Genomic DNA, 44871 nt, shown 5'->3' on the forward strand with positions numbered 1-44871 from the left:
GACCGGGTGCGGGTCGACCTGCGCAAGTCGCGGGTCGACGTGCTGGTCACCCCCGAGGAGATCGTCGCCCGGCGCAAGGCGCTGGAGGCGGCCGGCGGCTTCAAATATCCGGAAAGCCAGACGCCCTGGCAGGAGATCCAGCGGGCCATCGTCGGCCAGATGGAGACCGGCGCGGTCCTGGAGCCGGCCGTCAAGTACCAGCGCATCGCCCAGACCAAGGGCCTGCCAAGGGACAACCACTAGACCTAACACACCGAAGACAAACGCCGGCTAACGGCGAGCCCTAGGGAGAATATCTTGAAGCTGACCACGCTGAAGCACGCGCTCGTCGCCGGCTTGGCCACCGCCGCCCTGATGGGCGCGGGAGCCGCCGCGGCCCAGACCGCCGTCACCGCCACCCTGCGCGCCGACCAGCCCGGTCCGGTGATCCAGCCCGAAGTCTACGGCCAGTTCGCCGAGCACCTGGGGCACGGCATTTACGAGGGCGTGTGGGTCGGCGAGGACAGCAAGATCCCCAACACCAAGGGCTATCGCACCGACGTGGTCGAAGCCCTGAAGGCCATCAAGGTGCCGCTGGTCCGCTGGCCCGGCGGCTGCTTCGCCGACGACTATCACTGGCGCGAGGGCGTGGGCCCGCGCGACAAGCGCCCGACCAAGGTCAATGTCGTCTGGGGCGGTGTCGAGGAGCCCAACAGCTTCGGCACCAACGAGTTCATGGAGTTCGCCGAGCTGATCGGCGCCAAGACCTATGTCGCCGGCAATGTCGGCACCGGTTCGCCGCAGGAAATGGCCGAGTGGGTCGAGTACATGGTCTCGCCGACCAGTTCGACGATCGCCAACATGCGCCGCGCCAACGGCCGCGATAAGCCCTGGAAACTCGACTACTTCGGGGTCGGCAACGAGAACTGGGGCTGCGGCGGCCAGATGACGGCGGCCCACTACACCGACCTCTACCGCAACTTCGCCGAGTTCATCCGGGTGCCGAAGGGGACGAAGACCGAGAAGATCGCCGGCGGCGCCAACAGCGACGACTACAGCTGGACCGAGACCCTGATGGCCGGCGCGGCCAAGAACATGGATCAGATCAGCGTCCACTACTACACGATCCCCAGCGGCAAGTGGGAGAACAAGGGCTCGGCCACTCAGTTCGACGAACAGGTCTGGGCCGACACCATGTTCCAGGCTCTGCGCATGGAAGAGCTGATCACCAAGCACACCGCCATCATGGACAAGTACGACCCCAAGAAGCGGGTCGGCCTGGCCGTCGACGAGTGGGGCATCTGGCACGACGTCGAGCCGGGCACCAATCCGGGCTTCCTGTACCAGCAGAACACCATGCGCGACGCGGTGGCGGCCGGTGCGACGCTGAACATCTTCCACAAGCACGCCGACCGGGTGCGGCTGACGGCCATCGCCCAGATGGTCAACGTGCTGCAGGCGATGATCCTGACCGACAAGGACAAGATGGTCCTGACCCCGACCTACTGGGTCTACGACCTGTATAAGCCCTTCCAGGGCGCGACCTCGCTGCCGGTCGAGCTGAACAGCCCGGCCTATACGATGGGCAAGTCCAGCGTTCCGGCGGTCAGCGCCTCGGCGGGCAAGGACGCCGCCGGCGTGGTCCACCTGGCGCTGGTGAACCTGGATCCGAACAAGTCGGCGACGGTGACGGTCAAGCTCTCGGGCGTGAGCGGCAAGACCGCCAAGGGCCGGGTGCTGACGGCCCCGACCATGAGCGCCCACAACACCTTCGAGGCCCCGAACGCCGTCAAGCCGGCGGCCTTCACGGCGGCCTCGATCAAGGGCGACACCCTGACCGCGACCCTGCCGAGCAAGTCGGTGGTGGTGCTGGATCTGAACTAGGTTCGAGGCTGTGATGGGGACATGCACATGTGCATGTCCCCAACCGGTTCTCAGAACACCTTCATCTCGATCAGCCGCATGTCCTTGCCCGGCGTGAGATCGAACACCGCCCGCAGCTTCGTCGTCGTGATCGGCGCCAGGTCGTGCGGTCCACGCCGTTGGCCAGCGGGGCGGGGTTCTTGGCCACCTCCATCCACTTGCCGTCCCGCCAGGCCTCCAGCGGAGGCCAGCTTCAGGCCCAGTCTCGACGACGCCATCCGATCTTCACTCGGCTGTTTTGTCTGAGTATTAGTCGGCTTGGCTACGTCGCCAATCTTTCATGTCTCCTGTCGCGAGGAAGGCGCTAGGCTCCGCCCAATCCCCGCGAAAGGGGAGCCCGCCGACCAAGGGAGATGGCGATGAAGACGTTCCTGGCCCTCTACATGGGCTCCGACGCCCCGATGGATCCCAGCACGATCAGCGACGAGACCAAGGACAAGGGCATGGCCGCCTGGGGCCAATGGATGGCCGATCACGCCGCGGCGGTTGTCGATCACGGCGGCCCGGTGGGCAAGACCAAGAAGACGGCGGCCGACGGCGTCAGCGACATCCGCAACCGGGTCGCCGGCTACATCATCGTCCAGGCCGAGTCCCACGAGGCGGCGGCGGCCATGTTCGCGAACCACCCCCACTTCGCGATCTTCCCCGGGGACTCGGTGGAGATCATGGAACGCCTGCCGATCCCCGGTCAGGGGTAGGCGCTTGAGGGCGCGGCCCTAGCCGCGCCCCCACAGGCGCTCGAAGCGCCAGCCGGTCAGGTTCTCGACGATCTGCTTGGACTCCTCGCTCTCGGCCTGCGTCTCGCCGGCCCGCAGGCGCTCGACCTCGTGGATCAGGACCTCGTGGGTCCTGGCGTTGAGGCGGAAGGACCAGGACATCCAGAGGCCCCACAGCATCACCAGGATCGGCCCGCCCACCATCACCAGCACCACGGCGCGCACCGCCTCGGGAGACTGGACCACGGCCACGCCGGGGTGGGCCTTGTCGGCGGAGACATAGCCCCCCAGGCCGATCAGCGAGGTGGTGACCAGGATGGCCCCGGACTGGGCGATCTTGCGCACGAAGGTCATCACTCCGGCGAAGATGCCCTCGCGGCGCTGGCCCGTGACCGCCTCGTCGATGTCGGGCAGGTAGTTGTAGACGCTCCAGGGCACGAAGTTCAGCGTGCCGCGGCCCAGGCCCGCCAGGATGATCGGCACGAACAGCCAGAACAGCACCATGGGATTGGCGGCGCTGAACAGGTTGCCGCCCATCGCCGTCAGGCCCTCGGCGAAGCCCGCCGGCTTGATCAGGTAGAAGGCCAGGAACAGCAGCAGGGCCGCGCCGACGGAGCTGATGGCCAGGCGGTAGGCGACGGTCGGACCGGTGCGGATGACCACATTGATGGCGATCATCACCGAGATCAGCTGGGCGACGTACATGGTGGTCATCAACTGGGAGATCACCAGGGTGGCCCCCATCATCACCGTCGCCACGAACAGCGGGAAGGCGGTGTTGAAGATGTCCTGCGAGATGTAGCCGCCCAGATAGAGCGACAGGTGCTGGCGGAAGGCCTTGATGCGCAGGGTCGAGAACAGGTCGCGGAACATGTTGACCGGGATCAGCGCCGCCTTGGCCCAGTCCATGGGCTCGGGCTGGATCAGCTTCTCGGCCTCGGTGTAGGGCCGCTCCCAGGTGAACAGCACGACCAGCAGAACGACCAGGCTGAACAGCCCGCCGAAGATCGCGGCCATGATCAGGAAGGTGCCCGACGAGTCCTTGCCGCCGAAGTGGTTGATGATCAGGGTCGGCAGGTAGGACGCCAGGATCGCCGAGCTCTGGGCGATCAGCATCCGCGCGCCAGCGAACTTGGCCTTCTCCTTGTAATCCTTGGTCATTTCCGCCGCGAGGGTTTCCCACGGGATCAGGAACATCGTGTAGAGGAACTCGAAGAAGATGAACGTCACCAGGTAGTAGGCGAACGTCTGGCCCGTGACGAAGATCAGGGCGAAGCTGGGCAGCAGCGGGATGGTCAGGATCAGGAAGATCTTGCGCCGCCCGATCCGCCGCCCGATCCAGGTGTGGCGCAGGTTGTCCGAGATGTAGCCGATCAGCGGGCAGGTGATCGCCTCCAGCAGCCGAGGCAGGCCCAGGATCAGGCCGGTCTCGACCGCCGACAGGCCGCAGAAGGTGATGAAGAAATAGGCCAGCCAGCCGGTGATCACGGCTTGCGCGCCGGCCCCCAGCATGTCGCCGGAACCCCAGCCCCAGTAGTTGATCCAGGAGGGTTTGCGAGGTTCCGGCGTCGCCATTTTGCGTATCTTTCCGACTGATAGAAGGGACCCAGCCCGACGCTGGGCGCGGCGCTTAGATGAAGGCGCGCTGGAACTCGCCCAGGGCCAGGATGGCCAGGGACTGGCCGTAGGGCATCGAGGTCAGGGGGATGTCCTTGTAGCCCTGCAGGGTGTCGAACACCGGGGTGCCGAACGACACCTGCTGCAGCTCGCCCTTGTCGTCGATGTTGGCCAGGACGCCCTTCAGCGCCTTGACGCCCAGCTCCTGGTACTCGCGACCGACGTAGCGCTTGCGGACGGCCTTCAGCACGCCGTAGGCGAAGCCGGCCGTGGCCGAGGCTTCCAGGTACGAGGTGTTGTCGTCGACCAGGGTGTGCCACAGACCCGTCTCGCGGTCCTGATAGCGGGCCAGGGCCTTGATCTGGGCTTCCAGCGTGTCGATCAGGAAGTCGCGCAGGGCGTCGCCGGGCTTGAGGTCCAAGAGCTCGATGAATTCCGGGATGGCGATCGTCACCCAGCAGTTGCCGCGGGCCCACAGGGCGTCGGCGAAGTTATGCCGGCCCTCGAAGGTCCAGCCGTGGAACCACATGCCGGTCTTGCGGTCGGCCAGGTACTTCACGTGCACCATGAACTGGCGCTTGGCCTCCTCGACGAAGTCGTCGCGGCCCAGCAGCAGGCCGATCTTGGCCAGCGGCAGGACGCTCATCATCAGCGTGTCGTCCCACAGCTGCTGCGGGTTCTCACTGTTGAAGACGATGTGCTGGAAGCCGCCTTCCTCGGTGCGCGGACCCTCGTACATCACGTAGTCGGCCCAGGTTTCGAGATAGGGCAGGTAGGTGTGGTCGCCGGTGGCCTCGTACAGATAGGCCAGAGTCAGGAACGGCGAGACGGTGTTGATGTTCTTGGTCGGGGTGCCGGCCTCGAAGCGGTCGGCGAACCACTGGGTCATGATCTCGAACGCCCGCGGATCGGCGGTCATCTCGTACTGCTTCCACAGGCCGTACAGGCCCACGCCGTGGGTCCATTCCCAGTCGTTCCAGCCCTTGGTGTCGATGACGCGGCCGTCGTCGAGGCGCAGCAGGAACTCGCCGGTCTCGTCCTGGATGTCGACCAGATTGCTGATCAGCAGGGCGATCTTGGCCTTGATGTCCTTGGCCTCGAGGCCGTGAGCGAGATTGGGCACGGGGTAGTCTCCTTGGAAAGTCTTGGCTCGGGCGGGGGAGCGCCCAAGCAAGGTAGAGTTCAGGGTTTGAAATCGGGCGCGGGAACGCGGGCGACGGGGATGCCGCCGCGCACGGTGCGCAGGCTTACGAGTTTCACCCTCTCCAGGGCGTCGCCGGGGGCGCCGTCGCTGGTCACGGCCAGGGCCAGGGTGTTCTTGCCGTGCAGGTCGACGATGCCCGGGGGCAGGACGAAAGTCCGCTGCGGGCCGACGTTGGCGATGAACTGGCCCATGTTCCAGCCGTTGACGAAGATCAGCACCCGGTAGCGGCCCGGCGAGCGCGGGACGGTGGGATCGCCGATCGTCAGCCCCAGGGTGGTGTCCTGGTCCTTGGGCAGGTTCAGGTCGAAGCGGGTGCGGTACCAGGTGGTGCCGGCGGCGGGCTTGGTGGCGGCTATGTCGGCCTTGGTCCCCATGTCTGCCTTGGTCCAGGTCGCATCCGGGAAGCCGGGCAGGTGCCAGCCCATGCGCTCACCGTACTGGCCGCCGTTGTTGGCGTTGCCGCGCACCGGGTCCTGGATGTCCTCGCCGCCCAGATTGCCCTGGATCTTCCAGGCGATCGGCACGGCGAAGCTGTAGCTGGTCGGGCTGGACAGCGAGGCCGAGATCAGGCCGCGAGCCTCCTTGTGGAAGTCGTCGGCGTCTAGGTCCCAGTTGTGGCCGTTGTTGCGGACCATCACCGAGATCACGTGCTCGCCGGCGCCCCGCAGGTCCTCGGGCAGCTTGAAGGTCGCCACGCCCGTGGTGATCGGGCGCGGCAGGCCGCCGTCCAGCTCGTGCTGGCCTAGGAAGCGGCCGTCCAGCCAGACCTGCAGCATGCCCGCGCCGCCGCCGCCGTAGTGCAGGGTCAGGGTGTCGATGTCGGGCTTGCCCTGATAGCGGCCGCGATACCAGACGTCGCCCTGGTGGAAGCCATAGGCGCTCATATCCAGCGCCGGTTGGCCCGTGGGGCCGCGCACGGTCGAGCCGCTGCGGCGGCCTTCGGTCTTGAGCCACGAAGCGTCGTCGAACTTGGGATCGGCCTCGGGCGTGCCGGCGGCGGTCTTCCAATCGAGCGTGGCCAGGTCGGGCACGGTGATCGCCGCCGGACCGGCCAGCGGCTTGTCGGCCAGCAGGCTCCCCGAAGCGGTGGCCTTGGTCGCGACCTTGGCGCCGTTCCAGCGGATGGTCGTCACGGCCTTGGGCGCGAAGACCTCCAGCGGGCTGTCGGTCTCGGTATCGCCGGTCAGGCTGAGCACGCCGCCCTTGGTCGCGTCGCCGCGCACCAGGCCAGGGCCGCGCACCAGCAGGGCGTCACGACGCCAGAAGGTCTGGCCGGTCTCGGCGTCGGCCAGCAGCAGGGTCAGGGGCGGCCGACCGCCGCCGGTGATCCGCACGCGGGCCAGGCCCTTGTGCGCGTAGGTCAGTTTCAGATCGCCCTTGGCGGCGTCGAACACCTGGGCGACGTCGCCCTCAAGGACCTCGACCTTCGGCGCCGACGCATAGCGCAGCACCGTCTCGCCCGCCTCGCCGGCGCGGCCATAGAGCAGGGCCAGGTCGCCGTCGTTCCACTTCAGGTGCGTCTGGATCTCGGACGTCGAATAGACCAGCCGCTGGCCGCCCAGGTCGTACGAAGCCATCAGCATCTTGCTGTCCTGGCCCTTGATCCGCGAGGGGACCACGTACTCGCCGTCGCGGGTCTTCACCTTGAAGGTGAAGGCCTCGTCGCCGGTGGCGCTGCTGGGGTTGTGGACGACCACATAGAGGTGGCTGCCCGTCTCGGCGTTGACGTTGTGATAGACGCGGACCTTGTCGTTGGACGGGGTGACGGCCTCGCCCTTGTCCATGCGGGCAAGGTCCGGCACGGCGTTGATGAACTCGCCCATCTGCTTCATCACGCGGATCTTGTCGCGCAGGCCTCGCGTCTCGTCGATGGCCGAACCGTAGTCGTACGAGGTGAACACCACCGGGGCCGGCAGCCAGCCCCACGAGGTGCCGCCATAGGTCATGTAGAAGCTTTGCAGCGTGATGCCGTTGGCGATGTTGGTCGCGTAGAACACCCGCTGGTAGCCGACACCGCGATGCTGGGCGGTGCAGTCGTAGTCGCCATTGCTGCCCCAATAGTCGAACCAGCCGCCGCCGAACTCGGCCGCGAAGCCGGGCGTGTTGGGGCTGGCCGAGGCGCCGCCCTTGGCCCCGCCGGGACCGTACAGGCCCCAGTCCGGCGCGACGCCGGGGCTGGACGGGGTGGAGTCGACCTTGCAGCTGCCGCCCGGATAGCCGTCGAAGGCGTAGAGGTCGTTGGGTCCTTCGACCGTGCCGGGGACCTTGGAGTCCTTGGGCACCCAATAGCCGTTGCGGCCCTTGTCGTTGTGGAAGATCGGGACGGTGATGCCGTCGGCCTTGGCCTTGTCGTACAGCCACTGCATGTAGCGCTGCTGCGGGGCGCCGACGACGTCGAGCTCGTTCTCGATCTGGTGGGCGATCACCGTGCCCTGGCCGGTGGTCAGCTGGTGGCGGGCGATCACCGCGTTGATCTGGGTCAGCCACTCGTCGGCGGCCGTGATGTATTCCGGGGCGTCGGTGCGGGCCCTGGCCTGCTGGTTGACCATCCAGCCCGGGAAGCCGCCGCGCGTCAGCTCGGCGTTCACATAGGGCCCGGCGCGGGTGATGACGTAGAGGCCTTCTTCCTTGGCCATGGTCAGCACGCGATCCATGTCGCGCACGCCGTTGAAGTCGTAGACCCCCTGCTTGGGCGAGTGGTAGCCCCAGTCGAAATAGATGGCGACGGTGTTGTAGCCGCTGGCCTTCATCTTCTGGAGGATGTCACGCCACAGGTCGGGGCTGGGCACGCGGAAGGGGTGGAACTCGCCGCCCCACGAGAAGACGCGCTGGTCGTCGACCTTCAGCGAGTACTTGTCCCAGGTGATCTTGTGGGCTTCGGCGGGCTTGGCCGCGACCGCCTGATCGCCGCCTTCCTTCAGCACCGTGAAATGGCGCACCGTGCCGGAAAGCTCCGGCAGTTCGGTCTTGGGCGTCCAGGTGCGGAAGCCGTCCTTGCTGTCGGAGTACCAGTACCGCTTGGACATGTACTCGTCGAAATAGATCCGCCAGGCGCCGTCGGGGGCGCGGGTCAGGGCGGGGCCTTCCAGGAACCTGCCCCAGCCGGCCCAGTCGCCCGAGCCCTTCGGCTGCCACGGTCCGTCCAGCGACGGGGCGGTGTAGAGCTCGACGAACTTGCTGGTCTCGTTCTTGGCGAAGGCGTTGTAGAGCCCGCCCTCGCGCACCACGAAGGTGTCGATGAAGTTGGGGCCCAGGCCCGCCAGCGGCTTGGGCGCGCTCCAGGCCGCCAGCGAGGCGTCGGTCGCGGTGATGCGATAGGGCTGGAAGCTGCCTTGCTGGCCGGTGGTCGAGACAGACAGGATCAGGTTCACCGAGCCGTCCTGGTCGACGAACCATTCCGGCGCCCAGCTGTTGGTCGCGCCGGGGACTTCGACAGTGACGTCGCGCAGGAAGGTCCAGTCGGTCAGGTCCCGACTGCGGGCCAGGCCGATCGTGTTTCCGGCCCAGCCGGTGGTGTAGGCGACATAGTACCAGCCGTCGGTGTGCTTGATCACGCTGGGATCGCGGATCAGACCCTTGGGAGGGGTGTAGGCCAGCGGCTTCTTCAGCGTGAACCGCGTCCCGTCCGCCGAGTCGTAGACGCTCATGTTCGACTGGCTGGCGTTGGTGAACGCCGTCATCGTGTAGCGCGCGGGCTCGGCCCAGACCGGCTCGACAAAGGCGGTGGTCGCCAGCAGGGCCGTGGCCAGGCTCAGGGCGCGGAGGAACGGACGGGTCATCCTCAGCCCTCGAAGTAGAAGACGGGCTTCAGCGGCCATTCGACGGGCTTGTTGTCCGGGTGGACCTCCATCAGGTCGGCCATGTAGTCCCACCAGCGCCTCATCACCGGCTGCAGCGGCAGGGCGTCCTTCTTGTTGTCGGGGCGCAGGCGCAGCACGGCGAAGAGGCTCATGGTCCCTTCGTCCAGGAAGATCGAATAGTCGTGGATGCCCGCGTCGCGCAGGGCGGCGGCCAAGTCGGGCCACAGCTCGTTGTGACGGCGCTCGTATTCGGCGGCGACGCCGGCCTTGAGCTGCATGCGGAAGGCGAGGGGCCGGTCCTGGATGCTCATCGTGTCCTCCCGTTTTTGCTTTTGTGGTTGTTCAGGTGGTGGGCGGCGGCAGGCGGTAGACGCGGGCGGCTGTTCCGCCGAACAGCAGGGCCCGCTCGGCTTCGCCGAAGTCCGCCGTGATCGCGTCATAGGCCTCGTAGAAGCCGCCGAACGACCCGTGCACCTTCTCGACCGGGAAGTTGCTGGCGAACATGCAGCGGTTGGGGCCGAAGGTTTCGATGACCTGCAGCACGTAGGGGCGCAGGCTGTCGACGGTCCAGGTCCGGTCGATCATGGCCAGGCCCGAGATCTTGCAGCTGACGTTGGGCCGCTGGGCCAGCAGGGCCAGGCCGTCGCGCCAGGCCTTCAGCCCGGCGTCGTCGCGGTCGGTCGGCATGCCGGCGTGGTTGACGATCACCGGGATGTCCGGGTTCGCGCCGGCCAGGGCGGCGGCCGTCGCCATCTGCGAGGGATAGAGCTGCAGGTCGAACGACAGGCCGTACCTGGCCAGCAGGGCGTAGCCTTGCCGCCACTGCGGATCCAGCAGCAGATCGCGCGGGCCGTAGGTCTTGGCCGGGTCGGCGTGCCAGTTGACGATCTGGCGGACGCCGCGAACATTGGCCCGCGCCGCGTGGGCCTCGAGCAGCGGCTCCACGCGGGGATCGTCCAGATTGGCGCCGGCCACGATGCCCCCGACCACCCCTCGGGTATCGGCAAGGCCCTGCAGCCAGTCAGTCTCCGACAGCTGGTCCTTGGGCGGCAGGCCGCACTCGACGTGGACGGTCTGGACGACGTTCCAGCCGGCGGTGTCGGCCAGGTAGTCGTCGAGCCCATAGGAACGGTAAGCGATCGGCGACATGTCGCCGGCCGGGTTGTTCGGCAGCGGGGTGTCCTGGAGCCAGCTGTAGTAATGCCGGTCCAGGTCCCACAGGTGCATGTGCGGGTCGATGATCGGGCCGAGATAGGTCATCGCTCCGCTTTCCCTAGAACGTGGTGCGGCCGCCGGAGGTGTCGAAGGTCGAAGCCGTCGTGAACGAGCACTCTTCGCTGGCCATGAAGCAGACCATGGCCGCGCTCTCGTGGATCTCGCCCAGGCGGCCCATCGGGATCTTGCCGCGCATGTAGTCGACCTGGCTCTTGGGCAGCTGTTCCAGGATCGGGCTCTCGAACGTGGCCGGGGTCAGGGCGTTGGCGATCACGCCCTTGGTCGCCAGTTCCTTGCCGAGCGACTTGGTCAGGCCGATCACACCCGCCTTCGACGCCGAATAGGCGCTGGCGTTGGGGTTGCCTTCCTTGCCGGCCACTGAGGCGACGTTGACGATCCGGCCGTAGCCGTTGGCGATCATGAACGGCGCGACCTCGCGGCAGCAGTAGAACAGGCCGTTGAGGTTGATGTCGATCACCCGCCGCCAGCTGTCGAGCGGGTACTCGTGGACCGGGGCGGTGGCGCCGGTGATGCCGGCCGAGGCGACCAGCACGTCGATGCGGCCCAGGGCCTGGTTGGCGGCCTTGGCGGCGGCCGAGACGGCCGCCTGGTCGGAGACGTCCAGGGCGACGACGTGCTTGGCGCCCACCTCGGCGGCGGCGGCCTTCAGGCCTTCGGCGTCGAGATCCCACAGCGAGACCTCGCCGCCCTCGGCGACGATGCGCGCGGCCACGGCCTTGCCCAGGCCCGAGGCGCCGCCGGTGATGACGGCCGTGCGGCCGGCGAAACGATTGGGGTAGACGGTGCTCACGCGACGCCTTCCTTCGACCAGGCGACGACGATCTGGCGTTGCTCGCCCAGCTTCTCGATGCCCAGGCGGATCTGGTCGCCGGCCTTCAGATAGACGGGCTCGGGCTTCTGGCCCATGCCGACGCCAGGCGGCGTGCCGGTGGTGATCAGGTCGCCCGGCTCCAGGGTCATGAACTCGCTGATGTACGAGACCAGCTTGCTGATCGGGAAGATCATGGTCTTGGACGAGCCGTCCTGCTTGCGCTGGCCGTTGACGTCCAGCCACATGCCCAGGTTCTGCGGGTCGCCCACTTCGTCCGAGGTGACCATCCAGGGGCCGACCGGACCGAAGGTGTCGCAGCCCTTGCCCTTGTCCCAGGTGCCGCCGCGCTCGATCTGGAAGGCGCGCTCGGAGACGTCGTTGATCAGCACGTAGCCGGCGACGTGGTTCAGGGCCTCGGCTTCCGAGACGTAGCAGGCGCGCGAACCGATCACGACGCCCAGCTCGACTTCCCAGTCGGTCTTCAGCGAACCGCGCGGGATCATCACCGGATCGTTCGGGCCGGTCAGGCAACTGACGGCCTTGGTGAACAGCACCGGCTCCTCGGGGATCGGCAGGTTCGACTCCGCGGCGTGGTCGGCGAAGTTCAGGCCCACGGCGATGAACTTGCTGATGCCGTTCACCGGCACCCCGTAACGGGGCGAGCCCTCGACCAGCGGCAGCGACTTGGGGTCGATCGCGGCCAGCTTCTTGAGGCTGGCGGGCGAAAGCTCGGCGCCGGTGATGTCGGACACCACGCCCGACAGGTCGCGGATCTTGCCGTCGGCGTCGAGGAGGCCGGGCTTTTCGGCGCCGCGGGGGCCGTAACGGAGCAGTTTCATGGGTCTAGTCTTTCGGGGGATTTAGCGGGCGTAAGGCCGGTGCAGACCGACCTCGCGATTGAGTTCGACGCCGAAGCCGGGGGCGTCGGAGAGTTTCAGCTTGCCGTTCACCGGCACGGGCTCGCCGATCAGCTGCGGGTGGAACATCGGCACCACCTCGTCGGCCTTGGGGGCCATCATCAGGAACTCGGCGAACGGGCTGTTATGGCGCGTGGTGACGAAGTGGTAGCTGTAGACGCTCGATCCGTGCGGGATGCACATCACGCCGCGGCTGTCGGCGAGGTTGGAGATCTTCACCAGCTCGGTCATGCCGCCGCACCAGCCGACGTCGGGCTGGATGATGTCGCAGCACTCCATCTCCAGCAGCATGCGGAAGCCCCAGCGGGTGGCCTCGTGCTCGCCGGTGGTGACCAGCATGCCCTTGGGGGCGTTCTTCTTCAGGTCGCGATAGCCCCAGTAGTCGTCGGGGCTCAGGGCTTCCTCGATCCACTTCAGGCCGTACTCGTGGGCCTTGTGGGCCAGCTTGGTGGCGTAGTTCAGGTCCAACGCCATCCAGCAGTCGAACATCAGCCAGAAGTCCTCGCCGGTGCGCTCGCGCATGGTGGCCAGTTCTTCGAGGTTCTTGCGCAGGCCTTCCTCGCCCTCGGCCGGGCCGTGGTGCAGGGGCATCTTGCCGCCGATGAAACCCATCTTCTGGGCCAGGTCGGGCCGCGCGCCGGTGGCGTAGAAGGTCAGCTCGTCGCGGACCTTGCCGCCCAGCAGGTGATAGACCGGCTCCTGGCGCAGCTTGCCCAGCAGGTCCCACAGCGCCAGGTCCACGCCTGACAGGGCGTTCACGACCAGGCCCTTGCGGCCATAGTACTGGGTGGAGAAGTACATCTGATCCCAGATCTTCTCGATCTCGGCGGGATCGCGACCTTCCAGGAAGCGAGCCAGGTGCTTTTCGACGATGTAGGCGGCGGGCTCGCCGCCGGTGGTCACCGCGAAGCCGATCGTGCCGTCGGCTGCCTCGATCTCGACGACCAGCGTGCCCAGCACGTTGATGCCGAAGCTCTGGCGGCTCTGGCGATATTCCGGATAGCGCGACATCGGTGTGGCGATGTGGTCGTCGATCCAGTGGCCGTCGCCCTGATCGTGATAGTCGGCCCCGCCGCCGCGGACGACATAGGCGCGAACCGCCTTGATGAGGGGAAACGGCATGGGAAAAACCAGCTCCAGCCCGACACTTCCTAAGAGGAAGCGATCAACTTAAAGGAAGAGGAGGGCTTATCGCGAGGCAAAGGCCTTCGACATGCTTGGCGAAACCTTGAGCGGCCGCGCCTACCTCCCCGGGACGTCCTATGACACGGTGGCGCGCCCTGACTTTCGGTGACCGGATCGTCGCCTTCGCCGCTTGCGCTAGGTACCATATTATGAGAGAGAGTGCTACAAAATGAAACGTGACGCGTCAAGGGGAGCCTCAGTGGCAGCCAAGGAAGACAGTGCCGGCGGCAAGGCGCCCAGCGGCAGCCAGACGCTGTTCCGGGGCCTGGACCTGCTCGACGTGGTCGCCGATTCCGGCACCATCGGCCTGCCCGCCCTGGCCCAGCGCCTGGGCCTGACCCGCAGCACGACTCACCGCCTGGCGACCGCCCTGGTCGAGCGCCGGCTGCTGGCCCAGACCCCGCGCGAAGGCTACAGCCTGGGCTCCAAGCTGCTGGAGCTGGGCTATCTGGCCGGCCAGCAGATGGACCTGCCGCGCCTGGCCCGCCCGCATCTCGAGCGCCTGTGGGAAGAGCTGGAGGACACCGTCCACCTGGGCGTGATGGAAGACGACCGCGCCCACTATCTGGACAAGCTGACCGGGCGTAGGCGGATCAACATCAGCTCGCGCGTCGGCGACCGCCAGCCGATCCGCTCGACCGGCCTGGGCAAGGCCCTGGTGCTGGACGAGACCGAGGAGCGTTGGCGCGAGCTCTATCGCAAGGAAGGTCCGCGCTCGGAGCACGGTCCCGACGAAGAGCAGTGGATCGCCTGGATGCGCGACTATTCCAAGCGCGGCGTGGCCTACGACCTTGAAGAGAACGAAGACCGCATCCGCTGCGTCGCCGCCCCGATCCGCGGCCCCAGCGGCGCGATCGTCGCGGCCATCAGCGTCTCGGGCGCGGCCCAGTACATGGACGACGCGCGCATGGCCGACCTGACCGAGACGGTGCGCCAGTGCGCCAACGCCATCGGCGTCGAGCTGGGCTGGAACGAGAAGAGGGCGGCCGCGAAACGCTAGGCCGCTGACAAGTACATAGTGGAGGAACGATGCTTCTGAAGGACAAGGTGGTGCTGGTGACCGGCGCCTCGGGTGGTATCGGCAAGGCCGCCGCCATCGGCTGCGCCCAACACGGCGCGGACGTGGCGATCAACTACCATTCCGACGAAGCCGGCGCGGCCGACGCCGTCGCCCAGATCGAAGCCCTGGGCCGCCGCGCCATCGCCGTGAAGGGCGACGTGGCCGACGTCGCCACCGCCCAGGCCTTCGTCGACGCCGCCGTCGCTGCGTTCGGCCGGGTCGACGTGTTCGTCAACAACGCCGGCATCTGCCCGTTCCACGCCTTCCTCGACATGCCGCCCGAGGTCATGGAGCGGACGATGAAGGTCAACCTGTTCGGCGCCTATTACATGGTGCAGGCGGCTGCCAACCAGATGGTCAAGCAGGGCGACGGCGGGGCGATCATCGCCGTCAGCTCGATCAGCGCCTTGGTCGGCGGCGGCATGCAGACCCACTACACCCCGACCAAGGCCGGCGTGCACAGCCTGATGCAATCGACCGCCATCGCGCTCGGGAAGTACGGCATTCGCTGCAACTCGGTGCTGCCGGGCACCATCGAGACGGCGATCAACAAGGAAGACCTGGCCGACGTCGCCAAGCGCGAATACATGGCCGGCCGCATCCCGCTGGGCCGCCTGGGCGAGCCCGACGACCTGGCCGGGCCGATCGTCTTCCTGGCCTCGGACCTGGCCAAGTACGTGACCGGCGCGGCCCTGCTGGTCGACGGCGGCGCGTTCGTGAACCTGCAGTAGCGGCGATGATCGTCTCGTCGACGACGGACTTCCGGGAAGCGGCGCGGCGCAAGCTGCCCCGTTTCCTGTTCGACTATATCGACGGCGGCGCCTATGCCGAGCGGACCCTGGCCCGCAACGTCTCGGACCTGGCCGACCTCAGCCTCCGCCAGCGGGTGCTGAAGGACGTCTCCCAGGCCGACCTGTCGACCACCTTGTTCGGCCACTACCAAGCCCTGCCGGTCGCCCTGGCCCCGGTGGGGCTGACGGGCATGTACGCCCGGCGCGGCGAGTGCCAGGCCGCCAAGGCCGCCGCCGCCAAGGGCGTGCCGTTCTGCCTGTCGACCGTCTCGGTCTGCGACCTGGCCGAGGTGTCCAAGGCCAGCCCGACGCCGATCTGGTTCCAGCTCTACGTGCTGCGCGACCGGGCCTTCATGCGCGACCTGCTGGCCAAGGCGGCCGACGCGGGGGCCACGGCCCTGGTGTTCACCGTCGACATGCCCGTGCCCGGCGCCCGCTATCGCGACGCCCATTCCGGCATGAGCGGCCCCAACGCCGCCATGCGCCGGCTGGTGCAGGCGGCGTTCAAGCCCAGCTGGGCCTGGGACGTCGGCGTCATGGGCCGGCCCCACACCCTGGGCAATGTCGCGCCGGTGCTGGGCGAGAACTCGGGCCTGGAAGACTTCATGGGCTGGCTGGGGGCAAACTTCGACCCCTCGATCCAGTGGAAGGACCTGGAGTGGATCCGCGACCTCTGGAAGGGCCCGCTGATCATCAAGGGCGTGCTCGATCCGGAAGACGCCAAGGCCGCCGCCGACATTGGCGCGGACGGCATCGTGGTCTCCAACCACGGCGGCCGCCAGCTGGACGGGGTGCTGTCCTCGGCCCGCGCCCTGCCGGACATCGCCGAGGCGGTGGGCGATCGCCTGACCGTGCTGGCCGACAGCGGCGTGCGCTCGGGCTTGGACGTGGTGCGGATGCTGGCCCTGGGCGCCAAGGGCGTGCTTTTGGGCCGGGCCTGGGTCTACGCCCTGGCGGCGCGCGGCGGGCCGGGCGTCAGCCAGCTGCTGGACCTGATCGAGAAGGAAATGCGCGTGGCCATGGCCCTGACCGGCGTCAACACCCTGGACCAGATCGACCGCTCCATCCTGGCGAAGGTCGAGCGATGAGCCTGGCGTCCCTGGTCGCGGCCTTGGCGTTGGCCCAGGCGGCGACTTCCGCAGCCGCGCCGGGCGCGCCGTCGCCGGACCTGACCGCCGTGCCGCCGCCGCCGCCGATGGCCGCGCCGGTCGCCCGCATCCTGATCGCCAGCGACTCCACCGCCGCCAACTACGGCGCCTCGGCCTATCCGCAGATGGGCTGGGGCATGGTGCTGAAGTGCTCGCTGGATCCCCGCGTCGAGGTGGTGAACCTGGCGCGCGGCGGCCGCTCGACCAAGACCTTCATCGAAGAGGGTTTGTGGACCGGGCTGCTGGAGAAGGTTCAGCCCGGCGACACCGTGATGATCGCCTTCGGCCACAACGACGCCGACCGGGTGAAAATCGTCCGCTTCACCGATCCCAAGGGCGCCTATACCGACAACCTGACCCGCTTCGTCGCCGACGTCCGCGCCAAGGGCGGCCAGCCGGTGCTGATGACCCCGATCGCCAAGCACGTGTTCACCGGCGACAAGGTCCAGGAGACCCACGGCGCCTACGCCGTGGCGGTGCGCGACGTGGCCAAGGCCACCAACACGCCGCTGATCGACCTGGACGCCGACATGATGGGCGCCCAGCAGGCGCGAGGCGAGGCGGGCTCGCGCGGTTTCTACCTGATCTACACCCCGCAGGACGGCGTCGCGCGCTATCCCCAGGGGATCAGCGACACCACCCACATCAACGAGGGCGGGGCGCGTCTGGCGTCCGCCTTGGTGGCCGCGCGCCTGGCTTTTCTGAAGCTGCCGGTCTCGGCCTACGTCCATCCGGCCTCGACCGGCGCCCAGCCGATCCTCGGCGGACCGCGCTGCCTGGGGCGGTAGCGCCCGAGCGCCTCCCACTTCCAAGCAAAAGAAAAGCGGAGCACCTGAGGGTGCTCCCCATCCTTCGAGCAAAAGAAAAGCGGAGCACCGGAAGGTGCTCCGCTGGCCCGGATAGGGGGAAGAACGGGCGAGTGCGTGTGTGGGGAGGGAAGGAACCGAGGTTCAAATCCCAGCGGCTAAAGTTCCACAATATGGAACATCATCCGATATAATGAGAATGCTTGACAGCGTACCGGATGTCAAGCCACAGGTGGCGAAAGGCCTGAAAGTGGCCTGGCCAATTTTGGAGGCGGCACGATGCGACGCGTTTCGGGATCGATCCTGGGCTGGCTGTGCGCCGTCTTCTGCCTGGCCGGCGTGGCCACCGCCGCGCCCCGCGTCGATCGAGGCTTCAATGACGACTGGCGGATGGCGACGGGTGATATCGCCGGCGCCGAGAAGCCCGACTTCGACGACGCCGCCTGGAAGCCCGTCACCCTGCCGCGCGCCTGGAACGAGGACGAGGCCTTCAAGGTCGACATCCACGACCTGAAGGGCGCAATCGTCTGGTACCGCAAGAGCCTGGTCCTGCCGACCGACGCCGGGCCGGCGGTCGGCGGCAAGGCCTTCATCGCGTTCGAGGGCGTGCGCCAAGCCGGCGACGTCTATGTGAACGGCGTGCTGGTCGGCGGCCACGAGAACGGCGTCACGGCCTTCGGCGTCGACGCCACCAAGGCCCTGAAGCCCGCGCCGTTCGTCAACGTGGTGGCCGTGCGGGTCGACAGCGACTGGAAGTACAAGGAGCGCGCCACGGGCAGCGCCTTCCAGTGGAACAACAACAATTTCAACGTCAATTACGGCGGGATCCACCGGGCGGTGCGCCTGCACCTGACCGACAGCCTGCACCAGACCCTGCCGCTGTATTCCAGCCTGGGCACCACCGGCGTCTATGTCTGGGCCGACGGGTTCGACATCAAGGGCGGCGCCGCGACGGTCCATGCGGAGTCGCAGGTGCGCAACGAGTCCGACCGACCGCGCACCTTCAAGTACCGGGTGAGCCTGCGCGACGTCGACGGCAAGTCGGCTGGGGCGTTCGACGGCCCCACCGTCACCCTGGCCCCGGGCGAGACCCGCACCGTCTCGGCCCAAGCGCCGCTGAAGGGCCTGCATTTCTGGAGCTGGGGCTACGGCTATCTCTACGCGGTCACGACCGAGCTGGTGGAGAACGGCGCGACCGTGGACACGGCCGTCACCCGGACCGGCTTCCGCAAGACCGAGTTCCGCAACGGGATGATCTTCCTCAACGACCGGGTCATGCAGGTGCACGGCTACGCCCAGCGCACCAGCAACGAGTGGCCGGCCCTGGGAACCGACATCCCGCCGTGGGTCAGCGACTTCTCCAACGCCCTGATGGTGGAGAGCGGCGGCAATCTGGTGCGCTGGATGCACATCACGCCCGCCGCCCAGGACGTCGAGTCCGCCGACCGCGTGGGCCTGCCCCAGGCCATGCCGGCCGGCGACGCCGAGAGCGACGTCACGGGCCGCCGCTGGGAACAGCGGATCGAGGTGATGCGCGACGCCATCGTCCGCTTCCGCAACAACCCCTCGATCCTGTTCTACGAGGGCGGCAACGAGAACATCAGCGACGAGCACATGGCGCAGCTGAAGGCCGTCCGCGACCAGTTCGACCCGCACGGCGGCCGCGCCATCGGCTCGCGCGAGATGCTGTCCAGCAAGGTCGCCGAATACGGCGGCGAGATGCTGTACATCAACAAGAGCGGGACCAAGCCGGTCTGGGCCATGGAATATTCCCGCGACGAGGCGGCCCGGAAGTTCCAGGACGACTTCACCCCGCCGTTCCACATCGACAGCCCCGACTACAACCGCAACCAGGACAGCCACGCGGCCGAGGATGTTCGCCGCTGGTTCGACTACTGGCGCGAACGGCCCGGCGGCGGCGACCGCGTCAGCTCGGGCGGGGTCAACATCATCTTCTCCGACAGCAACACCCACTTCCGCGGCGACAACAATTACCGCCGCAGCGGCGAGGTCGACGCCATGCGCCTGCCCAAGGCGGGCTTCTACGCCCACCAGGTGATGTGGGACGGCTGGGTCGACGTCGAGCATCCGCGCAGCCACATCATCGGCCACTGGAACTACGCGCCGGGCGTGACCAAGGACGTGCTGGTGGTCTCCAGCGCCGACAGCGTCGAGCTGCTGCTGAACGGCAAGTCGCTGGGCAAGGGCGTGAAGTCGGACGGCTTCCTGTTCACCTTCAAGGCCGTGGCCTGGACGCCGGGGACCCTGCGCGCGGTCGGTCGCGACGCCGGCGGCAAGATCGTCTCGTCCGACGAGCGCGTCACCACAGGACCGGCCGTGGCCCTGCGCCTGACGCCGCATGTCGGTCCGTTCGGTTGGAAGGCCGACGCGGCAGACATCGCCCTGGTCGACGTCGAGGCGGTGGACGCCCAGGGCCGGCGCGTGCCCACGGCGCTGGACCTGGTGAAGTTCGACGTGTCCGGTCCGGCCGAATGGCGCGGCGGCATCGCCCAGGGCGACTCCAAGGGCGGGGCCAAGCCGACCCAGGCGCCGGCTTCGTCGGGCGAGGTCGTCACCGGGGCGCACACCGTCGACGGCGTGACCTCCTACGCCGGCGCCTCGCGCGGCGACGACAACTACATCCTGTCGCGCGACCTGCCGGTCGAGGCCGGGATCAACCGCGTGGCCCTGCGCTCGACCCTGGAGGCGGGCAAGGTCACGGTGACGGCCCGGGCCGAAGGGTTGAAGTCCACGACCGTGTCTCTCGAGGTCGCCGCTCCGGCGGCGAACGACGCCCTGCCGCCGGTCAGCTTGGCGCGGGGCCCGACGCCTTCGACGCCGTCGTACAAGGTGCGCCGCGTGGCCTTGAAGCCTGCCGCCACCGTGGCGGGCTCGAACCAGGCCACCGTCGGCCTCACCGTCGACGATGACGAGATGACCCACTGGGCCAGCGACGGCCAGCTGGCCAACGCCTGGATCGAGTACCAGCTCGACAAGCCGCAGGTGGTCGACGAGGTGGTGCTGAAGCTGATCGGCTGGCGCCTGCGCTCTTACCCGCTGCGCATCACGATGGACGGCGTGACGGTCTACGAGGGCCTGCCCGCCAAGAGCCTGGGCTACGTCACCCTGCCGCTGAAGCCGGCGAAGGGCCGCAAGCTGCGCATCGCCCTGATCGGCCCCACGGTCGACCGCGACGCCTTCGGCAAGATCGTCGAGATCACCGGTGCCCGCGCCGGCCTCGACACCGGCGCCGAGAAGGTGGCGGCCGGCGGCGGCCTGGGGATCATCGAGGCGGAGCTCTATCGCAAGCCCTAGGCTCGCGGCGGTCCGGAAGGCAGCTCGATCGTCGCCGCCAGCCCGCCTTCGGGACGGTTGGCCAGGGTCAGGCGGCCGGCCTGGCCCTTGGCGAGGGCCTGGACGATCGACAGGCCCAAGCCGGCCCCGCCGGTGCGGCGGTTGCGCGAGGCCTCGCCGCGTTCGAACGGGGCGGTCAGGGTTTCCAGCATCTCGACCGGCAGGCCCGGCCCGTCGTCCAGCACCATGATCTCGACGCGGCGTCCGAAGGGGCGGGCGTCGACGGTCACCGCGCCGCCGTAGCGGGCGGCGTTGTCGATCAGGTTGTCGACCATGCGGCGCAGGGCCAGGGGCGAGGCCCAGGCCGCGCCGGCCGCCTCGGGCGCCAGCAGCACCGCCTGACCCATCTCGAGGCGCAAGGCGACCAGGGTCTCGAGCTCGTGGCGGACGTCGACCGACCGCGCGCCGTCGCCGCGTCCGGCGTCCTGGCGGGCGAACAGCAGGGTGTCGTCCAGCAGTTGGGCCATCTCGGCCAGGTCGCTTCCGGCCTTGGCGCGTTGGGCCTCGTCGGCGATGAACTCGGCGCGCAGGGTCAGGCGGGTCAGGTAGGTGCGCAGGTCGTGGGCGATGGCCGCCAGCATCCGCGTGCGCTCGTCCATCAGGCTCCGGATCCGCCCCTGCATCGTGTTGAAGGCCGCGGACAGTTCGCGCAGTTCGCGGGGACCCCGCAGCGGCAGGGCCTTGGCGTCCAGGTTGTCGCCGAACCGCGCGACCTCGTGGGCCAGCTGGCTGACCGGCCGGGTGGTCTGGCGCACGGCCAGGGTCAGCATCAGCAGGGTGACGACCAGCAGGGCGGCGGCGGCCAGCGAGACCCGACTGAAGAACTGCCGCGCCGTCTCCGGCGCGCGGCGACGCAGCACCAGCACTTCGCCGTCGGCCAGCCGCACCGACAGCCGCAGGGCCTGGCGGCCGGGCAGGGCGTCCTGGCGCAACCGGCCGCCGCGCCGGATGTCGATCCGCAGGTCCCGCGCGCCCAGCGCCTGTCGATAGGCCTGATAGCCGGGATCGCCCGCGTCGGCGGCCCGTGCGCGCAGCTGCAGGGGCAGGAAATCGGCCTCCAGCGTGGTGCGGATAACCCCGGTGTCCAACGCCTTGACCACCTTGGACCGGGCCGATGGCGGACTGGCCTCGACCGCCTCGACGATGGCCCGGGCCTCGGACGGACGGGGCAGTTGATAGAAGCGCACCCCGCCTTCGCCCCGACCTTGCGGCCAGACCAGCAGGGCCGCGCCGATCACCAGCATGACCGCCAGTCCGGCCAGCAGGATGGCCGTCATGCGCGTGGAGAGGTTGTCGGACAGCATCATGGCTGGAGCCGCTCGGCCGGTGCGCTGAACAGGTAGCCGCCGCCGCGCACGGTCTTGATCAGGGCGCCGCCGCCAGGACCCTCGGCCAGCTTGCGGCGCAGGCGGCTGAGCAGCACGTCGACGGCGCGGTCGAACGGCTCGGCGCTGCGACCCCGGGTCCAGTCCAGAAGTTGGTCGCGGCTCAGCACCCGCTGGGGATGACGCAGGAAGGCCATCAGCAGGTCGTGCTCGCCGCCGGTCAGGACCACGGGCTTTCCGTCGGGATCGGTCAGGTCGCGGCTGGCGGTGTCGAGCCGCCAGCCGGCGAAGCCCAGCACCTCGCCCGGCGGGGCGCTGGCAACCCGATGGACCTCGCGTGTGCGGCGCAGGATCGCCTTCACCCGGGCCAGCAGCTCGCGCGGATTGTAGGGTTTGGACAGATAGTCGTCGGCGCCGATCTCCAGGCCGATCACCCGGTCGATGTCGTCGCCCTTGGCGGTGACCATCAGGATTGCTATGTCGCCGGCCGTCCGCAGGCGACGGCAGACCGACAGGCCGTCCTCGCCGGGCATCATGATGTCCAGCAGCACCAAGTCCACCCGGCGGCGGGCGGCCAGGCGGTCGAAGGCCTCGGCGTCGGCGCAGCCCACGACCTCGTAGCCCTCGCGGCGCAGCAGCCCCAAGGTCAGGTCCCGGATTTCGGCGTCGTCTTCCACGACCGCGATCAGCGTGTTGTCGGCCATGGCCAAGGAGATGCCTCAAGCCTTCGCCCAGCGGAAGCCGCCGCCGGGCCCGTTTACACTTCGACACACTTCGTTGGGCGCGAGCAAACCGGGAATTGCGCGGCGGTGGTCAGATGGCGGCGTCGAGGGACACCGACCCACTCCCCATGGAGCCATCATGCGTAAGACTTCCATCCTGGCCGCCGGCCTCTCGTCCCTGGCGGTTCTCGCCGCCATGATCGCCGTGCCCGCCCAAGCCGGCCAGCACGGCCGTTTCGTCAGCGTCCAAGGCGCGCGCGGCCACGGCTATGTCCACAACCGCGATGTCAGCCGCCAACCCGGCGCGATCTCGGTGTCGCGCGGGACCCAGACCAATTCCGGCCGCGGCGTGGCCAGCAACCGCAACGCCAGCTGGGGCGATGGCGCCTATCACGGCGGGGCGAGCCGCACGTTCAACAACGGCGCCTCGGCCAGCCGCAGCACCAACGTCGTCGACAACCACGACGGCACGGTCAGCTACGACCATTCGCGCACCGGTTACGACGGCTCGACGCGTTCCGTCAGCGGGACGGTGACCCGCCCCTGATCGAACCCGTCCAGGCCCGCCGCGCCAGGCTCCCCCAAACGGCGCGGCGGGCGTTTTCCGGAGACCGAAAATGAAGATCCTGACCCTGTCCCTCATCTGTCTGGCCGCCATGGGCGCTTCCAGCGCCGATGCGGCCTCGCGCACGCCCGGCGCCGCGCTCGACAAGGCCGACGCCAATCACGACGGCCATGTCACCCGCGACGAATTCAGAGCCTCGCGCGCGGCGCAGTTCCAGCGCCTGGACCGCAACGACGACGGCGTGGTGACGCTGTCGGAGTTCCCCCGCCTGGCCAAGTCGAACCGTCCCAAGGCCCAGGCGCTGAAGACCGTGATCACCCACGCCGACCGCGACGGGGACGGGCGGGTGACCCGCGCCGAGTTCGTCGACGGGCCGGCCCCGTTGTTCGACCGCGCCGACCGCGACCATGACGGCCGCCTGTCGCGCGACGAGGTCGCCGCCGTCCGCGACCAGCTCGAGAGCCTGAAATGACGCTGCGCCGAGCCGTCCTGCTGATCGCCCTGGCGGTGGCCCTGAGCGGGGCCGGCGTCGTCGAGGCCGCTCAGCTGGGCCTTGGCGCGCGCGGGCAGTTGCGCCAGCGTCTGCAAGAGAAGAAGGCCGAGGAAGAGCGTCCGATCGACCTGCAGGCCATCGCGCCCGGCGCCCGCAAGCAGACCGACGCCTATGGGGCCGATCCGGCCCAGCGGCTGGACGTCTACATCCCGCCGGGCGCCCGCGACGCGCCGATCCTGATCATGGTGCACGGCGGCGCGTGGAGGATCGGCGACAAGGCCAACACCGGCTCGGTCGAGAACAAGCTCCAGCACTGGCTGATCCGGGGCTGGATCGTGGTCAGCGTGAACTATCGCATGCTGCCCGACGCCATGGCCTACGAGCAGGCGCAAGATGTCGCCGAGGCGGTGCGATGGGCGCAAGGCCGTGCCGGGAGCTGGGGCGGGGACACTGGGAAGATCATCCTGATGGGACACTCGGCCGGCGCGCACCTTGTGGCGCTGGTCTCGTCGCGGCCCGGCATGGTCAGCCGGCCATGGGCCGGGACGGTGGTGCTGGACTCGGCCGCCTTGCAGATCTCGGCGACCATGGCCGGCCGTCATCCCGGCTTCTACGACCGGGCGTTCGGCGCCGATCCTGCGTACTGGGCCAAGACCTCGCCGATGGACCAGTGGACGCCCGGGGCCGTGCCGATGATGCTGGTCTGCTCGACCCAGCGGCCCGACGATCCCTGCGACGACGCCCGGCGGTTCCAGGCCAAGGCCCGGGCCGGCGGTCGCGACATGCCCGTCCTGCCCCAGGCCCTGACCCATGCCGACATCAACCGGACGCTGGGGGCGCCGGGGGCCTATACGGATACGGTGGACGCGTTCATCGTGGAGCGGCTGAAGGGGCGGTAGTTGGGCGTGGGATCACACCCACTTGCCCCCACCTGACCGCTTCGCGGTCTGTCCGCCCCGTAGGGGGCGGAGGACGTGCGGATCCTCTTCCCCCTCTTGGGGAAGACGGCCGAAGGCCAGTAGGGGGCAAGTGAGTTCGCGCAGAGAGCGCTAAGGCTTAGCCTTCGCCACCTCGACCGCATACACGTGGTTGGCCCCGTGCATGTTCGACCGGAACACGATCCACTTGGCGTCCGGCGTGAAGTTGACGTTGGGCTCCAGCCGGTAGTCGTGGCCCTGCATGTTGACCAGCTTCTCGGTGTCCAGCACGCCCGGCTGGATCAGCGCCTCGGAGCCCGGGGCGTGGATGCCGGCGACGTCCGGGATGGCGCGCGGGCGCATCAGGTACAGCCATTTGCCGTCCGGCGCGTGGGCGACCATCTCGCTGTCGCCGCCGTCGCCGGCGAACAGCTTGCCGTCCGGCGAGGTGTTGAAGTGCACGGACCAGGCGTTGCGGTCCAGGTGCAGCCAGTAGCGCTTGCCGGTGGCGATCTCGTAGCCGGCCACCCAGAAGTCCTCGCCGCGCGGGGTCTGCAGGTCGTACCAGACGGTCTTGCCGTCGGCGCTGAACCACTCGTGGCCGGCGATCTCCATGTTCATGGTCCGGGTGTGGATCTTGACCGGGGCGGCGCCGGGCTTGTCGGTGCGGGTCAGCCACAGGCGGTCGACCTTGTGCCAGGGACCCTCGTGGCAGAACATCAGCAGGTGCGGGTCGGTGGGCGAGAACTGCAGGTGGTTCAGCCAGTCGGTCGCCTGGTGCACGACCTTGCGCTCGCCGGTCGCGGTGTTGATCGTGAAGATCTCCATCGGGATGCGGCTGTCCAGGCGGGCGTTCAGCTGCACCTCGCGGCCCTCGGCGTAGCTGAGCTCGCGGCCGTCCGCGCCCTTCACGTCGTCGGGATTGCGGGGCAGGGCCTCCATCATGTTGGGCGGGATCGGCACGTCGGTGCGCGTGGCGACGCCGGCCAGCAGGGTCTCGTCGGCGTTGATCGTCTGAATGCCGACGCCCTTGGCCAGCTTGGCGATCTGGCGGACCTTGCGGCTGGCCGGATCGGCGGCCTCGACCACGGCCGTGCCGTCCTCGGCGGCCCGTTGATAGTAGATCTGGCCGGTCTTGCGGCCGACGAACAGCAGCCGGACCTTGCCCTCCACGACCGGCTTCAGGTCATGGCTCTTCAGATCGACGACCGAGATCCCGTCGGGCGTGCTGATCGCCAGGAAGCGGCCGTCGGGGGTGTAGCCGTTGTAGTTGAAATAGAGGCTGCCGCTGCCCGGCTTGTCCGACAGGCGGACGACGCGGTGGCCGGTGTCCTTGTCGACCCACTCGCGCGGGGCCTCGGGCAGGCCGGCCTTGGGCTGGGTGACCATGTCCTGGGCCAGGGCGGTCGGAACGGCGAGGGGCGTGGCGACCAGCAACAGGCTGAGCGCGGCGGCGCGGAAGAGGGTGGTCTTGGTGTTCATCGGCGGCCTCACTTGGTCCGGATGTCGGTGCGGGGCGGGGACTTCATGCCTTCGCCCAGATAGAAGCTGGTGTGCGGCGGCTGGTTGTAGGCGGTGTTCTGCCAGGCGATCGACACCCGATACTGCGGATCGTGCATCAACGTGACCAGGCGTCGCTGGGTGACGTAGGGCGTGGCGTAGATCCGCAGCGAGCGGTTGTCCTCGGCGCGCCAGATCACCTCCTCGCGCCAGTCGCCCAGGATGTCGGCCGACAGGGTCGGGGTCGACTTGGTGCCGTTGTTCGAGGTCATGCCTTCGGCGGTCAGCAGGGGCTTGGCCTCGCCGGTCTTCCAGTCCCATTTGCTGATCTGGTTCTTGTCCAGCAGCTCGCGCAGGTCGTCGCCGTCCCACCAGATCGCGAAGTTGGTCTGGCGCGGATGCTTGACCCCTTCGATCGGCTTGCCCTGGGCGGTGTAGAGCAGGTCGCTGTTGGTCCCCCAGGCCTCGTCGCCGGGGAAGCGCGGGTCGATGTCGGCGGCCAGACCCCGGCCGGTGTCCTTGTCGGTGGGGGTGCTCCACAGCACCTTGCCGGTGCGGGCGTCCAGCATGGCCGCGCCGATCCCGCCGTTCTTGCCGGGGCTCTCGTGCACGCCGAACTTCTCAAGGCCCGGATGGGTGGGATCCAGGTCGGAGACATGCATGGCGTCGCCGTGGAACAGCTGGGCGCTCCACAGGCCCTTGCCGTTGTCGTCGACGGTCATCGAGCCGTAGACGATCTCGTCGCGACCGTCGCCGTCGACATCGGCGACGCTGAGCTGATGGTTGCCCTGGCCGCCGAATTTCTCGTTGCCCGGCGCGCTGCTGTCGAACAGCCAGCGCTGGGTCAGCTTGCCGTCCCGGAAGTCCCAGGCCGCCAGGGTGGTGCGGCCGTAATAGCCGCGGGCGAAGATCAGGCTGGGTCGCTGGCCGTCCAGATAGGCGGTTCCGGCCAGGAAGCGGTCGGAGCGGTTGGCGTAGCCGTCGCCCCAGATCTGCGTCATCTGCTCGACCGTGGGGGCGTCCGTACGCGGATCGCGGGGAGGCGAATAGGGCGCGCTGGCCAGGGCCTTGCCCGTCAGGCCGTCGAACACCGTCAGGTATTCGGGGCCCTTGAGGATGCGGCCCTGCACCCTGGCGACTTTCGTGCCGTCCGAGAGAACTGTGGCGCCGGTCCTGTCGCCCTGGGGCCGCTCGCCGCCGCTCTCGCGCCAGTCGGCGTTCGGGTCGCCCAGCACCTTGCCGGTCCCGTCCGTCGCGCCGTCGCTGGTGCGCATGGCGATCTCGGCCTTGCCGTCGCCGTCCAGGTCATAGACCTGGAACTGGGTGTAGTGGGCGCCGGCCCGGATGTTGCGGCCCAGGTCGATCCGCCACAGGCGTTCGCCCTCCAGCGTATAGGCGTCGATGTAGACCGGTCCGGTATAGCCGCCGAAGGCGTTGTCCTTGGAGTTGGTCGGGTCCCACTTGAGGACGATCTCGTAGCGGCCGTCGCCGTCCAGGTCGCCGACGCTGGCGTCGTTGGCGGTGTAGGAATAGGCCTCGCCGCTGGGCGTGACGCCGTCGGCCGGCGGTTGCAGCGGGATGCTCAGATAGCCCTCGGCCCAGACCTTGGCCGGCTTGCCGGCCGGGGCTTCCTTGCCGCCGATGACGGCGCGCACAGCGTAGGTCGCGGACGAAACGCCGGTCTTGTCGACGAAGTCGGTGGGCCCCGTCAGCGGCGCGGCGTTCAGCTTCGCGCCGTCGCGATAGAGGTTGAAGGCGGTCCTGGCGGGATCGTCGCCCAGCAGCCTCCAACTGACCAGCACGCCCCCGTCGATGGCCGGCACGGCGACCAGGCCGCGGTCGAGGGCTTCCATTTGACGAGGTTTTGGCGCGGAGAGCGCCGATCCGGCCACGGACGACAGCGCCGTCGCGCACAACAGAGCCGCCGTCGCGACCCGGTTCCCACCACGCTTACTCATGCGTCGAATCCCTTGTGTTTCCCCGTTTCCCAGCTTGCGACGGCCATTCTTCGCGGCCTTCAGGTCGGCGCGTGGGCCGCCTCGCAAGCGATGCAGCAACCTTACACCACGGAAACAAAGTTCTGTCTTCCCACAAATTGCGTTGACATCTCAGCATGTGGAACTATTCATATTGTATGAGAAATGCGCCGCCGTGCGCTGCGAGCCGTCCGTTCAAGGACCGCCGCAGGGCCGGTAAGGCGCCCGGGGCCCTTCGTCGGGAGCTCCTGGGTCATGGTTAGAGGGAGGGAACCCAATGCTTGCATCCACTCGCCGTCGTCACGCGGCCATCGCCACGACATCCTTGCTGGCCCTGGCGGCCGGCCTGGCTTGCGCCACGAGCGTCAGCGCCCAGACGGCCCCGGCCGCCGGCGCGAGCGCCGAGTCCAGCACGATCGAGGAAGTCGTCGTCGTCGGCACGCGCGCCAGCCTGCAGTCGGCCATGAACCGCAAGAAGCGGAACGGCACGATTTCCGACTCGATCGTCGCCGAAGACATCGGCCAGTTCCCCGACAAGAACATCGGCGAGGCCCTGGGCCGGGTGACGGGCGTCCAGCTGGCCCGCGACTTCGGTGAAGGCAACGCGGTCTCGATCCGCGGCGTCGAACCCGACCTGAACCGCGTCGAAATCAACGGCATGAGCACCCTGTCGACCGCCGGCAACCTGTCGGTCTACGGCGGCGGCGGCCGTTCCAACGACTTCCGCGAACTGGCCGCCGAACTGGTCCAGTCGATCGACGTGTTCAAGGGCTTCACCGCCGACATGACCGAAGGCGGCGTCGGCGGCACGGTCTCGGTGATCACCCGCAAGCCGCTGGACTTCGCCAAGCCCACCATCTCGATGACCGCTTCCGCCCAGAAGCTGGACACGATGGATGACTGGACCCCGCGCGGCAACATCATCGCGGCCGGCAAGTTCTTCGACGACCGCCTGGGCCTGATGGCCAACGTCACCTACGACAAGGTCGATACGCGCGGCGACTTCGTACGCAACTCGTCGTGGGGCCGCTTCGCGGACTTCGACGCCTCGGCCGACAAGACGGTCCCGTACTACAACAGCGTCTACAACCAGCAGATCAACGACCTGGCGCGCAACGTCACGACCCAGGCCGGCTGTACCGCCCTGAGCACGCCGGACTCGACCCAGATCTCGACCACGAACCTGCGCACCGCCTGTCAGTCGCAGTGGTACGACTACGCGCCGCGCACGGCCCGCTACGGCGTCTGGTACCGCGGCGACGAGCGCGTGACCGCCGAGTTCACCGCGCAGTACCGCTTCACCGACAAGCTCGACGCCTGGATCAGCTACAATCGCAACGAGCGCAGCCAGACGCTCAACGACATCAACTATGGCACCGACTTCACCTCGGCGATCCGTCTGCGCAACACGGCCACCGCCACGACCTGCTCGGGCACCGACACCACGGCCAGCTCGGTCAAGGTCGACGCCGGCCACAACGTCATCGGCTATACGCTGGGCAACTGCCTGAACACCGCCAGCGCCGGCGGCCAGAGCGGCTTCGGCATCAGCGCCCGCGACTTCTCGCTCAAGACCACCAGCGACTACGTCAGCTTCGGCGGCCGCTACAAGGGCGACCGCCTGCAGGTCGAGTTCCTGGGCTCGACCGCCAAGACCGACAACGTCACCGAGACCAACAACGTCAGCGTCACCTTCGACACCCCCGGCCTGGCCGTGACCCTGGATCCGGGCACCGGCAACCCGTCGTTCAAGTTCGCGCCGGGCTACAGCCCCAGCGACGCCGCGGCGATCCGTCAGTTCCAGATCCAGTACCGCCCCTCGCTGGCCTACCAGGAAGAAAAGCAGTTCAAGCTCGACTTCGACTACGACACCCATCTGCCGTTCATCACGAAGGTGGAGTTCGGTGGGCGCGCCACGGACTACAAGACCTCGGGCTACGGCTACGGCGGCTTCATCCTGAACGGCGGGGCCAACCCCTACTCGACCCTCGACGACACCGTGATCTACTCCAACGCGGTCAACTCGACGGCGACGATCTCGAACGTCGCCGGCGCGCCCGATCAGACCAATCCGGTGCTCGGCGCGGCCAACACCACGGGCTACTGGGGTTCCAGCGAAGTCTGGTCGCGGGCGTACGCCAACTCGGTGTTCGCCAGCAGCATGTCGCCGCTGCCCAGCGACTTCTACTTCGGCGGCGGCACGACCCCGTCGATGTGGAACTATCCCGACTTCGACAAGATCTCGCAGAGCCTCGACACGACGCACTTCAACCTGAACAACATGAAGTCCACCGTCGGCAACGACGGCAAGACCTACACCCAGATCCCGTACAACATCCGCGAAGAGACCAACGCGCAGTACATCAAGTTCAACTACAACTTCCCGGTCGGTTCCTACGACATCGACGGCAACTTCGGCTGGCGTCGGGTTCAGACCAAGGTGACCGCGGCGGACGTGTCCACGCGGAACTCGACCTACTCGGCGACCAACGGCGGCACCTCGACCACCTACGTTCTGAGCAACAGCCAGGCCTCGTCCAAGAGGGACTACACGGTGTGGCTGCCCAGCTTCAACGTGGGCCTCTGGTTCGTGCCGAACAAGCTGTCGACCCGCTTCGGCTTCGCCCAGCTGATGGCGCGTCCGCGCCTCGACTTCCTGAAGCCGGTGCTGAACTGCACCGACGACCGCTCGCCGGACGCCAATGGCGACTTCGACGAGCCGAGCTGCACGGCCGGCAACCCGGACCTGAAGCCCTATCGCGCCAACCAGTATGACCTGAGCTTCGAATACTATCCGAACCAGGACACCCAGGTTTCGGTGGGTCTGTTCTACAAGGACATCAAGCAGTTCTACGTCTCGTCCCGCACGCTGATCGGCAAGCGCGACGTGTACGGCGACGGCCAGATGTACAACGTCAACACCTACATCAACGGCGACGGCGCCAAGATCTCGGGCGTGGAAATCACGGCCAAGACCGCCTTCACCTTCCTGCCGGGCTTCCTGTCGGGCTTCGGTGTCGACGCCAACTACACCTACCAGAAGGCCAAGGACGTCGAGCTGTACTCGATCCTCGACGGTTCGCCGCTGCCGTTCCCGGGTCTGTCGCCCGACAGCGCCAACGCGACCCTGTGGTACGACAAGGGCCCGTTCAACGCCCGCCTGGCCTACAACTTCCGCTCCAAGTACCTGGTCTCGGCCGCCGACACCTCGGGCCAGCCCGTGTATCGCGACTCCACCGGTTACCTGGACGGCAAGATCACCTGGAAGCCGAACCTCTATAACATCCAAGGCCTGTCGTTCTTCGTCGAAGGCAAGAACCTGACCAAGGAAGAAGAACGCTCCACCGCCGGCGACATCCGCCTGACGGAACTGGGCTACTTCGGTCGCCGCTTCTTCGTCGGCATGACGGCGAAGTTCTAGGACGGAGCCAGGCGGCGGACGTCCCGGTGTCGAGCCCGGGACGTTCGTCGCCGCCCACTCCGAACGTTACGATCTAGGAACGACTTCAGGGCCGCGCCGGCATGGCGCGGCCTTTTCTCTTTGTTGGCGGTGTCAGCGGGCCTAGCGCGCCAGCTGGAACACCCGGAACCGCCGAACGCGCAGATGGCTCAGCGTGGTGCGCAGGCCGAACCAGCCGCGGGTGTAGGGCTCGGCGTCGTTCAGCTCGAACAGCTTGCGCTCGTCGTTCCAGTATTGGATCAGCCCGCCGTCGGCGATCAGCCGCACGGTCTGCCAGCGGTTGGGGACCAGCATCTCGTCGGCCGCCGCGTGATCGTGCTGGGGCAGCAGCGGCCGGTCGCCTGGACGGCCGACATAGCGGCGGAAGCGGGTCGAGTTGTTGGCGTTGCCGCCCTGGCCCACATAATAGGTCTTCAGGGTGTCGTAGTCGGCGAAGGCGCCTGTTCGTGGCGTGGCGAGCGGGCTGCCTCCGCCGGCGTCGCGGGCCATCCAGAAGGCGTTCAGATCGCTGACCCGGTCATTCGGACCGCCTTCCGAGACCGCCAGGGCCTCGTACTGGACGATCACCGGGCCGACCAGTTCGGGGCGGAACCACAGGGTCAGGCCGGCGGGGGTGTCGATGTCGAGCACGCCGTTGTGGACGCCGACCTTGGCGGGCTTCTCGGTCTCGAGCGCCCACTGGTCCAGGCCGTGGCGGAAGTCGTCGGCGTGCAGGCGGCGGCCGCGACGCCAGGGCTCGACCGGGGCGGCCAGAGCGGGAAAGGCGGGCAGGGCGGCCAGGCCGGCGAGGATGGCGCGACGGTTCATCAGGGCTCCTCCACGGCGTCCAGGCCGTTCAGCGCCACGCGTCGCGTCGCCTGCAACAGGATGGGCGGACGCGGATCGGGCGTCAGGGTCTCGATGCGGACGTTGTCCAGTGTCAGGCCCTCGACGTGCCGGGCCCATAGGCCATGGGCCGGGGTCGGGCCGAACATGCTGGGCTCGGGATAGGCCTGGGCCATGTCGCCCGGGCGGCGGTCGGCCCAGTCGGCCTGGCCGCCGCCGGCATAGACCAGTCGGACGTCGGTCAGTTCGACGTTCTGGATCGGATCGCCCTCCAGCCCGGAGAGGGTCGCGGCGTAGTCGGGCAGGATGTCGAAGGCGCTCAGACTTCGGATGCTGACCCGCCGGATCGCCCCGCGGGTCGTGCCGTCCGGACCGCGTCCCCGGTCACCCAGCCGTAGGAACAGCGGGGCGGTGGTGACTTCGCGCATGACGATGTCGCGGATCGTGACGTCCTCGATCACGCCGCCGTCGACGGTCTCCAGCGCCAGGCCCCGCGAGCGGGTGAAGACGCAGTCGCTGATGGTGATGTGGCGGAAACCGCCATTGGACTCGGTGCCCAGCTTGATCCGGCCGGTGACGCGGTCCTGGTCGGGCGCCAGCTGCTGGGTGCGGCCCTGGGTTCCGTCCAGCATCGTGCCCAGGTCGAAGCCGCTGACGTGGCAGCGGACGATCTCGACCCGCTCGGTGGCGCGGACTTCGCCAAGGGCCAGCGAGCTCTTCAGCACGATGGCGTCGTCATTGGGCGTGTTGACCCGGCAGTCGGCGATGGTCACGTCGCGGCAGCAGTCGATGTCCAGGCCGTCGCGGTTGGTGTCGATGCGCAGACTTCGGATCTCCAGATTGTCGCAGCCCGTGGCCAGCACCGCGAAGTGGCCGCCGCGCCAGATCGTGAAGCCGTCCAGGCGGACCCGGCGGGCGTTCTTCAGGGCGATGGCCTTGTTGCCCTGGCCGGCCATGGCCTCCAGGTCGGGCGCGAGGATCGACATCTCCTCGGGCGACAGCCCCGCCATGCTGACCGGGAACTCGCCGGCCTGACGCGTCCAGCGCGAGCCGGGGCCTTCGCGGGTCATGCCCAGGCCGTCGATCATGCCCGGACCGACGACAGCCACGTCCTCGACGTCCTCGCCCCAGATCAGGCTGTTGCGCCAATGGCTGTGGCCGAAGTCCTGGTAGAGGTCGAACGGGTTGGGCTCGGCCGGATCGTAGGCGCCGTCATGGCGGGCCGGGTCGGCGGCCTCCAGCACGCAGTCCTCGTCCAGCCGCAGGGTGACGCCGCTCAGCAGCCGGATCGAGAACGACAGCCAGCGTCCGACCGGCAGCACCACCTCGCCGCCGCCCGCCGCATGGGCGAAGGCGATGGCCGCGTTGATCGCGTCGGTGTCCAGCGTCGCGCCGTCGCCCTTCGCGCCGAAGCCGCGGACGTCGAACGCCGCGCGGGTCATGCGTAGAGGCCGTGCCGTTTGAAGAAGGCGCCCAGCAGGGCCGGCCAGGGCATGGCGACGCCGCCGGGGCCGTTCAGCCCGAAGCCGTGGCCGCCGGACTCGAAGACGTGCAGCTCGCTGGCGATCTTCCGGGCGCGCAGGGCCTGGAACATCATCAGGCTGTTCTCCATCGCCACCACCTTGTCGTCGGCCGCGGCGGCGATGAAGGTCGGCGGGGCGTCGGCGGGGATGTCGTGCTCGGCCGAGACCGCCAGGCGCTGGGCGTCGGTGGGGTTGGCGCCCAGCAGCGACTTCAGCGAGCTGCCGTGGGCGTGGGGCGCGGTCATGGTGACGACCGGATAGAACAGGCCCGCCGCCGACGGCCGGGTCGACAGCTTGTCGGCCGCGTCGATCGGGGCATAGGTCTCGCGACCAAACTGGGTGGCCAAGCGAGCCGCCACGTGGCCGCCGGCCGAGAAGCCGGTCACGGCGATCCGCTCGGGATCCAGGCCCCACTTGCCCGCATTGGCGCGGATCAGGCGGATGGCGCGCTGGGCGTCCTGCAGCGACACGTCCGGACCCGCCGCCCAGCCGTCGGCCGGCAGGCGGTAGTCCATGACGAAGGCGGTGACGCCCTGGTCGGCGATCCAGGCGTCGATCGACCCGCCGGCCTTGCTGACCGCCACGCGGATATAGCCGCCGCCGGGGATCATCAGGATCGCAGCGCCGTTCGGCTTGGCCGGCCGGCGCATCATCAGCCAGGGCTTGGTGACGTTCAGGAACGCCGTGTCGTTGGGATCGCCGCCGGGCTTGCGCAGGATCACCTGCTCGGTGACCGTGACCTTCTCGCCGCCGGGCGGCTTGCCGGGCCACAGGTCCATGACTTCGATGGTCGAGGGGGCGGGCGGCTTCGCCGCCTGTTGGGCGCGGGCCAGGCCCGGAGCGGCGAGGGCGAGAGCGCCCAGGCCCAGGAGCGAGCGACGATCAGTTGCCACGGGGAATCTCCGTGCTGTGGGCGATGCTGGGCGCAAGGACGAACGTATCAGGCGAGGGCGGCCTGGCCGGATCGAACGGCGGAAGGCCGTCGACCAGATGAGCCGCCAGGTCGGGAACCTGGGACCGGATGCCGGCCACGACGCACTCGGCCAGCACATAGGCGCCGTAGTTGTCGTGGTGGGTGGCGTCCTTGCCGCCGTCGCCGAACGCCTTCGGAGCGTCGACCGGACCCAGGGCTTCGTAGAAGGCCGCGCTCATGGTCAGCAGGTCGATCACCGGGACGCCGGTCTCGCGGCCCACGGCGCGCACGGCCTCGGGATAGTCGCCGTGGGTGTTCACGATCTTGCCGGCCGCGTCGAACTTGCGGCGGTGCATCGAGGTCACCAGCACCGGCTTGGCCCCGCGCCGTCGCGCCTCGCCGATATAGGCCTTCAGATAGTCGCGATAGGTGGTGGCGGCCTCGGCGTAGGTCTGGGGCCAGTTGGCCTTCTGGTCGTTGTGGCCGAACTGGATCAGCATCCAGTCTCCGGGCTTGATGCGGCTGAGCAGCTTGTCCAGCCGGTGCTCGAACAGGAACGACTTCAGGGTCTCGCCGGACTCCGCGTGGTTGGCCACCGAAACGTCGGGCTTGAAGAACCGGGGCAGCATCTGGCCCCAGCTGGCGCCGGGCTCGAACCGCTGGTCGGTCACGGTGGAGTCGCCGGCCAGGTAGACCACGGGCACGGTCACGGGCTCGACCCGCATGCGGCGCACGGCGGGGGAGGGTCCGCAGAACTCCAGGGTCAGCTTGTCGTCCCAGTTATACGAGCCCTCCTCGCGCGGATTCAGCAGCACCCGCACGCCGCCGGGGGCGTTGGGCGGCGGCGCCTTCAGAGCGGCGGTGCGGACGTTGACGACGAACGCGACGGTCTTCGTCTTGCCGGGCCGGGCGACGATCCGCTCGGCCATCAGGCGGCGGGACTCGGCCTTGACGGTGGTGTCGGACGCGGTCTTGCCGCCCAGCTCCAGGGTCACCCGATAGTCGCCCTCGGGCACGGCGATCGAGAACAGGAACGGGCCGCCCGCTGGGGAGGACTCGAAGCCATGGCCGACAGCTGGATCGTAGGCGGCGTCGCGGGCGACACGGACATGGCCCGGAGCAACCTTGTCATCGCCGAAATCGAAGGCCCAGGTCTGCATCGGTTTCCCCGGTTCCGCTGCCCAGCTCGCGGTCGGCGCGACGGCGAGGGCGGCGAGGACGGCGCGTCTATGCATCATCAAGGCGCGGCCTCCCTCTGTCCGGTCTCTGGGCGATCTGCGTCGCGCTGCGTTGATCCCAGAAATATCGGCCGCGCCGCACCAAGGCAATGGATTTCATATTGCGAGATCGAGTCCCGTAAAATGGAACTCAAGGCTTGGCGACGGACAGGTTGAGCGTGGCGGGCTTCAGGCCCGGTGCGCTGGCGGTGACCGTCACCACGCCGCCGGCGCCCGATCCGCGCACGAACGCAGTGGCCTTGCCGCGCCAGGCCTGGCGGGTGGGCGAGGCGAACGGCGTGTGGTCGGTCGGGGCGGCGTTGTCGGCGGCGACGAACTGGCCCGAGCCGCCAACCGCGAAGGTGATCGGGGCCTCCGACGACGGCACGACCACGCCCTTGGCGTCCACCACTTGGGCGCGGACGATGGCCAGGTCGTCGAAGGTCGAGCCCACGGTCTTGTCGACGCTGGCCAGCACCAGGCGCGCCGGCGCGCCGGCGGTGCGCAGCACGTCGCGCGGCCCAGAGCCGCCGCACGAGGCCACGACCTCGCCCGGCGCGAAGGTCACCGACCATTGCCGGGGCGAGCCGTCGGCGGGCAGGGGCTTGGCGCCCAGGGCCTTGCCGTTCAGCGTCACGTCCACCGAAGGGCAGTTGCTGTAGACCTCGATGGTCTCGGGATGCGGCGACAGGTCGGCCGGCGTCCAGTCGTCGGCGATGTCGATCTTGGCCCGGGGCGTGGCGACGGCGATCATGGTCGGCAGGGCCGGGGCCGGACCCGCGCCGTCGTTCGACGGGGGAGGGGCGGCGGGGGCGGCGTTGCGCACCACGTGGATCACCGGCGTCTCGGCCCACCAGCCGGCCCGCTGCATGCCCGAGACCTTCAAGGCCCCGGTGCGGTCGATCAGGCCGGCGGGATTGGCGATGTTGGGCCAGCCGCTGCGGTCGGACTCGCCCAGATAGTCGACCCCCGTCCACAGGAACATGCCGGCATAGGGGGCGTAGTCGCGCACGGCGATCCACGAGCCGCGCGTGTGGCTGTTCTCGGTGCCGACGATCTTGCGGCTCGGCTTGGCCTCGTGGGCGGCGGTCAGCTCGTTCTCGCGATAGTTCTGACCGACCACGTCCAGCATGTCGGCCAGGCCGTTCTGGTAGTCGCCGGTCACGTTGGGGCGGAACAGGCCCATGGTCACCGGCCGGGTCTGGTCGGCGGCGTGCATCACGTCCAGCAGGCTCTTCAGCGCCGCCTTGGCCTGGACCGGATAGGCGGTGTCGTGGATCTCGTTGCCGGCGCTCCAGATCACCACGCTCGGATGGTTGCGGTCGCGGCGCAGCATGTCGCGGGCGTCGCGCTTGGACCAGTCGCCGAAGAACAGGTGATAGTCGCCGGGGGTCTTGGCGACGTTCCACTGGTCGAACAGCTCGTCCATGACCACGAAGCCCATCTGGTCGGCCAGGTCCAGGAACTGGGGCGAGGGCGGGTTGTGGGCGGTGCGGATGGCGTTGACGCCCAGCGCCTTCAAGGCGGTGAAGCGCTGGCGCCAGACGGCGATGGGCACGGCCGCGCCCAGGGCGCCGCCGTCGGCGTGCAGGGCCACGCCCTTGAGCTTGATGTTCCTGCCGTTCAGCCAGAAGCCGGTGTCGGCCTCGAACTTCGCCTCGCGGATCCCGAACGGCACGGTCTGGATGTCGCTGACCTGGCCGTCGGCGCCGATCACGCGAACGGTGGCGTGGTAGAGGTTCGGGTGGTCCAGGTCCCACAGTCGCGGCGTGGGAATGACGACGGGGATGGGGAAGGCCAGAGTGCGCGCCGCGGCGATGGGCCGGGCGTTGACCGGCTGGCGGGCCACCACCTTGCCGTCGGGATCGGTGATGATGATTTCCAGCCCCGCCTGAGTGTCGGCTTCGCCGCCGTTGACGACGTCGACCGCGACCCGGACGGCGGCCTCGTCCTTGCCGATCAGAGGCGTGCTGACGAAGACGCCGCCCTGCTCGATCTGCACGGCTCCGGTCTCGATCAGCCGGACCTTCCCGACGATCCCAGAGCCGGCGTACCAGCGCGAGGAGGGGGCGAAGGAGGTGTCGGCCCGCACGGCCAGCACGTTCGGGCCCTCGGCCTTGAGGAAGTCGGTGATGTCGTAGCGCAGGCCGACATAGCCGCTGGGCCGGTGGCCCAGGTGGTGGCCGTTGATCCAGACGCCGCTGCGTTCCATCACCCCGTCCAGCTCGACGAACGTCCGGCGGCCGGGTGTCGGCTTCACGTCCAGCGCCCTGCGGTACCAGGCCACGCCGGTGGGCAGGAAACCGCCGGCCCCGCCGGCCCGGGCGTTGACGTCGAACGGCCCGGCGATGGCCCAGTCGTGGGGGACCGACACGGTGGCCCATTTCGAGTCGTCGAGCGTGGCGGTCTCAGCGCCCTCGGGATCGCCCTGGACGAACCGCCAGCCGTCGGCGAGGGGCGTGGTGACGCGATCGGCGGCGTTGGCGGACGTGGCCAGCAGGCTCAGGGCCGAGGCGGCCAGCAGCAGGGTCTTGAGCAAGGCGAACTCCTGGGGCGTCATGAAACCAAAAATCGGAGACAACTGCGTTTGGTCGTTCTGGATCGGTCGCTTCATCCCACCATGTCCGTCATCCCCGGACTTGTTCCGAGGATGACGGACATGGTGGGATGGCGGTCACCCTACGGCCCGCCCACCCGCTCGACCGGATCGCCGTCCAGGTCGATCCGTTGACGGATGATCTCAAGATGATCCCCCGCGTCGCGCATCTCGTAGAGCTTGCCGCGGGCGTTCTTGAACGGGCGGTGGACCACCATCATCAGCTGGCCGTCGAAGCGCTTGAACAGCATGCCGTGGCCGCTGTCGTAGCGGACCAGCGGCTCCAGCTGCTCCCACGGGCCGGCCAGGGTCCCGCTCTTCGAACGGGCTTGCGACTGGACGTAGCCCTTGGCGTCGTAGCTGGACCACAGCATCAGCAGGACGCCGGTCTTCGTGCGGAAGAACTCGGGCCCGTCGGTGACGAACACCGTGTCGCCGGCCGGCTGCTTCTGGCCCTTGGCCCAGGGCGCGTCGCTGGCCTTGAACAGGACCCGGGGCTGACCCTTGGCGCCAAGGTCGTCGGTGGCCGGCAGGGCCTCGATCGTGCCGTCGGTGGTCTGCAGCCATTCGTGGGCGTAGACGAACCAGGGCTTGCCGGCGGGATCGACATGGAGCGTGCCGTCCAGGGTCATCAGATCCTTTGACGCCACCGGCTCGCCGTCGCGGAGCAGCTCGAACGGGCCGTCCGGACGTTCGGCCACCGCCACGACCGTGCCCCGGCGATAGGGCGTGCGCTTGTCGACCGGCGGCAGGGAAGCGGCCTCGTCGTGGAAGGTCGTGAACAGCCACCAGCGACCGCGCCACTCGTGGACCTCGGGCGCCCAGGCGCCGCCCTTGAACCACTTGTCGGTCGGGGCGACGAACACCGCCTTGGCGGGGCTCCAGGCCTTCAGGTCGCGGCTGACGTACATCATCGTGCCCAGGCCGGGCGTGCCGCTGACGGCCTCGATGTTCGACGTATAGAGCCGGTAGAGCCCCGCCTTGGCGTCGGCGACGATCCATGGATCGTGCAGCGGCATGTCGGGCAGGGCCAGCGTCGCGGGCTTGGCCGCCTGGATCGCCGGAGGCGGCGCGGCCTGGGCCACGGCGTGCACCGCGCCCAACGCCAGCAGGGCGGCAGAGGCGAGCACCGCCAGCGAACCGCCCGGGGCGCGACGAGCCGCGCGGATGCGTCGGGTGACCATGGTTTCCTCCCTCACCGGGCTCGCGCCGTTCTTGGTCCAGCGGGCTCGTGCCCGCTTCTTGTTCTTTGGGAAGCGACGCCGCCGGCCTTTTCACAGCCGGTCGACGCTTGGCGTTTCTTCTCACAAAATGGGACGTAATCCCATTTGATGAAAAGCTAACGCGAAAGGCGCTCGAGGGCAATCCCGGCGCGCGCGGCCCGAGGCGGCGCGGGTTTTTACACCAGGCCCGGTGGGGATTGGCCCTATCGCAATGCCTTGCCGTCGAGCGCCTTGTAGGGACGGGCGCGGTGACGTTTGGCGCCTGCTGGCGCGTGCAAGACGATGCTGCTGCTGCAAAAGGCGACGTTCGGCCTGGTGTGCTTGGCGGCGCTCGTCGTCATTGCCTTCGCCGTGGCGCTTCCCCTGGACCTCCGGGCCCAGGCGATCTTCGGCCTGACGACGATCGTCGTCACCCTGGTGTTGAACCGCCGCGGGTCGCGCCGGATCACCATCGCGCTCGGCCTGCTCTCGATCGCCGTTTCGACGCGCTATCTCTTTTGGCGCACGACCGAGACCCTGCATTTCCGCTCGCCGATCGAAGCGGCTTTCGGACTGGGGCTGTACCTGGCCGAGCTCTACGCCTGGGCCATCCTGGTGCTGGGCTATGTCCAGACCGTCTGGCCGTTGTCGCGACCGGTCCGTCCGCTGACAGGCGAGGCGGACAGCTGGCCGACCGTCGACGTCTTCATCCCGACCTATAACGAGAGCCTGCAGATCGTGCAGGACACCGTCCTGGCCGCGCTGTCGATGGACTATCCGCGCGACCGCTTCCGGGTCTACCTGCTCGACGACGGGCGGCGTCCCGAGTTCAAGGCCTTCGCCGAGGCCGCCGGCGCTTTCTACATCACGCGGGACAACAACAAGCACGCCAAGGCCGGCAACCTGAACAACGCCCTGGGCCTGACCGACGGCGAGCTGGTCTGCATCTTCGACGCCGACCACATCCCGACCCGGGCCTTCCTGCAGGTGACGGTCGGCTGGTTCCAGGCCGATCCGCGCCTGGCCCTCCTGCAGACCCCGCACCACTTCTATTCGCCCGATCCGGTGCAGCGGAACCTGCGCACGGTGAAGGACGTGCCCGACGAGGGCGCGCTGTTCTACGGCGTGGTCCAGCCCGGCAACGACTTCTGGAACGCGGCCTTCTTCTGCGGCTCCTGCGCCGTGATCCGCCGCGCGGCGCTGAACGAGACCAACGGCTTCGCCGGCGAGACGGTGACCGAGGACGCCCACACCGCGCTCAAGCTGCAGCGACGCGGCTGGAACAGCGCCTATCTCGACATCCGGCTGGCCTCGGGCCTGGCGACCGAGCGCCTGGCCCTGCACATCGGCCAGCGCGCGCGCTGGGCGCGGGGGATGATCCAGATCTTCCGGGTCGACAATCCCCTGACCGGACCCGGCCTGAGCCTGGCCCAGAGGCTTTGTTACCTCAACGCGATGCTGCACTTCTTCTTCCCGCTGCCGCGCATCGTGTTCCTGACCTCGCCGCTGGCGTTCCTGCTGTTCGGCCAGAACATCATCTTCGCCTCCGCGCCGATGATCGCCGCCTTCGCCGTGCCGCACCTGGTCCAGTCGATCGTCACCAGCAACCGCATCCAGGGCCAGGACCGACGGGCCTTCTGGGGCGAGGTCTACGAGAGCCTGCTGGCCTTCCACCTGGTGCTCCCGACGATCACCACCCTGCTCAATCCCAAGCGCGGCAAGTTCAACGTGACCGACAAGGGCGGACTGCTCGACAAGGGCTATTTCGACGCGCGGCTGATGTGGCCGCACATGGCGGTCGTCGGCCTGCTGGTGCTGGGCTTGGTCGTGGGCGTGGCCAAGCTGATGCTGGGCGGGTTCGGCGTGAACCTCGGCACCCTGTTGCTCAACGCTAGTTGGACCCTGTTCAGCCTGCTGATCCTGTCGACCGCACTCGCCGTCGGCCGGGAAAGCCGGCAGATGCGCGCCTACGTCCGGGTCGGCGTCCACCTGCCGGTGATCCTGAGGTTCGGCGACGGTCGCGAGATCCGGACCGAGACCGACGAGATCTCGATGGGCGGGTTCGCGGTCTCCAAGGTCGGCCCGACCGACCGGGACCAGTCGATCGAGGCGCAGCTGCTGTGCGGTTCGCAATGGACCACCTTCCCGGCGCGCGTCGCCTCCGTGACCGGCGACACCCTGCGGTTCCAGTTCAAGCCCATGCCCATCGCCCGGCACCGGGAACTGGTCGTGGCGGTCATGGGGCGCGCCGACGCCTGGCAGCCGCACGCCGACCCGCCTTCGGCCAACCCGATCGCCTCGCTGATCGACCTGGTGCGGGCCAGCGCCTCCCTGGTGTTCTGGTGGAGCATCAAGCAGCCCGAGCCCTACGCCCAGCGCCCCGTGACCCCGGACGACGCCGCCAAGCCGATCTCGACCCTCTGCGCGTTGCTGGCCTGCCTTGCGCTGCTCGCCATGCCGGAGATCGCCCGAGCCCGCGCCCAGGCGCCGGAGCCCGCGCCGGTCGCCGTCGCCGGCGGGGTGCGCGAGGTCACCGTCACCCTGGCCGACATGGGCGTGCGGCGACCTGTGCGCCTGCTCGGCGTCAACGGCGAGGCGGGCATTCCCTTTCCCTTGAGGCGAGACGAGGTGGTGACCGGCGCGGCCCTGGTGCTGAACTTCGCCTATTCGCCGGCCCTGCTGCCCGACCTGTCGCAGCTCAACGTGTTCATCAACGACGAGGCGGTGGCGTCGCTGCCGCTGTCGCGGGAGGGCGCCAGGGGCACGCAGATCGAGGTCCCCATCGAGCCGGCCCTGTTCCTGACCGACAACCGGCTGAACCTGCGCTTCGCCGGTCACTACGCCCGCGGCTGCGAGGACCCCCGCCACTCGTCCCTGTGGGCCAATGTCAGCAACCTGCGCTCCTCGCTGAAGCTACGGCTGCAGCGGCTGCCGGTGCGGCCCGAGCTGAGCCAGCTGCCCGCGCCGTTCTTCGACGCGGGGAGCGGACCGCTGACCCTGCCGTTCGCCTTCGCCGCCGCCCCGTCGGACGACGCCCTGCGCGCCGCCGCGGCGACGGCCTCGTACTTCGGCATGGCGGCCAGCTATCGCGGCTTTCGCTTTCCGGTCCTGATCGGCGGCCTGCCCCCCGGCGACGGGGTGGTGTTCGGCGTGGCCGGCGACCGGATCGAGGGCCTGACCCTGCCGGCGATCAGCGGTCCGACCCTGGCGATCGTCGTCAATCCGCGCGATCCGTCGAGCGCCCTGTTGCTGGTGCTGGGCCGCAATCCGGCGGAGATGCGCGACGCGGCCCTGTCCCTGGCCGTCGCCGCCAAGGGGCTGGCGGGTCCGGTCGCGACCCTGGGCCCGCCCAGCCTGGCCGTGCGCCAGCCCTATGACGCGCCGCGCTGGCTGCGCACCGACCGCAAGGTGCGGCTGGGCGAGATCGTCGATCCCGCCACCCTGCAGACCGTCGGCCTGCCGCCGGCGCCGGTGAACGCCTCCTTCCGTGTCGCTCCTGACCTCTTCCTGTGGCCCCGCAGCGGCGCGCCGATGTCGCTGCGCTATCGCTACCCGATGGGTTCGTGGCTGAACCGCGCGGAGTCGCGCCTCGACGTCTCGCTGAACGATCGCTACCTGAAGTCCTTCAAGCTGGATCGCCAGACCGGGGCCGACAGTTTCCGCACCCGGCTGATGCGGGGCTTCACGCTCAACGAGCAGGATGTTTCGCTGCCGCCCTATCAGCTGTTCGGCCAGAACGAGCTGCAGTTCTATTTCGACCTCAAGGGCCACAAGACCGAAGCCTGCCAGGGTCAGCAGCCGACCAACGTGCGCAGCGGGATCGACCCGGACACCACGATCGACCTGACCGGCGGCCATCACTACACCCAGCTGCCGAACCTGGCCTTCTTCGCCAGCGCGGGCTTCCCCTTCACCCGCATGGCCGACCTGTCGAAGACCGCGGTGGTGATGGCGCCCAACGCCGGGACCAACGAGATCGAGGCGTTCCTCGGCCTGATGGGTCGTTTCGGCGACGCGACGGGCGCGCCGGTCACCCGCCTGCGCATCGTCCGCGACGGGGACGAGGCGGCCCTGCGCGACCACGACGTGCTGCTGATCGGCCCGACCAGCCTGCTGACCAGCAATGAACGCCTGGCGAACAGCGCGCCGTTCTCGGTGGAGGGCTCGCGCCTGCGCCTGCGTCTGGCCAGCTTCCGCGACCGGGCCTTCTCGATGCTGGGCACGCCGCTGGACGATGGGCAGCGGGGAGCGGCCGACGAGGTCCTCGTCAACGCCGAGACCTTCAGCGGCATGACCAGCTTCCGCTCGCCGTTCGGCGGCGACCGGGTGGTGGTGGCCCTGCTGTCGGACCGCACCGAACGCCTCCCCCAACTCGTGCAACGGCTGGCCGATCCCACCCAGAACGCCGAGGTGAAGGGCGACCTGGTCGTCGAGTCCGACAACACCCTTTCCAGCTTCCGCGTCGGATCGACGTTCTGGGCCGGGACGATGCCGTACATCTATCGCGCCGCCTGGTGGCTGAGCCGCCATCCGGTGCTGCTGGCCCTGGCCCTGGCCGGCGCGGTCCTGGTGCTGGCCGGACCGATCTTCCTGCTGCTGAGGGCCCATGAGCGGCGACGGCTGAAGGGCGCCGAAGGGCCATGAGCTCCCGCCGCCTCCTTCCCTGGCTGCTGGCCGGCGTCGCGGCGACGTCCGTGCTCGCGCCTCAGGCGGCGCCGGCGCGGCAATCCGCTCAGGAAGGCGTGAACGCCCTGGTCCGCCAGGCGGCGTTCTGGCGCGAGCGCGGCCGCAAGGATCTGGCCGGCCAGTCCCTCCAGCGCGCCCTGGCGGCCGATCCCAACAATGCCGACGCTCTCGCGGCCATGGCCCGCTACGCCCGCGAGGACGGCGACATCGCCGGCGCCGAACGCTGGATCGCCCGGCTGCGGAAGGCGGCGCCCAACGATCCTCGGTTGCGGCAGCCGGCGGCGCCTGTCGCCGCCGCCCAGCCCCGCGTGGACGAAGCGCGCCGCCCGGCCGCTCCCCCGCCGGCGCCTCAGCGCCGGCGGGGGAGCGGCCGGGCGGCGCGCTTCGTCCACGCGGGGCTGGGC

General features: G+C 68.8%; 32 protein-coding genes and 1 pseudogene. 14 read left to right on the forward strand and 19 right to left on the reverse strand.

The genetic code is table 11. The features are described 5' to 3' along the window. Both AC1DMQ_RS24360 and AC1DMQ_RS24365 read left to right on the forward strand, forming a co-directional pair. Positions 1-243: pseudogene (locus AC1DMQ_RS24360) on the forward strand (dihydroxy-acid dehydratase); the annotation flags it as partial. A gap of 54 nt (positions 244-297) precedes the next feature. Continuing rightward, a complete protein-coding gene (locus tag AC1DMQ_RS24365) occupies positions 298-1863 on the forward strand; it encodes an alpha-N-arabinofuranosidase (RefSeq protein ID WP_477036119.1) in 1566 nt (521 codons plus the stop codon). Positions 1864-1913: 50 nt separating this feature from the next. On the opposite strand, the gene AC1DMQ_RS24370 is transcribed toward AC1DMQ_RS24365, so the two are convergent. Further along, on the reverse strand, positions 1914-2120 hold the full coding sequence (locus tag AC1DMQ_RS24370) for a hypothetical protein (RefSeq protein ID WP_477036120.1): 207 nt from the start codon (positions 2118-2120) through the stop codon (positions 1914-1916). 141 nt (positions 2121-2261) lie between these two features. On the opposite strand from AC1DMQ_RS24370, the gene AC1DMQ_RS24375 reads away from it, so the two are divergent. Continuing rightward, positions 2262-2600, forward strand: a complete 339-nt coding sequence (locus AC1DMQ_RS24375; RefSeq protein WP_477036121.1) for a YciI family protein — start codon at positions 2262-2264, stop codon at positions 2598-2600. 18 nt (positions 2601-2618) lie between these two features. Here the strand turns inward: AC1DMQ_RS24375 and AC1DMQ_RS24380 are convergent, their stop codons facing one another. From AC1DMQ_RS24380 to rhmD, 8 genes are read right to left on the reverse strand one after another with little or no spacing between them, the layout of a single operon-like run. Beyond that, positions 2619-4193, reverse strand: a complete 1575-nt coding sequence (locus tag AC1DMQ_RS24380) for an MFS transporter (RefSeq protein WP_477036122.1) — start codon at positions 4191-4193, stop codon at positions 2619-2621. A 55-nt stretch (positions 4194-4248) separates the two neighbouring features. Further along, the gene (gene bglB / locus AC1DMQ_RS24385) at positions 4249-5358 is read right to left on the reverse strand and encodes a beta-galactosidase BglB (RefSeq protein ID WP_477036123.1); all 1110 of its coding nucleotides are present in this window, start codon (positions 5356-5358) and stop codon (positions 4249-4251) included. Positions 5359-5417: 59 nt separating this feature from the next. Then, entirely contained in the window at positions 5418-9218 is a 3801-nt protein-coding gene (locus tag AC1DMQ_RS24390; RefSeq protein WP_477036124.1) for a beta-galactosidase, read from the reverse strand. Positions 9219-9220: 2 nt separating this feature from the next. Next, positions 9221-9550 (reverse strand): L-rhamnose mutarotase, encoded by a 330-nt coding sequence (gene rhaM, locus AC1DMQ_RS24395; protein ID WP_477036125.1) that lies wholly within the window; start codon positions 9548-9550, stop codon positions 9221-9223. 31 nt (positions 9551-9581) lie between these two features. Next, positions 9582-10499: an amidohydrolase family protein gene (locus AC1DMQ_RS24400; RefSeq protein WP_477036126.1), complete on the reverse strand. Its 918-nt coding sequence runs from the start codon at positions 10497-10499 to the stop codon at positions 9582-9584. Between the two features lie 13 nt (positions 10500-10512). Next, positions 10513-11265: an SDR family NAD(P)-dependent oxidoreductase gene (locus AC1DMQ_RS24405; protein WP_477036127.1), complete on the reverse strand. Its 753-nt coding sequence runs from the start codon at positions 11263-11265 to the stop codon at positions 10513-10515. Continuing rightward, a complete protein-coding gene (locus AC1DMQ_RS24410; RefSeq protein ID WP_477036128.1) occupies positions 11262-12125 on the reverse strand; it encodes a 2,4-didehydro-3-deoxy-L-rhamnonate hydrolase in 864 nt (287 codons plus the stop codon). The genes AC1DMQ_RS24405 and AC1DMQ_RS24410 overlap by 4 nt, the downstream gene beginning before the upstream one ends. Positions 12126-12146: 21 nt before the next feature. After that, a complete protein-coding gene (rhmD, locus tag AC1DMQ_RS24415) occupies positions 12147-13325 on the reverse strand; it encodes an L-rhamnonate dehydratase (RefSeq protein WP_477036129.1) in 1179 nt (392 codons plus the stop codon). A gap of 262 nt (positions 13326-13587) precedes the next feature. Here rhmD and AC1DMQ_RS24420 point away from each other — a divergent pair, with 262 nt between their 5' ends. The 5 genes from AC1DMQ_RS24420 (at position 13588) to AC1DMQ_RS24440 (ending at position 20508) form a co-directional block, all read left to right on the forward strand. Next, on the forward strand, positions 13588-14388 hold the full coding sequence (locus tag AC1DMQ_RS24420; protein WP_477036130.1) for an IclR family transcriptional regulator: 801 nt from the start codon (positions 13588-13590) through the stop codon (positions 14386-14388). Between the two features lie 29 nt (positions 14389-14417). Then, entirely contained in the window at positions 14418-15179 is a 762-nt protein-coding gene (locus tag AC1DMQ_RS24425; RefSeq protein ID WP_477036131.1) for an SDR family NAD(P)-dependent oxidoreductase, read from the forward strand. Between the two features lie 5 nt (positions 15180-15184). Next, on the forward strand, positions 15185-16327 hold the full coding sequence (lldD, locus tag AC1DMQ_RS24430) for an FMN-dependent L-lactate dehydrogenase LldD (protein ID WP_477036132.1): 1143 nt from the start codon (positions 15185-15187) through the stop codon (positions 16325-16327). Beyond that, positions 16324-17175, forward strand: a complete 852-nt coding sequence (locus AC1DMQ_RS24435) for a rhamnogalacturonan acetylesterase (protein WP_477036133.1) — start codon at positions 16324-16326, stop codon at positions 17173-17175. The genes lldD and AC1DMQ_RS24435 overlap by 4 nt, the downstream gene beginning before the upstream one ends. Before the next feature lie 297 nt (positions 17176-17472). Continuing rightward, on the forward strand, positions 17473-20508 hold the full coding sequence (locus AC1DMQ_RS24440) for a DUF4982 domain-containing protein (protein ID WP_477036134.1): 3036 nt from the start codon (positions 17473-17475) through the stop codon (positions 20506-20508). Here AC1DMQ_RS24440 and AC1DMQ_RS24445 read toward each other — a convergent pair. Continuing rightward, a complete protein-coding gene (locus AC1DMQ_RS24445) occupies positions 20505-21854 on the reverse strand; it encodes an ATP-binding protein (protein ID WP_477036135.1) in 1350 nt (449 codons plus the stop codon). The two genes, AC1DMQ_RS24440 and AC1DMQ_RS24445, sit on opposite strands and share 4 nt — an antisense overlap. Further along, positions 21851-22576 (reverse strand): response regulator, encoded by a 726-nt coding sequence (locus AC1DMQ_RS24450; RefSeq protein WP_477036136.1) that lies wholly within the window; start codon positions 22574-22576, stop codon positions 21851-21853. The genes AC1DMQ_RS24445 and AC1DMQ_RS24450 overlap by 4 nt, the downstream gene beginning before the upstream one ends. 157 nt (positions 22577-22733) lie before the next feature. On the opposite strand from AC1DMQ_RS24450, the gene AC1DMQ_RS24455 reads away from it, so the two are divergent. The 3 genes from AC1DMQ_RS24455 (at position 22734) to AC1DMQ_RS24465 (ending at position 24551) form a co-directional block, all read left to right on the forward strand. Beyond that, positions 22734-23141: a hypothetical protein gene (locus tag AC1DMQ_RS24455; RefSeq protein ID WP_477036137.1), complete on the forward strand. Its 408-nt coding sequence runs from the start codon at positions 22734-22736 to the stop codon at positions 23139-23141. Between the two features lie 70 nt (positions 23142-23211). After that, on the forward strand, positions 23212-23631 hold the full coding sequence (locus AC1DMQ_RS24460; RefSeq protein ID WP_477036138.1) for an EF-hand domain-containing protein: 420 nt from the start codon (positions 23212-23214) through the stop codon (positions 23629-23631). Beyond that, positions 23628-24551, forward strand: coding sequence for an alpha/beta hydrolase (locus tag AC1DMQ_RS24465; RefSeq protein ID WP_477036139.1), 924 nt, complete (start codon positions 23628-23630; stop codon positions 24549-24551). The genes AC1DMQ_RS24460 and AC1DMQ_RS24465 overlap by 4 nt, the downstream gene beginning before the upstream one ends. A gap of 150 nt (positions 24552-24701) precedes the next feature. On the opposite strand, the gene AC1DMQ_RS24470 is transcribed toward AC1DMQ_RS24465, so the two are convergent. Both AC1DMQ_RS24470 and AC1DMQ_RS24475 read right to left on the reverse strand, forming a co-directional pair. Continuing rightward, complete coding sequence (locus AC1DMQ_RS24470; protein ID WP_477036140.1) at positions 24702-26051, reverse strand: oligogalacturonate lyase family protein; 1350 nt, start codon at positions 26049-26051, stop codon at positions 24702-24704. A gap of 8 nt (positions 26052-26059) precedes the next feature. Then, positions 26060-27922, reverse strand: coding sequence for a rhamnogalacturonan lyase (locus AC1DMQ_RS24475; protein WP_477036141.1), 1863 nt, complete (start codon positions 27920-27922; stop codon positions 26060-26062). Positions 27923-28322: 400 nt separating this feature from the next. Between AC1DMQ_RS24475 and AC1DMQ_RS24480 the strand changes: the two genes are divergently transcribed. After that, entirely contained in the window at positions 28323-31466 is a 3144-nt protein-coding gene (locus tag AC1DMQ_RS24480; protein WP_477036142.1) for a TonB-dependent receptor, read from the forward strand. Positions 31467-31607: 141 nt separating this feature from the next. Here the strand turns inward: AC1DMQ_RS24480 and AC1DMQ_RS24485 are convergent, their stop codons facing one another. The 6 genes from AC1DMQ_RS24485 to AC1DMQ_RS24510 all read right to left on the reverse strand — a co-directional run bounded on the left by AC1DMQ_RS24485 (position 31608) and on the right by AC1DMQ_RS24510 (position 39763). After that, entirely contained in the window at positions 31608-32312 is a 705-nt protein-coding gene (locus AC1DMQ_RS24485) for a DUF6250 domain-containing protein (RefSeq protein WP_477036143.1), read from the reverse strand. Then, on the reverse strand, positions 32312-33772 hold the full coding sequence (locus AC1DMQ_RS24490) for a rhamnogalacturonidase (protein WP_477036144.1): 1461 nt from the start codon (positions 33770-33772) through the stop codon (positions 32312-32314). The genes AC1DMQ_RS24485 and AC1DMQ_RS24490 overlap by 1 nt, the downstream gene beginning before the upstream one ends. After that, complete coding sequence (locus AC1DMQ_RS24495) at positions 33769-34746, reverse strand: alpha/beta hydrolase (RefSeq protein ID WP_477036145.1); 978 nt, start codon at positions 34744-34746, stop codon at positions 33769-33771. The genes AC1DMQ_RS24490 and AC1DMQ_RS24495 overlap by 4 nt, the downstream gene beginning before the upstream one ends. Next, entirely contained in the window at positions 34736-35926 is a 1191-nt protein-coding gene (locus AC1DMQ_RS24500; RefSeq protein ID WP_477036146.1) for a rhamnogalacturonan acetylesterase, read from the reverse strand. Before AC1DMQ_RS24500 ends, AC1DMQ_RS24495 begins: the two co-directional genes overlap by 11 nt. Positions 35927-36134: 208 nt before the next feature. Next, on the reverse strand, positions 36135-38522 hold the full coding sequence (locus AC1DMQ_RS24505; protein WP_477036147.1) for a glycoside hydrolase family 2 TIM barrel-domain containing protein: 2388 nt from the start codon (positions 38520-38522) through the stop codon (positions 36135-36137). Between the two features lie 140 nt (positions 38523-38662). Then, on the reverse strand, positions 38663-39763 hold the full coding sequence (locus AC1DMQ_RS24510) for a glycoside hydrolase family 43 protein (RefSeq protein ID WP_477036148.1): 1101 nt from the start codon (positions 39761-39763) through the stop codon (positions 38663-38665). 321 nt (positions 39764-40084) lie between these two features. Between AC1DMQ_RS24510 and bcsA the strand changes: the two genes are divergently transcribed. Next, on the forward strand, positions 40085-44425 hold the full coding sequence (bcsA, locus tag AC1DMQ_RS24515) for a UDP-forming cellulose synthase catalytic subunit (protein WP_477036149.1): 4341 nt from the start codon (positions 40085-40087) through the stop codon (positions 44423-44425). Further along, a partial coding sequence (locus tag AC1DMQ_RS24520) for a tetratricopeptide repeat protein (RefSeq protein WP_477036150.1) occupies positions 44422-44871 on the forward strand: 450 nt, incomplete at its 3' end. The genes bcsA and AC1DMQ_RS24520, both read left to right, overlap by 4 nt.

Source organism: Caulobacter sp. 05L422 (assembly GCF_056397765.1).

What these genes read in the sequence shown, in the direction of transcription:
- AC1DMQ_RS24370 (WP_477036120.1), bottom strand. Translation starts at nt 2,120, where the DNA reads ATGGCGTCGTCGAGACTGGGCCTGAAGCTGGCCTCCGCTGGAGGCCTG.
- AC1DMQ_RS24375 (WP_477036121.1), top strand. Translation starts at nt 2,262, where the DNA reads ATGAAGACGTTCCTGGCCCTCTACATGGGCTCCGACGCCCCGATGGAT.
- AC1DMQ_RS24380 (WP_477036122.1), bottom strand. Translation starts at nt 4,193, where the DNA reads ATGGCGACGCCGGAACCTCGCAAACCCTCCTGGATCAACTACTGGGGC.
- AC1DMQ_RS24390 (WP_477036124.1), bottom strand. Translation starts at nt 9,218, where the DNA reads ATGACCCGTCCGTTCCTCCGCGCCCTGAGCCTGGCCACGGCCCTGCTG.
- rhaM (WP_477036125.1), bottom strand. Translation starts at nt 9,550, where the DNA reads ATGAGCATCCAGGACCGGCCCCTCGCCTTCCGCATGCAGCTCAAGGCC.
- AC1DMQ_RS24400 (WP_477036126.1), bottom strand. Translation starts at nt 10,499, where the DNA reads ATGACCTATCTCGGCCCGATCATCGACCCGCACATGCACCTGTGGGAC.
- AC1DMQ_RS24410 (WP_477036128.1), bottom strand. Translation starts at nt 12,125, where the DNA reads ATGAAACTGCTCCGTTACGGCCCCCGCGGCGCCGAAAAGCCCGGCCTC.
- rhmD (WP_477036129.1), bottom strand. Translation starts at nt 13,325, where the DNA reads ATGCCGTTTCCCCTCATCAAGGCGGTTCGCGCCTATGTCGTCCGCGGC.
- AC1DMQ_RS24425 (WP_477036131.1), top strand. Translation starts at nt 14,418, where the DNA reads ATGCTTCTGAAGGACAAGGTGGTGCTGGTGACCGGCGCCTCGGGTGGT.
- lldD (WP_477036132.1), top strand. Translation starts at nt 15,185, where the DNA reads ATGATCGTCTCGTCGACGACGGACTTCCGGGAAGCGGCGCGGCGCAAG.
- AC1DMQ_RS24435 (WP_477036133.1), top strand. Translation starts at nt 16,324, where the DNA reads ATGAGCCTGGCGTCCCTGGTCGCGGCCTTGGCGTTGGCCCAGGCGGCG.
- AC1DMQ_RS24440 (WP_477036134.1), top strand. Translation starts at nt 17,473, where the DNA reads ATGCGACGCGTTTCGGGATCGATCCTGGGCTGGCTGTGCGCCGTCTTC.
- AC1DMQ_RS24445 (WP_477036135.1), bottom strand. Translation starts at nt 21,854, where the DNA reads ATGATGCTGTCCGACAACCTCTCCACGCGCATGACGGCCATCCTGCTG.
- AC1DMQ_RS24450 (WP_477036136.1), bottom strand. Translation starts at nt 22,576, where the DNA reads ATGGCCGACAACACGCTGATCGCGGTCGTGGAAGACGACGCCGAAATC.
- AC1DMQ_RS24455 (WP_477036137.1), top strand. Translation starts at nt 22,734, where the DNA reads ATGCGTAAGACTTCCATCCTGGCCGCCGGCCTCTCGTCCCTGGCGGTT.
- AC1DMQ_RS24460 (WP_477036138.1), top strand. Translation starts at nt 23,212, where the DNA reads ATGAAGATCCTGACCCTGTCCCTCATCTGTCTGGCCGCCATGGGCGCT.
- AC1DMQ_RS24465 (WP_477036139.1), top strand. Translation starts at nt 23,628, where the DNA reads ATGACGCTGCGCCGAGCCGTCCTGCTGATCGCCCTGGCGGTGGCCCTG.
- AC1DMQ_RS24470 (WP_477036140.1), bottom strand. Translation starts at nt 26,051, where the DNA reads ATGAACACCAAGACCACCCTCTTCCGCGCCGCCGCGCTCAGCCTGTTG.
- AC1DMQ_RS24475 (WP_477036141.1), bottom strand. Translation starts at nt 27,922, where the DNA reads ATGGAAGCCCTCGACCGCGGCCTGGTCGCCGTGCCGGCCATCGACGGG.
- AC1DMQ_RS24480 (WP_477036142.1), top strand. Translation starts at nt 28,323, where the DNA reads ATGCTTGCATCCACTCGCCGTCGTCACGCGGCCATCGCCACGACATCC.
- AC1DMQ_RS24485 (WP_477036143.1), bottom strand. Translation starts at nt 32,312, where the DNA reads ATGAACCGTCGCGCCATCCTCGCCGGCCTGGCCGCCCTGCCCGCCTTT.
- AC1DMQ_RS24490 (WP_477036144.1), bottom strand. Translation starts at nt 33,772, where the DNA reads ATGACCCGCGCGGCGTTCGACGTCCGCGGCTTCGGCGCGAAGGGCGAC.
- AC1DMQ_RS24500 (WP_477036146.1), bottom strand. Translation starts at nt 35,926, where the DNA reads ATGCAGACCTGGGCCTTCGATTTCGGCGATGACAAGGTTGCTCCGGGC.
- AC1DMQ_RS24510 (WP_477036148.1), bottom strand. Translation starts at nt 39,763, where the DNA reads ATGGTCACCCGACGCATCCGCGCGGCTCGTCGCGCCCCGGGCGGTTCG.
- bcsA (WP_477036149.1), top strand. Translation starts at nt 40,085, where the DNA reads ATGCTGCTGCTGCAAAAGGCGACGTTCGGCCTGGTGTGCTTGGCGGCG.